At 56.8% G+C, this 57,479-nt stretch carries 52 protein-coding genes (2 of these 52 running past the window's edge); 35 read left to right on the forward strand and 17 right to left on the reverse strand.

Annotated elements, in window-relative coordinates:
• On the forward strand, window positions 1-1,374 hold the 3' portion of the coding sequence (dsbD, locus tag MID00_RS08565; RefSeq protein WP_254500175.1) for a protein-disulfide reductase DsbD. The gene continues 552 nt to the left of window position 1, outside the view; only the last 1,374 of its 1,926 coding nucleotides appear in the window; the start codon falls outside the window, past its left edge; it ends in the stop codon at window positions 1,372-1,374.
• Between the two features lie 118 nt (window positions 1,375-1,492).
• Here dsbD and hemB read toward each other — a convergent pair whose 3' ends face one another.
• On the reverse strand, window positions 1,493-2,512 hold the full coding sequence (hemB, locus tag MID00_RS08570) for a porphobilinogen synthase (protein WP_254500176.1): 1,020 nt from the start codon (window positions 2,510-2,512) through the stop codon (window positions 1,493-1,495).
• Window positions 2,509-3,132 (reverse strand): ribosome biogenesis GTP-binding protein YihA/YsxC, encoded by a 624-nt coding sequence (yihA, locus tag MID00_RS08575; protein WP_009459957.1) that lies wholly within the window; start codon window positions 3,130-3,132, stop codon window positions 2,509-2,511. The genes hemB and yihA overlap by 4 nt, the downstream gene beginning before the upstream one ends.
• Before the next feature lie 157 nt (window positions 3,133-3,289).
• On the opposite strand from yihA, the gene MID00_RS08580 reads away from it, so the two are divergent.
• The 3 genes from MID00_RS08580 to ccsB all read left to right on the forward strand — a co-directional run bounded on the left by MID00_RS08580 (window position 3,290) and on the right by ccsB (window position 7,637).
• Window positions 3,290-3,994: a cytochrome c gene (locus tag MID00_RS08580; protein ID WP_031232587.1), complete on the forward strand. Its 705-nt coding sequence runs from the start codon at window positions 3,290-3,292 to the stop codon at window positions 3,992-3,994.
• A gap of 226 nt (window positions 3,995-4,220) precedes the next feature.
• Complete coding sequence (locus MID00_RS08585) at window positions 4,221-6,263, forward strand: cytochrome c biogenesis protein ResB (RefSeq protein ID WP_009459953.1); 2,043 nt, start codon at window positions 4,221-4,223, stop codon at window positions 6,261-6,263.
• A 15-nt stretch (window positions 6,264-6,278) separates the two neighbouring features.
• Window positions 6,279-7,637, forward strand: coding sequence for a c-type cytochrome biogenesis protein CcsB (gene ccsB, locus MID00_RS08590; RefSeq protein ID WP_009459951.1), 1,359 nt, complete (start codon window positions 6,279-6,281; stop codon window positions 7,635-7,637).
• 642 nt (window positions 7,638-8,279) lie between these two features.
• On the opposite strand, the gene MID00_RS08595 is transcribed toward ccsB, so the two are convergent.
• The 4 genes from MID00_RS08595 to MID00_RS08610 form a co-directional block, all read right to left on the reverse strand.
• The gene (locus MID00_RS08595; protein WP_254500177.1) at window positions 8,280-11,192 is read right to left on the reverse strand and encodes an EAL domain-containing protein; all 2,913 of its coding nucleotides are present in this window, start codon (window positions 11,190-11,192) and stop codon (window positions 8,280-8,282) included.
• A gap of 199 nt (window positions 11,193-11,391) precedes the next feature.
• The gene (gene lysA, locus MID00_RS08600; protein ID WP_254500178.1) at window positions 11,392-12,660 is read right to left on the reverse strand and encodes a diaminopimelate decarboxylase; all 1,269 of its coding nucleotides are present in this window, start codon (window positions 12,658-12,660) and stop codon (window positions 11,392-11,394) included.
• A 41-nt stretch (window positions 12,661-12,701) separates the two neighbouring features.
• The gene (locus MID00_RS08605; protein ID WP_080655585.1) at window positions 12,702-12,836 is read right to left on the reverse strand and encodes a lipoprotein; all 135 of its coding nucleotides are present in this window, start codon (window positions 12,834-12,836) and stop codon (window positions 12,702-12,704) included.
• A gap of 96 nt (window positions 12,837-12,932) precedes the next feature.
• The gene (locus MID00_RS08610) at window positions 12,933-15,380 is read right to left on the reverse strand and encodes a penicillin-binding protein 1A (RefSeq protein WP_250756307.1); all 2,448 of its coding nucleotides are present in this window, start codon (window positions 15,378-15,380) and stop codon (window positions 12,933-12,935) included.
• 119 nt (window positions 15,381-15,499) lie between these two features.
• Between MID00_RS08610 and MID00_RS08615 the strand changes: the two genes are divergently transcribed.
• The 3 genes from MID00_RS08615 to MID00_RS08625 are packed head-to-tail and all read left to right on the forward strand — an operon-like array spanning window position 15,500 to window position 18,324.
• The gene (locus MID00_RS08615) at window positions 15,500-16,105 is read left to right on the forward strand and encodes a shikimate kinase (protein ID WP_009461975.1); all 606 of its coding nucleotides are present in this window, start codon (window positions 15,500-15,502) and stop codon (window positions 16,103-16,105) included.
• On the forward strand, window positions 16,106-17,194 hold the full coding sequence (aroB, locus tag MID00_RS08620) for a 3-dehydroquinate synthase (RefSeq protein WP_022983678.1): 1,089 nt from the start codon (window positions 16,106-16,108) through the stop codon (window positions 17,192-17,194). It abuts the gene before it with no gap.
• Between the two features lie 5 nt (window positions 17,195-17,199).
• Window positions 17,200-18,324 (forward strand): deoxyguanosinetriphosphate triphosphohydrolase, encoded by a 1,125-nt coding sequence (locus MID00_RS08625; protein WP_009461973.1) that lies wholly within the window; start codon window positions 17,200-17,202, stop codon window positions 18,322-18,324.
• 148 nt (window positions 18,325-18,472) lie between these two features.
• Here MID00_RS08625 and uvrA read toward each other — a convergent pair whose 3' ends face one another.
• Window positions 18,473-21,436, reverse strand: coding sequence for an excinuclease ABC subunit UvrA (gene uvrA, locus MID00_RS08630; RefSeq protein ID WP_254500294.1), 2,964 nt, complete (start codon window positions 21,434-21,436; stop codon window positions 18,473-18,475).
• 111 nt (window positions 21,437-21,547) lie between these two features.
• Between uvrA and MID00_RS08635 the strand changes: the two genes are divergently transcribed.
• From MID00_RS08635 to MID00_RS08660, 6 genes are all read left to right on the forward strand, one after another.
• Complete coding sequence (locus tag MID00_RS08635; protein WP_022983677.1) at window positions 21,548-22,759, forward strand: MFS transporter; 1,212 nt, start codon at window positions 21,548-21,550, stop codon at window positions 22,757-22,759.
• A 259-nt stretch (window positions 22,760-23,018) separates the two neighbouring features.
• Window positions 23,019-23,531: a single-stranded DNA-binding protein gene (ssb, locus tag MID00_RS08640; protein WP_009461968.1), complete on the forward strand. Its 513-nt coding sequence runs from the start codon at window positions 23,019-23,021 to the stop codon at window positions 23,529-23,531.
• 146 nt (window positions 23,532-23,677) lie between these two features.
• On the forward strand, window positions 23,678-24,337 hold the full coding sequence (locus MID00_RS08645; protein ID WP_009461966.1) for a GntR family transcriptional regulator: 660 nt from the start codon (window positions 23,678-23,680) through the stop codon (window positions 24,335-24,337).
• Window positions 24,338-24,351: 14 nt separating this feature from the next.
• Entirely contained in the window at window positions 24,352-25,269 is a 918-nt protein-coding gene (locus MID00_RS08650; RefSeq protein ID WP_254500179.1) for a fumarylacetoacetate hydrolase family protein, read from the forward strand.
• A gap of 11 nt (window positions 25,270-25,280) precedes the next feature.
• The gene (locus MID00_RS08655; RefSeq protein WP_254500180.1) at window positions 25,281-26,255 is read left to right on the forward strand and encodes a tripartite tricarboxylate transporter substrate binding protein; all 975 of its coding nucleotides are present in this window, start codon (window positions 25,281-25,283) and stop codon (window positions 26,253-26,255) included.
• Between the two features lie 57 nt (window positions 26,256-26,312).
• Window positions 26,313-26,699, forward strand: coding sequence for a RidA family protein (locus MID00_RS08660; RefSeq protein ID WP_172400387.1), 387 nt, complete (start codon window positions 26,313-26,315; stop codon window positions 26,697-26,699).
• Between the two features lie 40 nt (window positions 26,700-26,739).
• On the opposite strand, the gene MID00_RS08665 is transcribed toward MID00_RS08660, so the two are convergent.
• Together MID00_RS08665 and MID00_RS08670 are read right to left on the reverse strand one after the other, a co-directional pair.
• Window positions 26,740-27,966 carry an MFS transporter gene (locus MID00_RS08665; RefSeq protein ID WP_250757271.1) on the reverse strand — a complete coding sequence of 409 codons (1,227 nt, stop codon included), beginning with the start codon at window positions 27,964-27,966 and terminating at the stop codon, window positions 26,740-26,742.
• The gene (locus tag MID00_RS08670; RefSeq protein ID WP_250756304.1) at window positions 27,950-28,483 is read right to left on the reverse strand and encodes a Chromate resistance protein ChrB; all 534 of its coding nucleotides are present in this window, start codon (window positions 28,481-28,483) and stop codon (window positions 27,950-27,952) included. Before MID00_RS08670 ends, MID00_RS08665 begins: the two co-directional genes overlap by 17 nt.
• Before the next feature lie 553 nt (window positions 28,484-29,036).
• On the opposite strand from MID00_RS08670, the gene MID00_RS08675 reads away from it, so the two are divergent.
• The 3 genes from MID00_RS08675 (at window position 29,037) to MID00_RS08685 (ending at window position 31,658) form a co-directional block, all read left to right on the forward strand.
• The gene (locus MID00_RS08675; RefSeq protein WP_009461955.1) at window positions 29,037-29,585 is read left to right on the forward strand and encodes a bacterioferritin; all 549 of its coding nucleotides are present in this window, start codon (window positions 29,037-29,039) and stop codon (window positions 29,583-29,585) included.
• Between the two features lie 183 nt (window positions 29,586-29,768).
• The gene (locus tag MID00_RS08680; RefSeq protein WP_254500181.1) at window positions 29,769-31,004 is read left to right on the forward strand and encodes a multidrug effflux MFS transporter; all 1,236 of its coding nucleotides are present in this window, start codon (window positions 29,769-29,771) and stop codon (window positions 31,002-31,004) included.
• Window positions 31,005-31,067: 63 nt separating this feature from the next.
• Window positions 31,068-31,658 carry a TetR/AcrR family transcriptional regulator gene (locus MID00_RS08685; RefSeq protein ID WP_009461950.1) on the forward strand — a complete coding sequence of 197 codons (591 nt, stop codon included), beginning with the start codon at window positions 31,068-31,070 and terminating at the stop codon, window positions 31,656-31,658.
• Here MID00_RS08685 and MID00_RS08690 read toward each other — a convergent pair whose 3' ends face one another.
• Window positions 31,659-32,366: a GntR family transcriptional regulator gene (locus MID00_RS08690; RefSeq protein WP_009461948.1), complete on the reverse strand. Its 708-nt coding sequence runs from the start codon at window positions 32,364-32,366 to the stop codon at window positions 31,659-31,661.
• 100 nt (window positions 32,367-32,466) lie between these two features.
• Window positions 32,467-33,201: a sulfite exporter TauE/SafE family protein gene (locus MID00_RS08695; protein WP_254500182.1), complete on the reverse strand. Its 735-nt coding sequence runs from the start codon at window positions 33,199-33,201 to the stop codon at window positions 32,467-32,469.
• 169 nt (window positions 33,202-33,370) lie between these two features.
• On the opposite strand from MID00_RS08695, the gene MID00_RS08700 reads away from it, so the two are divergent.
• The 6 genes from MID00_RS08700 to MID00_RS08725 all read left to right on the forward strand — a co-directional run bounded on the left by MID00_RS08700 (window position 33,371) and on the right by MID00_RS08725 (window position 40,311).
• On the forward strand, window positions 33,371-34,888 hold the full coding sequence (locus MID00_RS08700) for a hypothetical protein (protein WP_009461936.1): 1,518 nt from the start codon (window positions 33,371-33,373) through the stop codon (window positions 34,886-34,888).
• A 5-nt stretch (window positions 34,889-34,893) separates the two neighbouring features.
• Complete coding sequence (locus tag MID00_RS08705; protein ID WP_254500183.1) at window positions 34,894-36,366, forward strand: gamma-glutamyltransferase family protein; 1,473 nt, start codon at window positions 34,894-34,896, stop codon at window positions 36,364-36,366.
• A 123-nt stretch (window positions 36,367-36,489) separates the two neighbouring features.
• Window positions 36,490-37,224 (forward strand): TenA family transcriptional regulator, encoded by a 735-nt coding sequence (locus MID00_RS08710; RefSeq protein WP_022983674.1) that lies wholly within the window; start codon window positions 36,490-36,492, stop codon window positions 37,222-37,224.
• Window positions 37,225-37,284: 60 nt separating this feature from the next.
• Complete coding sequence (locus tag MID00_RS08715; RefSeq protein ID WP_009457372.1) at window positions 37,285-38,745, forward strand: aldehyde dehydrogenase family protein; 1,461 nt, start codon at window positions 37,285-37,287, stop codon at window positions 38,743-38,745.
• Between the two features lie 31 nt (window positions 38,746-38,776).
• Entirely contained in the window at window positions 38,777-39,256 is a 480-nt protein-coding gene (locus MID00_RS08720) for a heme-binding protein (protein WP_022983673.1), read from the forward strand.
• Window positions 39,257-39,276: 20 nt separating this feature from the next.
• Window positions 39,277-40,311: a 2Fe-2S iron-sulfur cluster-binding protein gene (locus tag MID00_RS08725; RefSeq protein WP_009457374.1), complete on the forward strand. Its 1,035-nt coding sequence runs from the start codon at window positions 39,277-39,279 to the stop codon at window positions 40,309-40,311.
• On the opposite strand, the gene MID00_RS08730 is transcribed toward MID00_RS08725, so the two are convergent.
• Window positions 40,308-40,499, reverse strand: coding sequence for a hypothetical protein (locus MID00_RS08730; protein WP_009457375.1), 192 nt, complete (start codon window positions 40,497-40,499; stop codon window positions 40,308-40,310). The genes MID00_RS08725 and MID00_RS08730 overlap by 4 nt on opposite strands.
• Before the next feature lie 200 nt (window positions 40,500-40,699).
• Between MID00_RS08730 and MID00_RS08735 the strand changes: the two genes are divergently transcribed.
• From MID00_RS08735 to MID00_RS08770, 8 genes are all read left to right on the forward strand, one after another.
• On the forward strand, window positions 40,700-41,008 hold the full coding sequence (locus MID00_RS08735; protein WP_009457376.1) for a 2Fe-2S iron-sulfur cluster-binding protein: 309 nt from the start codon (window positions 40,700-40,702) through the stop codon (window positions 41,006-41,008).
• A complete protein-coding gene (locus MID00_RS08740; protein ID WP_009457377.1) occupies window positions 41,008-41,352 on the forward strand; it encodes a hypothetical protein in 345 nt (114 codons plus the stop codon). The genes MID00_RS08735 and MID00_RS08740 overlap by 1 nt, the downstream gene beginning before the upstream one ends.
• An 11-nt stretch (window positions 41,353-41,363) precedes the next feature.
• On the forward strand, window positions 41,364-41,642 hold the full coding sequence (locus tag MID00_RS08745; RefSeq protein ID WP_009457378.1) for a 2Fe-2S iron-sulfur cluster-binding protein: 279 nt from the start codon (window positions 41,364-41,366) through the stop codon (window positions 41,640-41,642).
• Between the two features lie 11 nt (window positions 41,643-41,653).
• Window positions 41,654-42,598 (forward strand): ornithine cyclodeaminase family protein, encoded by a 945-nt coding sequence (locus MID00_RS08750; protein ID WP_009457379.1) that lies wholly within the window; start codon window positions 41,654-41,656, stop codon window positions 42,596-42,598.
• Window positions 42,599-42,639: 41 nt separating this feature from the next.
• On the forward strand, window positions 42,640-42,990 hold the full coding sequence (locus MID00_RS08755) for a hypothetical protein (RefSeq protein WP_009457380.1): 351 nt from the start codon (window positions 42,640-42,642) through the stop codon (window positions 42,988-42,990).
• A 248-nt stretch (window positions 42,991-43,238) separates the two neighbouring features.
• A complete protein-coding gene (locus MID00_RS08760; RefSeq protein ID WP_009457381.1) occupies window positions 43,239-44,261 on the forward strand; it encodes a Nif3-like dinuclear metal center hexameric protein in 1,023 nt (340 codons plus the stop codon).
• A 26-nt stretch (window positions 44,262-44,287) separates the two neighbouring features.
• Window positions 44,288-45,394, forward strand: coding sequence for a hypothetical protein (locus MID00_RS08765; protein WP_022983672.1), 1,107 nt, complete (start codon window positions 44,288-44,290; stop codon window positions 45,392-45,394).
• 347 nt (window positions 45,395-45,741) lie between these two features.
• Entirely contained in the window at window positions 45,742-46,842 is a 1,101-nt protein-coding gene (locus MID00_RS08770; RefSeq protein ID WP_009457382.1) for an MBL fold metallo-hydrolase, read from the forward strand.
• Here the strand turns inward: MID00_RS08770 and MID00_RS08775 are convergent.
• Window positions 46,839-47,588, reverse strand: a complete 750-nt coding sequence (locus MID00_RS08775; RefSeq protein WP_022983671.1) for a tyrosine-protein phosphatase — start codon at window positions 47,586-47,588, stop codon at window positions 46,839-46,841. The two genes, MID00_RS08770 and MID00_RS08775, sit on opposite strands and share 4 nt — an antisense overlap.
• 475 nt (window positions 47,589-48,063) lie before the next feature.
• Between MID00_RS08775 and MID00_RS08780 the strand changes: the two genes are divergently transcribed.
• Window positions 48,064-49,257, forward strand: coding sequence for an amino acid aminotransferase (locus tag MID00_RS08780; RefSeq protein WP_254500184.1), 1,194 nt, complete (start codon window positions 48,064-48,066; stop codon window positions 49,255-49,257).
• 339 nt (window positions 49,258-49,596) lie between these two features.
• Here MID00_RS08780 and MID00_RS08785 read toward each other — a convergent pair whose 3' ends face one another.
• A complete protein-coding gene (locus tag MID00_RS08785) occupies window positions 49,597-50,547 on the reverse strand; it encodes a LysR substrate-binding domain-containing protein (protein ID WP_009457392.1) in 951 nt (316 codons plus the stop codon).
• 156 nt (window positions 50,548-50,703) lie between these two features.
• On the opposite strand from MID00_RS08785, the gene MID00_RS08790 reads away from it, so the two are divergent.
• The gene (locus MID00_RS08790) at window positions 50,704-51,747 is read left to right on the forward strand and encodes an aromatic ring-hydroxylating dioxygenase subunit alpha (protein ID WP_009457395.1); all 1,044 of its coding nucleotides are present in this window, start codon (window positions 50,704-50,706) and stop codon (window positions 51,745-51,747) included.
• A 5-nt stretch (window positions 51,748-51,752) separates the two neighbouring features.
• A complete protein-coding gene (locus MID00_RS08795) occupies window positions 51,753-52,958 on the forward strand; it encodes a 2Fe-2S iron-sulfur cluster-binding protein (protein ID WP_250756298.1) in 1,206 nt (401 codons plus the stop codon).
• 517 nt (window positions 52,959-53,475) lie between these two features.
• Here MID00_RS08795 and cml read toward each other — a convergent pair.
• Complete coding sequence (gene cml / locus MID00_RS08800) at window positions 53,476-54,675, reverse strand: CmlA/FloR family chloramphenicol efflux MFS transporter (RefSeq protein ID WP_254500185.1); 1,200 nt, start codon at window positions 54,673-54,675, stop codon at window positions 53,476-53,478.
• Window positions 54,676-54,934: 259 nt separating this feature from the next.
• Window positions 54,935-55,405, reverse strand: a complete 471-nt coding sequence (locus tag MID00_RS08805; RefSeq protein ID WP_203145313.1) for a helix-turn-helix domain-containing protein — start codon at window positions 55,403-55,405, stop codon at window positions 54,935-54,937.
• An 81-nt stretch (window positions 55,406-55,486) separates the two neighbouring features.
• Here MID00_RS08805 and MID00_RS08810 point away from each other — a divergent pair, with 81 nt between their 5' ends.
• A complete protein-coding gene (locus tag MID00_RS08810; protein ID WP_060185499.1) occupies window positions 55,487-55,978 on the forward strand; it encodes a DUF2938 domain-containing protein in 492 nt (163 codons plus the stop codon).
• 125 nt (window positions 55,979-56,103) lie between these two features.
• Here the strand turns inward: MID00_RS08810 and MID00_RS08815 are convergent, their stop codons facing one another.
• A complete protein-coding gene (locus tag MID00_RS08815; protein ID WP_170978614.1) occupies window positions 56,104-56,985 on the reverse strand; it encodes a LysR family transcriptional regulator in 882 nt (293 codons plus the stop codon).
• A gap of 169 nt (window positions 56,986-57,154) precedes the next feature.
• Between MID00_RS08815 and MID00_RS08820 the strand changes: the two genes are divergently transcribed.
• Window positions 57,155-57,479, forward strand: partial view of an MFS transporter gene (locus MID00_RS08820; protein ID WP_254500186.1) — the beginning only. It continues 1,187 nt past the right edge of the window; the window shows 325 of its 1,512 coding nt (coding positions 1-325); its start codon is at window positions 57,155-57,157; the stop codon falls past the right edge of the window.

Below are 57,479 nucleotides of genomic sequence, written 5' to 3' on the forward strand. Positions count from 1 at the left end.
ACAGACACCGCAGGCACAACTTCCACCGCCACCGCTGCCAGCACAGGTGGTGTAGCGTCGGCATTGAGTTTGAGTGATGTGGGCCTGGCGGATTACCTCAAGCAAGCTGGTTGGGGCCAGATTGTGCTGCTGAGCTTTGTGTTCGGCTTGCTGCTGTCCTTTACACCTTGCGTCTTGCCGATGGTGCCGATTTTGCTGTCCATCATTGCGGGCCGTAATCAGCCTGCGCCATCGCGCTGGCATGGTTTGAAAATGGCTTTTGCCTTTGTGCTGGGCTTGTCTCTGGTCTACACCTTGCTGGGTGTGGCGGCAGGTTTGCTGGGCGCAGGCTTGGCAAGCTGGTTGCAGAACCCGTGGGTTTTGGGCTTGTTCGCCCTGATCCTGGTGGTGCTGGCCTTGTCCATGCTGGATGTGTTTACGGTTCAGGCCCCGGCAGCGCTGCAAAATCGCCTGAATGAAACCATGAACCGTTTGCCGGGCGGGCAGATGGGTGGCGTGTTCCTGATGGGCATGCTGTCTGCGCTGATCGTCGGCCCTTGCGTAGCAGCGCCTTTGGCGGGTGTGCTGCTGTTTATCTCGCAGACGGGTGATGTGGTCCTGGGCGGCTCGGCTCTGTTCGCCTTGGCCTGGGGGTCGGGCGTGTTGCTGCTGATTGTGGGCGCGGGTTCTGGCAGTGTGTTGCCCAAGGCCGGTGCCTGGATGGAAAGTGTCAAAACCGCATTTGGTGTCTTGCTGTTGGCTACGGCCTGGTGGATGGTATCGCCCTTGATGTCCGGCACGATCGCGGTCTTTGGCTGGGTTGTTTTGGCTTTGTGGGCCGCGGCCTTGCTGGGTGCGTTTGGGCGCGGTACGGCAGTGCGCACACCTTGGTCGGGTTTGCGCCAGGGCGTAGGCATGATGCTGGCGGTCTGGGCCATCATGATGATGATCAGTATTGCCCTGGGTCGTCCTAGCGTGATTCGTCCACTGGAAGGGCTGAAATCGTCCGGTACGGTGGCAGCCGCTCAAAGCAAAGTGGAGTTTCAGCGCGTACTCACCTTGCAGGAGCTGGAAGAACGGCTGGCCAAGACCACCCGCCCCGTCATGCTGGATTTCTACGCAGACTGGTGTGTGTCCTGCATTGAAATGGAGAATTTCACGTTCAGTGATCCTGCGGTTGCACAGCGTATGGCACAGTTTGATTTGCTGCAGGTGGATGTGACAGCCAACACTCCCGAGGACAGGGAGTTGCTGAAACATTTCCGCCTGTTTGGCCCTCCCGGCATCATGTTTTTCGATTCCAAGGGCAAACAGCTGGAACAATTGCGCGTGATCGGTTTTCAGGATGCCAGTCGCTTTTCCAAGGTGCTGGATGAGGTTCTGGCCGGTGCCTGAAGTTCCTGATTTGCCCCGAATAGGGCTTATCAGGGCTTAACAGACGACAGATCGTCGCGTACACACAACAAAAAACGCAGCTCACAGGCTGCGTTTTTTGCGTTCTGATTGATGTGAATCAGCAGTTCTGTTCGCGTATCAGCTTGGCGGCTTCGATGGCGAAATAGGTCAGAATGCCGTCGCCACCAGCACGCTTGAATGCCAGCAGAGACTCCATCATGACCTTGTCGTGATCCAGCCAGCCGTTCTGGGCGGCAGCCTTGATCATCGCGTACTCGCCACTGACTTGGTAGGCGTAGGTTGGCATGCCAAAGGCGTCTTTTACGTCGCGCAGGATGTCCAGGTAAGGCAGGCCAGGTTTGACCATGACCATATCGGCACCTTCGCGGATATCGGCGGCCACTTCGCGCAGGGCTTCGTTACGGTTGGCGGGGTCCATCTGGTAGGTGTTCTTGTTGGAACGGCCCAGATTGGCAGCCGAGCCCACCGCGTCGCGGAAGGGGCCGTAGAAGGCGCTGGCGTACTTGGCCGAGTAAGCCATGATGCGGGTGTGGATGAACTGGTCCTTGTCCAGAGCAGCGCGAATGGAGCCGATGCGGCCGTCCATCATGTCGCTGGGGGCCACAATGTCCACGCCAGCCTGGGCTTGCGTCTGGGCCTGACGGATCAGCATGGCGACCGTCTCTTCGTTCAGGATGTGACCGGCTTCGTCCAGAATGCCGTCCTGGCCGTGGCTGGTGTAGGGGTCCAGAGCCACGTCAGTCAGCACGCCCAGCTCGGGGAATTGCTGCTTGAGCATGCCCACCACGCGCGGAATCAGGCCGTTCGGGTTGGCGGCTTCGCTGCCATCCGGCGTTTTCAGGGACGGGTCGATGGACGGGAACAGGGACAACACGGGGATGCCCAGCTCCAGACACTGTTCGGCCACGCGCATCAGTTCATCAGGCGAATAGCGCATGACGCCGGGCATGGAGCCCACTTGCTCCTGAACTCTCTCGCCTTCACGCACAAAGACCGGGTAGATCAGGTCGTCTGTGGACAGGCGGTTTTCACGCACCAGACGGCGGGAAAACTCGTCGCGGCGGTTACGGCGCAGGCGAGTGTTTGGAAAGTCGGCAGGAGGAATAAAACGAGTCATGGAACAACCTTCGGAGAAATCCAGTTTTCGATGCATTCGGTCGCTTCGGGCAAGCCGATACGATCAGTGGAGGAGAAGGGCAGCGCATGCAGGGCGCCAATTTCCCGGAGTTGGCGGCGCACTTCGGCCACCGCCTTGATGCGTTGACCATACGGCAGTTTGTCGGCCTTGGTCAAAAGAGCCAGTACGGGCTTGCCGGTAGGTGCAATCCAGTCGGCCAGACGCATATCCAGGTCGGTCACGCCGCGTCGGATGTCGATTAGCAACACAATGCCGGCAATCGAGGGGCGGGAGACCAGGTACTCGCCCAGAATTTCGGCCCAGTCCTGCTTTTCGTGGCGCGCCACGGCGGCGTAGCCGTAGCCGGGCAAGTCCACCAGGTGGCCCAGAAAGTCGCCCGGCGAGAGCGGGTCGGGGATGCCGAACATATTGATCAGGCGTGTTCGTCCCGGCGTTTTACTGGAAAAAGCCAGTTTCCGTTGGTTGGCCAACACATTGATGGCGGAGGATTTGCCCGCATTGGAGCGCCCCACAAAACAGACCTCTGGCGGTCCGGGAGGAGGCAGCTGATCGATCTGAGCAGCTGAAATCGTGAAGTGAGCGCGGTGCAGTATCGACATGGTTGCAGCGTAATTCCATATTGGTTCAGCGCCTATTGTATAATCTCTCGATTTGAAACAGTAATGTCGTAGTCCACTGGGTACTGACCAGCGGCTTACGGTGGCTTTTGCGGGGCGCATGCGGCACCCCGATTGATTCGCGATTATCGAGGTCCAAATGAAGCGTGCGCTTTCCCGAGTCGTTATCGCAAGCAGCCTGACGATGGCTTGCTCTGTGGTTTTTACCGCTAACGTGGCCAATGCAGCTGGTCTGCCCAAGCCAGATGCCGCCAAAGGCGAGCAGCTCTACCTGCAAGGTGAGATGTCGCGTGGCGTGCTGGCCTGTGTGACCTGTCACGGGGATGGCGGCAACAGTATTATTCCGGTCAACCCGTCGCTGGCTCACCAGCCGTACGAGTACCTGGTCAAGCAGCTGCACGATTTCCGTGCCAAGGACGAGAAGTCTGTGCCTTCCCGTCGCGGCCCTGAAGGCGCCAACAGCCTGATGACCGCCATTGCTGCTGGCATGACCGAAGAAGACATGCAAAACGTGGCTTTCTTCCTGTCCCAACAGCCCGTGAACTGGGATCAGGCAGCTAACGCTACCAAAGAAGACACCATGGAACGTGGCCAGAAGATCTGGCGCGGCGGTTTGCCCGAGCGCGGTGTTGCGGCCTGTGCCGCTTGCCACTCGCCTGATGGCGCTGGTATGCCCGGTCAGTTCCCCCGTCTGGCTGGCCAGCACCCTGGCTACATTGCCGAACAGCTCAAATTGTTCCGCAGCGGCGACCGTGCCAATGGCCCGATGATGCATGACATCGCGGATCGCATGTCGGACGCCGACATTGCAGCCGTGTCAGATTTCGCAGCTGGCCTGCGTTAATCAGTCCAAGGGGGCCATTGGCCCCCTGACTGTCTGAAGCCTGACATTCGCTTTTTGGCCCCAGCTTCCTGATAGTCATGGCAGTTTGGGAGCCTTAACAACGGGCAGTGCCGATTTGGGCCGGGTCTCGTGTTGGTGTTTTGTCCAGCGATCGAACTTTGTGTGCGTTCTGCGTTCAAAGTCTGGATGTTTCCGGTGAAACCCCCCACCTCCTAAGCTAGCCTTTGTGAAAAAAGTATCCCCCGTACGTCGCTTTGCGGCCGATTTCCTGGAATTGCTCGGTTCGATGCGCTTTGCCATCAGCTTGCTGATGTTCATTTGCGTAGCTAGTCTGATCGGCACTGTTCTGGCGCAAAATCAGCCCGCCAATACGTATATCGATCAATTCGGGCCGTACTGGTTTGAATTTTTCGACCATTTTTCGATCTGGTCCATCTACAACAGTGGCTGGTTCATGGTCATCATGACGTTTCTGGTGGTCTCGACCACGCTGTGCGTCATTCGTAATGCCCCCAAGATGATCCGTGAAATGCGCACGTTCAAAGAGCATGTGCGCGGCGGCAGTCTGAAAGCCTTTCCCCACCGTGTTGAACTGGAAAGCGCCGGTGCTCCCGAACATAATCGCGAGCAGGTGCAAGGCTGGTTGCAGTCCCAGGGTTACGCCGTGCGCGTGCGTCAGGATGACGACGGCAGCATGATGATGGCAGCCAAGAAGGGCAGCGCCAACAAGCTGGGTTACATTTTTGCCCACTTGGCGATTGTGGTGATCTGTGTGGGCGGCCTGCTCGACAGCGAATTGCCCGTGCGCCTGCAGGTGTGGCTGGGTGGTAAACAGCCCATTACTGAAAACATGCTGATTTCCCAGGTGCCCGAGTCGGGTCGACTGGGCTTGGGCAATCCCAGCTTCCGCGCCAATATGCTGGTGCCAGAGGGAGCCCGTACGGCTACTGCCGTGGTCAATTCCGGTGAAGGCGTCCTGATTCAGCCTCTGCCTTTTGCCCTGGAACTCAAGCGTTTCCTGGTGGAGTACTACTCAACCGGCATGCCCAGCAGCTTCAAGAGTGAAGTGGAAGTTACCGATCCCGTCACGGGCGATACGTTCGAGCGCACCATCGAGGTGAACGAGCCGCTGCGCTACAAGGGGGTCACGGTTTACCAGTCCGGTTTTGACGATGGCGGCAGTATCCTCAGCCTGAAGGGCTATCCCTTGGTAGGCCCTGGTTCCAAGACCTTTGCGCTAAATGGCAAAGTGGGCGAAACCGTAGGCATTGCGGCCCAGGAAAGCCCCAACGAACACGCTTTGACGGTTCAGTTGACCGAGCTGCGCCCCATCAACGTGGAGAACCTGAGTGAGGGTGATCCTCAGCCCAAGGCCATGATTGAACACGTAGCCGCTGTTACTGGTAGCGCTGCCAACAAGAAAGATCAGCATCTGAAGAACGTCGGCCCCAGCGTGAACTATCGCTTGATCGACGATCAGGGCCAGTCCCGCGAGTTTGTGAACTACATGCTGCCGGTGGAGCTGGATGGCACCCTGGTGTTTCTGGCCGGTATGCGCTTTTCGCCCGCCGAGCCGTTCCGCTATGTGCGTTTCCCGGCTGACGACAAGGGTTCCTTGAAAGAATTCATGGATTTGCGTGCGGCCACGCAGAACGAGGCCCTGGTGACCCAGGCGGCCGAGCGCTTTGCCGAGCGTAACTCTTCGTCGCCCGAGCAAAAAGAGCTGATGCTCTCCGCGTCCAGAACTGCTTTGCAGACGTTTGTGCGTGCCGGTTTTGATGGCTTGATCAGCCGTGTCCCCGAGGCCGAGCGCGAGCGTATTCTGGGTTTTGCAATTCCCATGATTCAGTTCACACTGTCGGAATTGCGTGACTTGATCAGGCAGCAACAAGGTTTGCCGGAGTTGGATTACAGTCAGGAAAATAGCGATGCCAATCGCTGGATTCAGTCTGCTGTACTGGCGTTTGCCAACCTGCCTGATTACCCGGCACCGGTTATGTTGACCTTGGACAGCTTTGAGCAAGTTCAAGCCAGCGTATTCCAGGTGGCGCGCAGCCCAGGCATGTACATTGTGTACTTGGGTTGCTTGTTTCTGATTATTGGCGTGTTCTCGATGTTCTATATCCGGGATCGCCGTGTGTGGGTCTGGATTCGCCCTCACAACCAAGGCAGCAGTGTCATGGCTGCCATGACATCTCAACGTCGCAACTTGGACTTTAACCTCGAGTTTGATCGCCTTAAAGCGGCGTTCAACCGGCTATCTGTCTGACAAGGTGTAGCTACTATGGCGCAGACCCTTTCTTCGGCCACTCCTTCGATGTGGCAAGACAATATCGCTTCCAGTGGTGACCGGCGCGGTATCCGTGGCCGTCCGGACTGGACGGATGTGCTGTTTCTGGTGGCACTGGCTTTGGGCGCGGCGTATGCGCTCAATGTGTACAGCACCAGCATGGATTACTACGAGAAGATCATTCTGGTGGCTTTCGTGCCGTTTGTGGCCTGGCTGGGGTGGTTGTGGCGTCCGCTGCGCACGCTGCTGGTGTTGTCTGGTTTGACGGCTTTGCTGGCGGTCTGGCTGTACAGCACGGGTGATGGTTTGGGCACCGGCGATATTGAAAAGGCCGATTCGGTTTTTCTGCTGAAGTATTTGTTCTCTTCCCAGTCCGCCATTTTGTGGATGTGCGCGCTGTTCATTCTGGCTACGGTGATGTACTGGGCTGGTTTTTTCAGTAATACGGCGGCCTGGATGGGGTCGGGGCTGACCTGGGCGGCGATCTATGCCGGGATGACGGGTTTGCTGGTGCGCTGGCGCGAAGGTCACTTGTTGGGTCCGGACATCGGTCATATCCCGGTCAGTAATCTGTATGAAGTGTTTGTGCTGCTGGCGCTGATTACTGCCTTGTTCTACATGTATTACGAGCGTCGTTACAACACGCGTGCCTTGGGTGGCTTTGTGCTGTTGGCGATCAGCTCGCTGGTTATTTTTCTGCTGTGGTATTCCTTCACGCGTGATGCACACCAGATCCAGCCTTTGGTGCCTGCGCTGAAAAGCTGGTGGATGAAGCTGCACGTGCCGGCCAACTTTATTGGTTACGGTACGTTCTCGTTGGCGGCCATGGTGGGTTTTGCGTATCTGGTTAAGGAAAATGGCGAGACGCGTTCGCGTGCCAAGCTGATTCCGGTGTTTTTGCTGGGTGCGATTCTGTGTGCCGAGCCCATGATTTTTGGTTCGCGCGAGTTGTCGCCTACCTGGATGCTGTATTTCGGTATCGGTAGTGTGATCGTGGGTACGATTCTGTATTTCCGTGGTCCGATTTCGCGCAAGCTACCTTCGCTGGAGGTGCTTGATGACATCATGTACCGGGCGATTGCGGTGGGTTTTGCCTTCTTTACGGTGGCAACGGTGTTGGGGGCTTTGTGGGCCGCTGATGCTTGGGGCACTTACTGGCAGTGGGACCCGAAAGAGACTTGGGCTTTGATTGTGTGGCTGAACTATGCGGCTTGGTTGCACTTGCGCTTGCTTAAAGGACTGCGTGGCACGATGGCAGCGTATTGGGCGCTGGGTGGGCTGCTGATTACCAGCTTTGCGTTTCTGGGCGTGAATATGTTCTTGTCGGGGCTGCATTCCTACGGGGAGCTGTAAGGTTTTTGCTGTTCTGGGGTGCTTGTGTTTGGGCTTCGGAATGGCGGTTGTAGAATTGGGAAACCCGAGTTTGGCTGAGTGCCGGACTCGGGTTTTTTTGTGGCTGTTTATTTGTTCTTTTAGGGGCGGGTGCCTGGTAGGGGCTTGAATGGTGCTTTGTGGGGTGACATAAGCGCTGGGAGACGCCGCTGGTGTGCGGGTCGGGGTGTCGGGGCTTGAGCGCTTGCCGGTGCTGCGCACCGGTGCCCTTGGCAGAAGATCGCGTAGGGCGCATCCTGAACTCGCACGATGGTTTGTCCCCCGGACAAACCATAAGCGTCGTGCTCAAACAGCAGGATGCTTGAACCCCTACGCGATCTTCTGCCCGCGGCAAGCACTCTGAATCGCCCCGGCACCCCGACCCGCACACCAGCGGCTCACAGTGTTTATTTATGAGCCATCCCTATCTGTGTATCCAGAGCTGGGTTCAATACAGGCTTATTCACCTGCAGGGTTGCCAAAGAAATAGCCTCTGTTGCTTTAATCATGTCTGAGCTTGTGTTGCACGCTGCGGCTGATTCGAAGTGGGGCTTGGAGCTGGATTCGCCTATTTCTTCTTGTTGAGCAGTCAGGCCCTCTGTGGGCCTTGGGTAGCTATTTGAGTTACATGGCGGGCGGGAACTTGTCCTGGGATTCGATCAGGAACTGTCTGGCGGCGGCGTCGTGGACCAAGTCGGTCATGGCTTGGGCTTTGAGCAGGTCTGCAGGGGTGCAGGCTTTGGAGATGATGAAGCCTTGTACGTAGTCTACGCCCAGTTCTTGCAGGGCTTTCAGGGTGGGGACGTCTTCGACCCATTCGGCGATGCTGATCATGCCCAGGTTGTTGGCCAGTTCAACAATGGTTCGGACAATGGCGACGTTGGTTTCTTTTTTCAGCATGTCGCAAATCAGGGCACCGTCGATCTTGATGGCATCGGCGGGCAGTTCGCGCAGGTAGGAGAAGGAGGTGTACCCCGCTCCAAAGTCATCCAGTGCGATGCGCACGCCCATTTTCTGCAGGCGACGCATGAAATTACGTGTGTGCTCCAGGTCGTCCAGCGCGACGCCTTCGGTGATTTCTACACACAGTCGGCGGGCCAGGTGTTCGAATCGGGCCAGGATGTCGAAGAGCCATTTGATGAAGGTGTCGTCGTTCAGGGACACGCCGCTCAGGTTGATGGTGACCCATTGGGTCTTGCTCAACTGGGCTTCGTGTTTGGACATCCATTCCAGGGTGGCGGAGAACACCCATTTATCGATGATGGTGATGGTGCCGCTTTCTTCTGCTGCTGCGATGATGCGGCCGGTAGGGATGAGCTGGCCAGAGGAGTCGCGCACGCGCAGCAAGGCCTCGAAGTTCAGGCTGTCCATGGGGCGACGCAAGGCAGCGATAGGCTGCATTTCCAGGTATAGCGCGCGAGAAGAGCCACCTTCCAGCTCTTCAAATAAACGTAGTTCTTCGGCGTGTTCTTGCAGGACGTTGGAGTCCTGCCCGTAGATAATCATGTCCTGATGCAGGCGGCGGGCGTCGCGGGCAGCTCGGCTGGCGGCGGAGATGGCTTCTTGCGGAGCCATGCCGGGGGCGACTTCGACCAGCCCCAGTGTGCTGCGCAGGTTGAAACTGCGGTTGCCAGCCAGCAAGGGGCTTTTGTTCAGCGATTCCAGCACGCTATTGGCCAGAGTGCGAGCCTGGTCGGGTTCGCAGTCTTCAAAGATGATGACAAATTCGTCGTTGCCGATGCGGCCAATCTTGTCTTTGCTGCGCAGGACGGATTCCAGTTGCTCGCAGACTTTCAGCAGCAGGGCATCACCCGAGGAATGGCCGAAGGTGCCGTTCACATATTTGATGTGGTTCAGGTCCAAGTAGGCCAGCAGGCAGGGTTTGTCGTCCTGGCTGCGGCTGAGCAGGCCGTCCAGTGCTTTTTCGATACCGCGCTGGTTCAGGACATTGGTAACCGGATCGTTGTCGGCCATCAGGCGCAGTTGGCGGTAGGTCTCGGCACGGGCGGTGATGTCTTGCAGAGATCCTTCAATGCACTGATTGACGATGGCCACACGCAAGGCAAATTGGCAGGGCTGGGCATCGGCGTCGTAGTAGGTAATGGTCACGTCCTGACCATTTTGTGTGTTTTGGGCGACAGCTTTCCAGTCTTGTTCGGGAAAGAAATTGGTCCAGTGTATGGTGCTTTCGTTCGGGTCTGCGTCTATGTTGAGCATGCGCGCCAGAATGGGACTGATGCGCAGAAAGACGCCGGATTCGTTCAGGGTGAACATGCCGACGGGAGTCAGCAGGTAGTGGGCCATGAGTTCGTTACGGGCGCGCAGGGATTCGCTGCGGTCTTCTCGCAAGCGTTCACCTACGGCCAGGGCCACCATCAGATTGGAGAGCAGGAAGGCGATGACACCGTTGAAGTTCTCTACAAAGCTGGAGCGACCAAAGGTCACCAGAAAGATGGCTGAAATCAGCATGCACAGGGCCATGCTGAGCAGCACCAGCTGCCAGAGCAAGATGCGCGAGCGGGTGTGCAGGAGGATGGACAGCAGCACCGCAGACACGCAGCACAGCGCGTAGATGGTGCTGACCCACATGACGGGCTGGAACACGGACGCCGGGGCCAGCAGGGACACGGGTAACAGGATCAGGCCCAGTATGCCCACCGTAGGCAGCAAGCGTTGCAGGCGGGCGGTGGTAATCGAGTTGCCCAGCAATACCGTAAACAGGGAATAGCTTAGGATGAAGTAGCAGGCGATGGTCACCTGACGCAGCACCGGCATGTACTGCGAGGGCAGAATCTGGCCTAGCCACTGGGTATCCCAGCCCATGGCCATCGAACCCAGGCGCAGGTTGCCAATCAACCAGACTGACAGCAGCAGGTAGATCCAGGCGCGGTTGGTGGCGGCCAGCACCAGCATGAACATGGCCATGGTCAGCAAGCCGCCTTCCAGCAGCCCTATGCCACGGCTAAGACGGATCGAGGAGTTGGTGACGTCAGCGCTGGCCCAGAGCTGAGCTTGCAGGAGGGTGGGGCGGGAGGTCTCGACACGGCACAGCACGGTGTCGGGGTGGTTCGCCTGGCCTAATTCCAGGGTGTAGCTTTTTACCGGGGCGGGTGACAGCGGGGTAGGCGGGTCCAGCTCACTGTTACGCAGGGCTTGGCCGCTGCGGGCGTCTTGGCAGTGCAGCGAAGAAATCGGGGAGGCCGGAAAGTGCAGGACCTGGTCCTGCTGGGGGAAGGGGGCGGGCAGGGTCAGCAGCAGCCAATGGGGCTCGCTCAGGTGCAATCGTTGCCGGGTCGGGGCATTTTCCAATTGCGTCAGTAACTCTGGATCCGCATGCTCTTGCTGGCTGGCCAGCGCCTGAATGCCCAAACTTTGACCGGGAACGGTAGGGTAGCGATTCGGCAGGAACAGTAATGCCCATAAAGTGAGCATGATCAGAAACAAAGGGATGACGTAAAGACTCAAGCCGCGAATCAGGCGCTCGCTGGCCGAAGTAACAGGCTCAAAGCCGTGTGTCGGTATCCCTGGGGTGGTCATGATGGTGGTACAGCCTCCAGCGCTTACCATCGAACTGTCTGGCCACTGACAGCGAAATCTGTGCGTTCCTGGCTAGGACAGTACGCAACAGGCCGGGACTGCGATGCCTGCTGATGGCAGCGCAGTCCCGGCCTGTTTTACGGTCAGATTCGAGAGTTCTTTAAGGCTGAATGGTTGTTACCTGCATTCTTGCCCGCCTTTAAGGGAGCAATCGTTCGGTGGCAAACAAACTTTCCAGGCTTTCGCGGGGGCGGATCACATGAACCTGATCGCCGTCGACCAGAATTTCAGCCGCACGGGGGCGGGTGTTGTACTGGCTGGCCATGGTAAAGGCATAGGCACCGGCGGACATGATGGCGATCAAGTCGTCCTGTTCCAGCGCCAGTTGACGGTCACGTGCCAGCCAGTCACCGCTTTCGCAGATAGGGCCAACCAGATCGTAGCGGGGGGTCTCCTCGGTCACTGGACGAGGCTCTACCGCTTCCACACTGTGCCAGGCATCGTACAGGGTGGGGCGAATCAAGTCGTTCATCGCGGCATCAATGATGGCGAAGTTTTTGGTCTCGCCATGCTTGAGGTATTCCACGCGGCTGAGCAGCACACCGGCATTGCCCACCATGGAGCGGCCGGGTTCCAGCACGATTTCCAGATGGCCCAGACCGTTCTTGTCCAAAGCGGCGAATACTTCGGTCAGCAACTGGGTCGGGGTCACCAGGGTTTCGTCGGTGTAGCGAATGCCCAGACCGCCGCCCAAATCCAGATGAGTCAGGTTCACGCCTTGCTCTTTCAGGGCCAGGATCAGCTTGATCAGCTTGTCCAGCGCATCCAGATAGGGGCTGACTTCGGTAATCTGCGAGCCGATATGACAGTCGACACCCACAATATTCAGGCTGGGCAGCTCTTGGGCGCGTGCATAGATGCGGGGAGCCTGATCAATAGGCACGCCGAACTTGTTGTCTTTCAGCCCGGTGGAAATGTAGGGATGGGTGCGGGCATCCACGTCCGGATTCACGCGCAAGGAAACAGGCGCTTTCACATTCATGCGTTCAGCAACCTGTGCAACGCGCTCCAGCTCGCCTTCGGATTCGACGTTGAAGCACTTCACGCCTGCTTTCAGGGCAGCTTCAATTTCCCAAACCTGTTTGCCGACACCGGAGAACACCACTTTGCCTGGATCGCCACCGGCGGCGATGACACGGGCCAGCTCACCGCCCGAAACAATGTCAAAGCCGGTACCCAGACGGGCGAATTCTTGCAGAATGGCCAGGTTGGAATTGGCCTTCATGCCATAGCACACCAACAACTTGCGGTCCTGGCCTGCCACTCGATAGGACTCCCAGGCGTCGCGCAAGGCTTGGCGGGAATACACATACAGAGGGGTGCCGAATTCTTCAGCCAGCTTGTTCAGGGGAACTTGCTCGGCGTGCAGCGTGTTGTTCTGAAATTGGAAGTGAGGTGCAACGGTCATGGTGTCGTCAAATAACAGAGGTTAAGCGAGCAGGGCGGAAATCAGCGCGGCGCTGTTTGGGCGTCCGCTGCTTCCTGCGCAGGAGGGTGGTACAAGGGGCCTTTGTAGCCGCAAGCGCTAAGAAAAACGCTAAGTGCCAGCAAGGCCAGCAGGCGGGAGGAACGTAGTTTGTTCATAAGGTGTTGAGCTAGTGCGGACAATGCAGAGCATTATGCCATTGTGAGGGACAAAGCATAAAAAACGCCGGCTAGGCCGGCGTTTGGGTACTGGATTTAGAAGGGGACGAAGGGCTGGGCTTGCGTGCCCGAAGAACCGGAGTCAGAGTCCAGTTGTCGCAGCAGGTCGCCAATACCATCGCTTTGATCGCTACCGCCTTGTTGCAGGGCACCGTCACCTGGAGCGGGCAGACCAACACGGGCAATCGCTTGTCCGGGTGGGAATTCGTCAAAGTAGAAGTCCCCGTTGATGCGCGACAGGCCGGAAGGCATGGGGCCTGGAGGCACGATAGGCTTGTCTTTCAGCGCGGCGCGCATGTAGTTGATCCAGATAGGCATGGAAGCGCCACCGCCGGTTTCACCCGAACCCAGGCTGCGTGGCTTGTCAAAGCCCATCCAGGCAATACCGACCAGATCTGGCGTGTAACCGGCAAACCAGGCGTCCTGGGAATCGTTGGTGGTCCCTGTCTTGCCACCAATGTCCGTACGCTTCAATTCGCGCGAGGAGCGGGCACCAGTACCGGAAGTTGCCACACCGCGCAGCAAATCGTTCATGACGTAAGCCGTACGGGGGTCGATGGCACGGGCAGCCGCATCACCGGCCACAATGGGCTTGGCACGCATGATGACTTTGTTGGTGCTGTCGGTTACGTAATCGATCAGGTAGGGCTCGGTGCGGTAACCGCCATTGGCAAAGACCGAGTAGGCACCGGCCATTTGCAGGGGCGTTACGCTACCGGCGCCCAGAGCCAGTGGCAGCACGGCGGGCTGACGGGCTTTGTCGAAACCAAAGCGGGTCACGTATTCCTGCACGTACTTGGGACCGACGGCCTGCATGATACGGATGGACACCATGTTTTTGGATTTATACAAGCCTTGGCGCATGGTCAGCATGGGCTCGTAGGTGCGACCGTAGTTCTTGGGTGTCCAGGGCTTGGAGCCGGTCTGGGCAGCCGTCAGAACAAAAGGTTCGTCCGAAATCTGCGTGGCTGGAGTCAGACCACGCTCCAGCGAGGAGGCGTAGATGAAGGGCTTGAAGGCCGAGCCGGGTTGACGCCAGGCTTGCGTGACGCGGTTGAACTTCCCGTCCGAGAAGTGGAAACCGCCCACCATGGCCTGGATAGCGCCGTCTTGCGGGCGTACCGACACAAAAGCCGCTTGCACCGCAGGCATATTGATCACTTCCCAGTAATCGCCATTGCGGAACAGATAGACCACGGAACCGCGCTGAATGCGCACGTCTGCCTTGGCGTTTTTCACCAGGCCACGAGCGACAATCTTCAGGGCGCGCTTGTCGTTGACATCAATAATTTGCTGGGCGGTACGGGCCACGCGAATCTGGTTGGGGCTGGCATCGAGCACCACACCGGTCAGCAAGTCGCCTGTGTCGGGGTACTTGTCCTGCAAGTCATCCAGAATGGAGTCCAGCTGGGCGTGATCGTTTTCAATACCGGCAGGCAGATCCACCTGGCCTTGCGGGCCGGTGTAAGGAGCACGACGGGTGTAATCCAGAATACCGTTGCGTACGGCCAGGTAAGCCGCTTCCTGGTCGGTGGACTTGATCGTGGTGTAGATATTGAAGCCGCGCGAGTACACATTGTCCTGGTAGACGCCGTACAGCAGTTGGCGAGCCAGTTCAGCTGCGTATTCACCGTGGATGGCGTAGCCACCTGCAGGCGTACCCAGAGCCGATTTCACGACGATTTCCTGTGCCATCGCGTCCTGGTATTCCTGCTCAGTGATGTAGCCCAGGGTACGCATGCGGCCCAGCACATAGGCTTGGCGAGTTTTGGCACGCTCGAAGTTGGCAATGGGGTTGAAGCGCGAGGGGGCTTTGGGAATACCGGCCAGCATGGCGGCTTCTGCTGTGGTGATTTCGCCCAGTTGCTTGCCTAGATATGTTCGTGAGGCTGCGGCAAAACCATAAGCACGATGTCCCAGATAGATCTGGTTCATGTACAGATCCAGGATCTGGTCTTTGGTCAGCGTGGCTTCAATCTTGAAGGTCAGCAGCAGTTCGTAGAACTTGCGGGTATAGGTCTTTTCCGATGACAGGTAGAAGTTACGCGCTACCTGCATGGTGATTGTGCTGGCCCCCTGGGTCTTGGACATATGGGTCATGTTGGCCAAGGCAGCGCGGCCAACACCCATCCAGTCAATACCGCCGTGTTGGTAGAAGCGATCGTCCTCGGCCGCCAGAATGGCCGATTTCATGACATCGGGAATTTCGTCAAAACGCAACACATTGCGGCGTTCTTCACCAAATTCGCCGATCAATACCTTATCCGCCGTGTAAATGCGCAGCGGCACTCGGGGGCGGTAGTCGATCATGGCGCTAAGGTCAGGCAGGTTTGGCCAGGCCAAAGCCAGCGCAAGCGACCCGAGCAGGACGGCACACAGACCAAGCCCCACAAAAAAGACCGAGGTCTTGATGATGAGGCGGGCAAGCCAGGAACCGGAGCTTTGCTCGGGTTTAGAATTGGGGGAGCGGGAAGAGGAACTCATTAGGGCTGATTTTAAAGTCCAAACGCAGCAGGACTGGGCCTCAAACCAAGTATCAATGTAACAAAATAATACTAAGCAAGCGGACTGTGCTTAGGGAAGGCTAATGGGATAATACACAAATGAACCACTCTTTACCCGCTGAGCTGATGCCTGTAGAACATCCTGATCCCTTAACAGACGCCGAGCTGCTCCATTTACAACAGACTGGCCCACGCCCCATTATTTTGGTAGGCATGATGGGAGCCGGTAAAACGACCATTGGTCGCCAATTGGCGCGGGAACTCAAGCGCGAGTTTATGGACCTGGACCACGAGCTGGAAGCCCGTAGCGGTGTGCGAGTGGCCACTATCTTTGAGTTCGAAGGCGAGCAAGGGTTCCGCAAACGCGAATCTGCGGTGCTCGATATTTGTTCGCGCCAGACCGGTATTGTGCTGGCAACGGGGGGCGGGGCCATTTTGTCCGAGGCCAATCGCCAGATCATCAAAGATCGCGGTATCGTAGTGTACTTGTGTGCCACCGTAGACGAGCTGTACCGTCGCGTGGCCCGAGACCGTAACCGGCCGCTGTTGCAAACAGCGGACCCACGCGCCCGCATCCAGGAACTGTTGCAAGCGCGCGAACCCCTCTATGAAGAAGTGGCGGATGTCCGCTTTGAAACTGGCTCGGCGCCAGTTCATCATGCGGTGCGCCACTTATTGTCCCTGTTGAAAGAACGAGGTTGCTAAATGTCTGTAGTGCATGTTGACGCCCAGGGTGGCGCTTATCCCATCCATATCGCCGCCGGGCGTCTGGCGCATCTTGCAGACACGGTGCCAGCCGATACGTCTGCCATTGCAATCGTCACCAATCCTACGGTGGCCGCCCTGTACCTGGCACCTGCAAAGGAAGCCCTGGCTGCAACCGGCAAGCCTGTTCATGTGATCGAGCTGCCCGATGGCGAAGCCTACAAGAACTGGGAATCCCTGAACCTGATTTTTGACGCGCTGCTGGGCGGTCACCTGGATCGCAAGGCCCTGATTGTGGCCTTGGGCGGTGGCGTTATCGGCGATATGGCCGGTTTTGCTGCGGCCTGCTTCATGCGGGGTGTGCGCTTTGTGCAAGTGCCGACGACCTTGCTGGCGCAGGTGGACTCCTCGGTGGGCGGCAAGACGGCGATCAACCACCCGCTGGGCAAGAATATGGTGGGCGCGTTCTACCAGCCTATCGCTGTAGAGGTGGATACGGACGTACTCAAGACTTTGCCTGCTCGTGAGATCTCCGCCGGTCTGGCGGAGGTTATCAAATACGGCATGATTTACGACCTGGACTTCTTCAACTGGTGTGAAGAGCAGATTGCGCCCATGCGTACGCTGGAACAAGAACAAATCGTCTATGCGATTCGTCGCTCCTGCGAGGTCAAGGCTGAAGTCGTTTCTCAGGACGAACGCGAATCTGGTCTGCGCGCCATTTTGAACTTTGGTCACACTTTTGGCCACGCGATCGAGTCCGGCATGGGCTACGGCCAATGGCTGCATGGTGAAGCCGTGGGCTGCGGCATGATTATGGCTGCCGAGCTCTCCGCCCTGGTTTGCGGCTTGCCTGCTCAGGACGTGGCTCGTATCAAGGCCCTGGTGCAAGCCAGCGGATGTCCGATCACTCCACCACAATGGCCTGCGGACCGTTGGCTGGAATTGATGCAGGTGGACAAGAAAAATGAAGGTGGCCAGCTGCGTTTTGTGCTGCTGGATAAATTAGGCCATGCCAAGGTGCAGGCGGTCGCGCCTGATGTGGTACGCCAGGCATTGGCCCGCTTTACAACGGTGGAACAGGAGTAAAACCTATGCAAATGCTTGCCGCTTATGCCTGTCACCCTGAACAGTCCCGCGGTCGGCGTTATGCAGAGGCAGCGCCCCAAGGCCGTAACGCCTTTCAGCGGGACCGCGACCGGATCATTCACTGCAATGCCTTTCGCTTGTTGGAATACAAAACCCAGGTTTTCATTAACCACGAAGGTGATTTATTTCGAACACGATTGACGCATAGTCTGGAAGTGGCTCAGCTGGCGCGGGCCATCGCCCGCAATCTGGGTTTGCACGAAGACCTGATCGAAGCGATCTCCCTGGCCCATGATTTGGGCCACACTCCTTTTGGCCATGCAGGTCAGGACACCTTGAATAGCTGCATGCAAAGCCTGCGTCCCGAGGCCGGGGGCTTTGAGCACAATCTGCAAAGTCTGCGGGTGGTGGACGAGCTGGAAGAGCGCTATGCCGCCTTCAATGGCCTGAACCTGTGCTTTGAAACCCGCGAGGGGATTTTGAAGCATTGTTCGCTGAAGCACGCCCGTGAATTGGGCGAGGTCGGCCAGCGCTTTATTGATCGTACCCAACCGTCGCTGGAAGCTCAAATGGCCAATCTGGCCGATGAAATTGCTTACAACAATCACGATATTGATGACGGTTTGCGCTCCGGCCTGATCCGCTTGGAACAATTGCTGGAACTGCGCCTGTTCAACAGTCATTACGAGCATGTACAAGCCCAATATCCGGGCTTGAGCGGTCAACGTTTGGTGGCGGAGATTATCCGCGGCATGATCAACACGCTAGTGGTGGATTTAACGGAAACCACGCGCGCCAAGCTGGAAGAGCATCGCCCGGACAGCGTGGATGCGATTCGTCATTTGCCCCGTTTGGCCGGATTCTCGCCAGAGATGCGGGCGCAGGCTGATGAGCTCAAACGCTTCTTGCACGCGAATCTGTATCGCCACTACAAAGTGGTGCGCATGATGAGCAAGGCGCAGAATATTGTGCGTGAACTGTTCCACGCTTTTCTGGATGATCCTCGTTTGCTGGCGGCGGAGCATCGCCGTGAAGACCCGATTGCTCAGGCCCGTGCCATTGCTGATTACATCGCTGGCATGACGGACCGCCATGCCATTCGCGAGCACGACGCTATCTTCAAGATGTAGCTCTTGCAGCCTGTGGTGGAGTTACACGACCTGCTATCGGCCAGTAGCCGTGTGCTGTTCAGGAGCTCTTCTTCATTGATAAAGCGCCAAAAAACCATGTTTTGGTGCTCGAGGCCTGAACAGCGTGGTCTTTTAAGGGAGACAGCCTTTAGCGCTGCAATAAAGGCTTCAGATAGCGCCCGGTATGGCTTTGCTCGCAAGCAGCAACAGTCTCCGGGGTGCCTTGCACCACAATCTGCCCACCGCCCTGGCCACCTTCCGGTCCCATGTCCACAATCCAGTCTGCCGTTTTGATCACATCCAGATTGTGCTCAATTACGACCACGCTATTGCCCGACTCAACCAGTTTGTCCAGCACTTCCAGCAAGACAGCAATGTCCTGAAAGTGCAGGCCGGTTGTGGGCTCGTCCAGCACATACAAGGTTTGACCGGTACTGCGCTTGGACAGCTCCAGTGACAATTTCACCCGCTGCGCCTCACCACCAGACAGGGTAGTCGCGCTTTGACCCAGGCGGATGTAGGACAAGCCCACATCAATCAAGGTAGTCAATTTACGCGCGACCGCTGGCACCGCATCAAAGTATTCCAGCGCCTGCTCAACCGTCAGGTCCAGCACTTCGCTGATATTGCGGCCTCGATAGCGAATGTCCAGCGTTTCACGGTTGTAGCGACGGCCCTGGCAGACATCACAAGGTACATAGACGTCAGGCAGGAAGTGCATCTCTACCTTGACCACGCCATCGCCCTGACAAGCCTCGCAGCGGCCGCCTTTAACGTTAAAGGAGAAGCGGCCTGGGTCGTAGCCACGCAAACGCGCCTCGGGCACGCTGGCGAACAGCTCACGAATGGCCGTGAACATGCCCGTGTAGGTGGCTGGATTACTGCGTGGGGTACGACCAATCGGGGTTTGATCGACGTTGATGATCTTGTCGAAATGCTCCAGCCCTTCCATACGATCGTAGGGCGCCGGTTCGGCGTGGGCACGGTGCAGCAAATGCGAGAAGGCGGTTGCCAGCGTGTCGTTGATCAGCGTGGATTTGCCCGAACCGGACACGCCGGTAATGCAGACCAGTCGTCCAGCTGGAATCGCCAGATCAACGGACTTCAGGTTATTGCCGCTGGCACCATACAGACGCAGCCAGTTCAGGCTGTCATAAACAGGACGTCGTTTGGGCACGGCAATCTGACGCTTGCCAGACAGGTACTGACCGGTCAGAGAGTCGGGGTTCTGGGCCAGCTCTGCGGGCGAGCCTTGAGCGGTAATTTGACCACCATGCTCACCTGCGCCGGGGCCCATGTCGATGACATAGTCGGCGGTGCGTATCATGTCCTCGTCGTGCTCGACCACGATCACGCTATTGCCCAGGTCCCGCAGGTGCTGCAAGGTCTGGATCAGCTTGTCGTTATCGCGCTGGTGCAGGCCAATGGAAGGCTCGTCCAGCACGTACATCACGCCGGTCAGACCGGAACCGATCTGGCTGGCCAGACGAATGCGCTGGGCCTCGCCACCGGAAATGGTGTCGGCGCTGCGGTCCAGAGACAGGTAGTTCAGACCCACATTGTTCAAAAACTCCAGCCGCAGGCGGATTTCACGCACGATGCGGTCGGCAATTTCTTTTTTCGCACCCGTCAGCGACAGGCGCTCGAACCAGGCCAGGCAGTCGGACAGGGCCAGGGCTTCGACTTCATAAATGGCCAGTCCTTTGGCTTGTCCTTGCGCTGCGGAGTGAGTCTGCGTGCATTGTGCGGCATTGTCAGACAGCTGGTCGACATTGAGGGTTGCCGAGTTGGCAGGCGCGGTGCCTGCATGATGCTTGCACCCCGCATGGTTGGGAACTGGATCGTCCCCAATGCGGACGTGACGCGCCTCCAGACGCAGACGTGCGCCATGGCAGGCCGGGCAGGTCTGGGTGCGACGCAGCTTGTTCAGTTCCTCGCGCACGGCGCTGGAATCGGTTTCCGCCCAGCGACGCTGCAGATTCGGAATCACCCCTTCAAATGGGTGCGTTTTTACCGTGGTGCGGCCCTTCTCATTCAAATAGAGAAAGGGAATTTCCTCCGCGCCGGAGCCATACAGCACGGTGCGGCGCAGTTCTTCGGGTAGAGACTCGAAGGGAGCCTCTATATCAAAGTGATAATGAGCCGCCAGACTGGTCAGCAAGGTGTAGGTAAAGGCATTGCGTCGGTCCCAGCCCGCAATGGCACCGCCCGCCAGACTCAGTTCCGGGAAGGCCACCACGCGTTCAGGATCAAATACATCTACTTGCCCCAAGCCACTACAGTCCGGGCAGGCACCTGCCGGATTGTTGAAGCTGAACAGGCGTGGCTCCAGCTCGGGCAGGGAGTAGTCACAGACCGGGCAGGCGTAGTGGCTGGAATAGGGCTGCTCCACTCCATTGTCCAGATTGACCACCAGACAACGGCCATTGCTGGTGGACAGGGCGGTTTCCAGGCTTTCTGCCAGACGCTGCTGGCTATCGGGCCGAATGCGCAGACGGTCTATGACCAGGTCCAGGTCGTGTGCCTGTTGGGCATTGAGTGCGGGCAGATCTTCAATGCTGGAGATCTCGCCATCGACGCGTACCCGTACAAAGCCTTGGGCTTGCAGGCCGCGCAGTTCAAGCTGCAGGTCACCAACCAGGCCACGGTGCATGGGTGCCAGCACAGCAATACGGGTTTCAGGTTCCCATTGCAGAATCTGGTCTACCATCTGGCTCACGCTATGAGCCTGCAAGGCCAAGTGGTGTTCCGGGCAGTAAGGAGTCCCGACCCGCGCGTACAATAGGCGCAAATAATCGTGGATTTCGGTAGTGGTCCCCACGGTGGAACGCGGGTTATGGCCTGCTGCCTTTTGCTCGATGGCAATGGCAGGCGACAAACCTTCGATCAAGTCCACATCTGGCTTGTCCATCAGTTGCAAGAACTGACGTGCATAAGCGGACAGGCTTTCCACATAGCGCCGCTGGCCTTCGGCATACAAAGTGTCGAAGGCTAGAGAGGATTTTCCAGAACCGGACAGCCCCGTCAGCACGACCAACTGGTGGCGTGGCAGGTCTACGGAGACATTTTTCAGGTTGTGGGTACGGGCACCACGAATGCGGATGGCTTCCATCGCTTTATTTAGGCTTGTCAAAAGGCAACTTGCTACTATAGCGCGTTGCGTCAGAATTTATGTGAACGGGTATCCGGGCTCTCTGCTAGCCCAGTTGTGACAGAGTATTAAATGAGTACACACCAAACCATGAATACGGCCGGATCGCGCCCAGCGCGCCTGAGTCTGACTCAGCAAGAGCGCAAGGCCAGCATCCTGCTTGCCCTGTTGTTTGCCTGTCGAATGCTGGGTCTGTTTTTGCTGACCCCGGTCTTTGCAGTGGCCGCGCACTCCTTGCCCGGCGGCAACGATGCCGCCCGTGTGGGTCTGGCATTGGGGGCCTATGGTCTGACGCAGGCTGTCTTGCAGATCCCCTTGGGGATGGCATCGGATCGCTTCGGACGCCGACCGATTATCGTCATCGGCATGGCCTTGTTCGTGATCGGCGGGGTGATCTCCGCGCTGGCCCAGAATATTGACTGGGTGACGGTAGGCCGCTGTATTCAAGGTCTGGGGGCAGTTTCAGCAGCCATTTCCGCCTGGGTTGCCGACTCCACCCGTCCCGAAGTGCGCACACGTGCCATGGCGATGGTGGGTGGCTCCATTGGGCTGTCTTTTGCTGTCTCGCTGGTGCTCTCGCCAGTGCTGGTGGGGCAATTTGGTTTGTCGGGACTGTTCTGGGCCATCAGTTTGCTGGGCTTTGTCTGCTTGTTGATTGCCGCTTTTGTCGTGCCCAGCGCGCCTAAAGCACCAGCCTCGATTGTGCAGGTTACGGCCGGACAGGTGTTGCGTCATTTGGATCTGCTGCGCCTGAACTTTGGCGTGTTCTGTCTGCACTTTATCCTGATGTCCCTGTTCATCGTCGTACCGGGCATTCTGGCGACCTTGGGTGGCTACGGTACTCAGGATTTGTGGAAGGTGTACCTGCCCGTTATTCTGGTTTCTTTTGTGCTGATGGTTCCTGCGGTGTTCTGGACAGAGACCCGCAAGCGTCACAAGCATGCGCTGGAACTGTCTGTGTTGCTGCTGATTGTGGTGCTGGCCGTGATGCCATGGGCGCGCGATTCGCTGGTTCCCATGGTGGCCGCGCTGACGTTTTTCTTCATCGGCTTTAATGTGCTGGAAGCCTTGCAGCCTTCCTTGGTGTCGCGTGTGGCGCCACCAGAATACAAAGGATTGGCGCTGGGTTTTTACAACACCTCCCAGTCCCTGGGCGTGTTTGCCGGCGGCCTGATCGGCGGCATCCTGGCAGGGCGAGGGCTCACCCAATGGGTCTTGTGGACCGGAGCTGCTCTGGCTTTGCTCTGGTTGCTGACAGCGCGTGGTTTCAAAGACAAATATTAAAAGGCATTGCCTGTTACGCTTGTGCAAAGACGTGGCAGGCAGCAACAAGTAAAGTGGCTGGATTGGCCGCAAGAATCAAGAGCTGGGCGGAACAGGTGACACCATCAGGTGCTTAGCCATATACGCCGTTCAAGGTGCCGTAACAGGATCGATGGCATGGATAAAACTGCCCTTCCCGGAGCGGGGAGGGAGTGTTAATTAAGGCACGAATCCACGATAATACGGCTTGATATCGAATTTTTGACTACAGGATTTTTTCATGGCATCGGTAAATAAAGTCATTCTGGTGGGCAATCTTGGCCGCGACCCAGAAGTACGCTACAGCGCAGAAGGCTCGGCCATCTGCAATATTTCCATTGCCACGACTTCGCAGTGGAAAGACCGTACCTCTGGCGAGCGCCGTGAGGAAACCGAATGGCACCGTGTGGTGTTCTACAACCGTCTGGCTGAAATTGCAGGTGAGTACCTGCGTAAAGGCCGTCCCGTCTACGTAGAAGGTCGTCTGCGCACCCGTAAATGGACAGGTCAGGACGGTCAGGAGCGTTTCACGACCGAAATCATTGCCGAGCAAATGCAAATGCTGGGTGGCCGTGACGGTGGTGATATGGGCGGCGGCAGCATGGGTGGTGGCGAATACGGTGGTGGCGGTGCACCAGCTCCACAACGTGCTCAGCGCCCAGCGCCTCAGCAACAGCAGCAACAACAGGCCCCACGTAATAACGCTCCTATGTCGGACAATCTGGCCGATATGGATGACGATATTCCGTTTTAAGGCTTAGCCCTTAGCGGGACTGAAGTTCAAAAACCCCGGCAAGTATCGTACTTGCCGGGGTTTTTTTCGTTCGTACAAACACTAATGTGTACCGATTTTCAATCTTGTATACAATCCATAAAAAATGAATGCAAAATAGGAAAACAATGACCACGATCAAAACAGCAAGTCACAGCGATGGGGTGTATGAGTCGGTGCGGGCTCACGTTCTTGGCCTGGTGAAAAACATTGATGAGCCCGTGCGGGTTCGGGAGGAAGAGCTGGCCAAGATGCTCAATGTCAGCCGCACGCCGGTGCGTGAAGCACTGCTGCGTCTGGGGCAGGAAGGCATTTTGACCATGGAGCCTCGGCGCGGTGCCTTGCTCTCGCCCTTGACCAAGCAGGACTACATCGAATGGCTGAAGCTGCGCATTGAACTGGAGGCCTTTGCGGCGCGTGAAGCCGCCTTGAATGCCTCGCAGCGGGATGTGGATGCTTTGCGCGCGCTGTTTGCGCCCTTCAATCAAGACAATGTGGAAGAGCGTGTCAGCGAATATGCGGCAGCCAATGTGGAATTCCACGCGGCCATCATGCGTCTGGCTGCAAATAGCTTGCTGGAGAAGGTATGGAAGTCCTTTGGGCACCGCGACATGCTCAAGACCAAAACCATCGAGCGCCTGAAACGTGCGCACGAGTCTTTGGCCGAGCACCTGGCCATGATCGACGCGATTGAAAAACGGGACGCAGCGCTGGCAGATCGTCTGGCGCGCGAGCACGTTCAAGGGCTGCTGACGCAAACCTTGAACAGTTCCAACAACATCCGATAAGGAGGTTTGCTGTCATGAAGTTACTGACCTTTGTAGCCGCAGGGGAAACGCATTTGGGCGGCATGCTGGACGATGATCGGGTGGTGGATCTGACACAGGCCTGGGGGATGTACGAGCATCCTTTACGTGCTCGGCAGGCTCCCACTGAAGTCATCGACGCTATTTTTATGGGCGATGAGATCCTGATCAGCCTGCAGCTTTTGATGGAGCAGGCAAGCCAGGCCAAGGCTCCCGTCCATGCTGCTTCAGATCTGTGCTTTCTGGCTCCTGTCCCGAATCCGGCCAAAAACATTTTCTGTGTGGGGCGCAATTACCGCGCCCATATCGTGGAAGGCAATCTGGCACGTGGTCGTGCGGCGGATGACTTCCCCAAAGCCCTGGAGTTCTTCAGCAAACCGCCAACCACGGTGGTGGGGCATCAGGCCCTGGTCAGCCGCCATGCGGCTCACACAAAGATGCTGGATTATGAAGTGGAGCTGGGCATTGTGATCGGCAAGGAAGGCCGGGACATTCCAGTTGAAGACGCGTTGGATTATGTCTTTGGCTACACGGTGATCAACGATATTACGGCGCGCGATCTGCAAGCGCTGCATGGTCAGTGGTTCAAGGGCAAGTCACTGGACGGCACCTGCCCGATTGGGCCGGTAGTGGCATTGAAGACCTCCATTGCCGACCCCAACGCGCTGGATCTTGAATTGGAAGTGAATGGCGAGCGACGCCAATCGGCCAATACGTCGGACATGTTGTTCGATGTGTCCAACATCATCGCCCAGTTGTCGGCGGGCATGACCTTGGAGCCTGGGGACATTATTGCAACAGGCACGCCCTCCGGGGTTGGCTTTGCCATGCAGCCTCCACGCTCTTTGGAACCAGGCGATGTCATCAAAGCTCGTATCCCCGCTATAGGCGAGCTGGTCACTACTATTGAGTAAGGTTGACGACTATGCGCTTTAAATTAATCCTGTCAGGCGTGGCTGTATTAAGCGCTTTAACGGCTGTGCCCTCGCTTGCGACGGCACAGGAATATCCCACCAAACCCATCACCATCATTGTTCCGTTCCCGGCGGGCGGCACGCTGGATAACCTGACCCGCAGTCTGGCGCAGAAAATGTCGGATGACTTCAAACAGCCCGTCATCATCGACAACAAGCCCGGTGCCGGTACGGTGATTGGTACGGAAATCGTGGCCCGCGCCGCGCCGGATGGCTATACCTTGGGGATGGTGGCAAACAGTTTTGCCATCAATCCCAGCCTTTACAACAACTTGCGTTACGACACGGTGAAGGACTTTACGCCGGTTAGCTGGGTGGCCTACACACCGCACCTGCTGGTGGCGAATCCGGATGTGCCGGTCAAGAGCCTGGCGGATGTCATTGCTACAGCGAAATCCAAACCGGGCGAGCTGTCCTTTGCGTCCTTTGGTGCAGGTACATCGCCGCATATTGCCATTGAACGCTTGAAAGCAGAAGCCAAGATTGATGTGCTGCATATTCCGTACAAAGGCCAGGCTCCGGCGTTGAACGATTTGCTGGGCGGTCATGTAGACATGATGTTTGCTAACACGCCTGATGTTTTGCCCCACGTGAAATCCGGCAAGCTGCGTGCAATTGCCCTGGCGAACGATACTCGTCTGGAATCTATCCCCGAAGTGCCTACTTTCAAAGAAGCAGGCGTGGACAATATGAACTCCAACTCCTGGTACGGCGTGATTGTGCCTTCCGGTACGCCAGCACCGATTGTGGAGAAGCTCAGTGCTGAATTTGTCCGTATTGTGAACCTGCCCGAAATTCGTGAACGCTTGTTGGCCCAAGGACTGGAACCTGCGGGTACGACGTCGGCCGAGTTTGCCGAGTATCTGAAGTCTGAAATGGAAATGGCCGCCAAAGTGGTAAAAGCCTCCGGCACCAGCGTGCAGTAAACCCTTAACGAATACGAAAGAGCCCAGAGAGCTCAAGCTACTAATCAGGAGATGAATATGATCAAAGAAATTATCCGTTCCGACAAAGTGACTCCCCCTCGCGCCCCCTTGTCGCCTGCTGTGCGATCCAATGGCTTTGTGTTTGTGTCGGGCCAGCCAGGCTTTTTTGACGATCGCCAGATTGCTGAAAACGATTTCGACGCCCAGATGCATCAGGTCATGGCCAATGTGAAAGCCCTGCTGGAAGAGGCGGGCTCCACCCTGGACCATATCGTCAAAGCCAATGTGATTCTGAAGAACGCTGGTGACTTTGCTCGCATGAACGAGATCTATCGTACTTACTTCAAGGACGGCGAATACCCGGCCCGCACCACGATTGCGGCGGATATGGGGAACCCCTTGTTCCTGCTGGAAATTGAATGCATCGCCGCCGTCGCGGAATGATGAAATGAAAAAAGGCCGACATGAAGTCGGCCTTTTTTATTCAAAACGCTCCTTGAGCGGAACGTCGCAAGCTAATCAAACCTAGGCCAGTTAAAACCGCAAAGATCGCACCAGCGGCAAAGGTGCCTTGGAAACCTATGGTGTCCCAGAGCACGCCGGCAATGACGCTGGCCAGCAGCAGAGCGATACCGGTTAGCAGGTGGAACATGCCAAAGGCGGTGCCGCGCAGTTCGGCAGGGGCGCTGTCAGCGATCAAGACGTTGAACAGGCCTTGGGTAAAGCCCATATGCAGGCCCCACAAGGCAACGCCCAGGCCCAGGCCAAGCAGACCTGGAACGAAGGCCAGTACCAGATCGGCTGCAATGAGAAGAGCTACGCCGATCAAGAGCAGATCAGTCTTGCGCATGCGATCCGACAGCACACCTGCAGGGTAGGCAGACAGAGAAAAGGCCACGCCCATGACGACCAGGACCGCAGGAGCCCACATGGGCGGCAAACCGCTGGCTTCACCCCGCAGGATCAGGAAGGCTTCACTGAAACGGGCCAGGGTAAAGGCCAGACCGATAGCGACAACCCACCAGTAGCGGGAACCCAAGCGGCCGAGGTCTTCCCGATTCAGAGGCAATTTGCGGGGGCGGGTGTTGGCGGGCAGTTTGGGTTCGCGCACAAAGAACACCAGGATAGCGATGGCTATAAAAGCAGGCAGCACGGCGATCCAGAAGATCAGCTGGTAGTTGTTGGCGGTCCACCACATCAGGCCGATAGCCAGCAAGGGGCCAACAAAAGCACCAATGGTATCCAGGGTCTGACGCAAGCCGTAGGCGGCACCTCGCATTTCCGGCGGGGTGACATCGGCGACCAAAGCATCACGCGGCGCACCGCGTATGCCTTTGCCGATGCGGTCTACAAAGCGGGCACCGACCAGCCAGTCCAGCGAGTTCGCCAGTGGAAAAATGGGTTTGGTCAGGGCGGCCAGGCCATAGCCAATTACTGCCAGCAGTTTGCGCTTTCCAAAACGGTCGCTGACCGCTCCGGAAAACACCTTCATGATGGAGGCGGTGGCCTCGGCAATGCCTTCAATAAAACCGACCGCCAGTACCGATGTACCCATGACGGTGACCATATAAATGGGCAGCAGGGCGTGGATCAGCTCCGAGGAAATATCCATGAACATGGACACAAAGCCCAGTGCCCAGACGCTGCGGTGGATTTTGGCACGGGAGGCGTCGGCCGTCGGGGTAAGCGCGGGATTAGCGGTTTTCTTCATGAGCGTCATAGACCATTTGGGCATACGCATCCAGCCGTGCCTTGCACTCTTGCAGGCGCTCTTGAGCAAGCTGTGCCAGGGGGGCGCCATAAAAATCCAGTTTCTGGATTTTCTCGTACCAGTTTTCCAGCTTCTTCAGATCGGTTTCTTCTTCGTCCAGTTCGGCGTAGGTGAATTTCTGAATCGAAATTTCCTTGTCGATTTCGGCCTCGAAGTCTTTGCAACGGCCCAGCAGTTCCTGGTACTGCTCGTTGCGGTCGTCCGTAAAACGGGCGATGACTTTGTCCTCTTGTGCCTTGTCCAGAGCAATGGTCTCCAGCAAGACGCATTCACCTTCCATGGTCGTGATGTCGTTTTCCAGCACCTTCAGACGGCGCACATGCTCGTCGGTTTTGGGCAGGACACATACCCCGTTTTGCAGATACACCGCACCCAGCGCTTTCAGGCGCCGCCATAAGGCCAGCCGTTTTGCACTAGGTTCAGGGGGGACTTTATAGGTCAGTAACAGCCAGCTCATTGAAGTCATATTCTTGATTTTAAAGTAACGGCCGTTTCATATTAATTGAATTGAATGAATACAAAAAGAAGCAGTGAGGTATGAGCGCTGACCCCGGTTCTGCCTGCTGCCGTCTGAACGGAGGCCGGATTCTGTATCCAAGTGTTTGGTCTTGTATCTCTGCTTGAACAAGAACGCGGCTCTTTATCTTGGGGAAAACCAGTAAAAAATTTCGTGCCAAGCCCGCATGCCGTGTGAGGTTGAACTGTTTTCAGACGGCCTGGTTTGTGGTTTTCTGGCCTTGAAAGGCCGGTCTGTTTGCTACTGGTAGCCGCGGTTTTGCGCTTTCCAAGCCAAGGAGCAATCGCTACCATGACAACACCTATCCACTTTGTTCAGTTTCTTGCACGACCGGTCTCAACCACAAGCAGCGTGCAGACTTCAAGCCCAGGTTTAGGTAAAGCGCTTGTCCTTGGACAAGCTCTTGTTGGTTATGAGGTCAGTGTGTTCGTTTCCGGTTGTTGCGCGATACAGCGCCGCACTTTCGCGGTGGGAATCAATACGGAGGAATGCAATGAGTAAGCAGAAAGCAGTCCAAGCAAGCCAAGGTCCAATCGATGTTGCCGCTATCCGTGCAGCTGCCAAGAAGTTTGTGGACGACGGGGCGGTGGCATCCGGCTACAAGGGTAATCGTGAAGAAATCATTCAGATGCTCAATGAGGCCCTGGCCACCGAGCTGGTCTGTGTGATGCGCTACAAGCGCCACTACTTCACCGCTACCGGCTTGAACAATGAGCCTATCAAAGCCGAGTTTCTGGAACATGCCCAGCAAGAAGCCGAGCATGCCGACCGCATTGCCGAACGTATTGTGCAATTGAACGGCGAGCCGGATTTCAACCCGGCCAATCTGGTCCAGCGTAGCCATGCAGAGTACGACGATAGCGACGATATCAAATCCATGATTCGCGCCAACCTGATTGCCGAGCGTATTGCCATCGAGTCCTATCGTCAGATGATCGAGCGCATTGGCGACACCGACCCGACCACTCGCCAGATGCTGGTTGAAATCATGGCGGTGGAAGAAGAGCACGCCGACGACATGGGCGATCTGCTGGATATCTAAGTAATTTGCGCAGGTGCCCACCAAAACCCCGGTATTTTCCGGGGTTTTTTTCTGCCTGAATTCTGAAAAGGAGTACAGTAGCGGCTTTCCTACCTATCGGTAGGTAGCTTTGATTGACGTCGCTATATACGGGGGTGTGAGCGTGTTTGAATTTCTGTCCTTCCGCAGTGTAGAGGGTGTGACATGAGCGAGCTGTCACGTGCCAGAAGCCTGGCCTGGCCCTTGATCTTGTTGCTGGCCTTGTTGACGGCATTGGATGCCATGGCCATTGATATGTATTTGCCGGGCATGCCTGCCATTGCGCAGGAGCTGGGGGCTTCCCCCGGCCGGATTCAGCAAACCTTGTCGGTGTTTCTGGCAGGCCTGGCCTTGGGCCAAGGTATTTACGGCCCTTTGCTGGATCGCTTCGGGCGTCGAGTGCCCTTGCTGCTGGGCGTGGTTATTTTTGTGGTGGGCTCGGTTTTTGGCGCTTTGGCCACATCGGTTGAAGCCTTGTTGGCGGCGCGTTTTATCCAGGCGTTAGGCGCCGCAGCGGGCTTGGTCACACCGCGTGCCATTGTGGCGGACTTGTGCGATGTAAAAGAGTCGGCAAGCATCTTTTCCCTGCTGATGCAGGTGATGATGATTGCACCGATTGTGGCCCCCATTCTGGGTGCCTACCTGTTGAGCCATGCAGACTGGCGTGCCATTTTCTGGATGCTGGCGGCATTAGGGACGATGGGGCTGCTCTGGGGACTTAAAGCCATACCGGATTCGCTGCCCGTGAGCCAGCGTGTGCCTTTGAACCCCGGTCATATTGTTCGCGCCTACGGTCGCGAGCTGGGTAACAAGGCTTTCATGGCATATACCGGCTCCGGTGGTTTCGCACTGGCTGCCTTGTTTGTCTACATCAGCGGCTCGGCTTTTGTGTTCACGCAGCATTTTTCCTTGTCGCCGGCCGTATTCAGCTATGTGTTTGCCGGTAACTCGGTGGCGCTGGTTCTGGGTGGGGTCGTCAGCAATTATTTGTTGAAGGCCGGGATGCCCACCTCTCGGGTGCTGGCTTTGGGACTGATTGTCCATACGGCCTCGGCTCTGCTCCTGTATGTGGTGGTGCAAGCTGATGTCGCGGGCCTGATTCTGTATGCCGCCTTGATTGCTGTTTCGGTGGGCTCTTTAGGCATGGTGTTTGGCAACGTGACGGCCTTGACCATGGATGTGGCTGGCCCACAGGCTGGGACGGCTGCAGCCTTGATGGGCATGTTCCATTACCTGATTGCGGCGGTGGTGGGCTATATCGTCAGTCTGGCCATGCCTGGGCCGCAGGTTTTGCCTGTGGCAATTGGTGGCTGCGGTCTGTTGGCTATTGTTCTGTATGTTCTGGCTGGCCGTTGCCGCACGGTGACCCGATCAGTCAGTGAGCTGGGGGTTGTAAAATAGGCAGTTGCTGCGGGCCGCGAAAGCGGCCCTGATCATTGGCCTTTGACTGAGAGCTGTTGGACTGTGAGCAAAACCACGACTGAAAAACTGCAGGATGCCGCGTTGGCGCGCTTTGCTGTTCAGGGCTTCGATGCCACCACCATGAACGAGATTGCCGCTGATGTCGGCATCAAGAAGCCCTCGGTCTACGCCCATTTCCGCAACAAGGACGAGCTGTTTCTGAACCTGATTCCGAAGATTGTGGAAGATGAGCTGAACCACGCCCGTCAAGTTCTGCAGGGAGGCGATGACATCAAGGAGCAGTTGCGAGCGTACCTGGAAGGGATACAGGAGCGCTTTGAGCAATCACATCAAGTGCGTTTCTGGATTCGCACCTTGTTTGCGCCGCCTGTGCATTTGTACGATGTGGTGATGCAGCCCATGCATGTGTTCATGGACGATCTGGAACGCATCATCCATCAAGCCTTGGCACAGTCCGCTTTGGCCAAATCGGAAACAGGTTTGAGCGTGGAGACCCTGGCCATGACGTACATGGCCTTGATCGACAGTCTGCAAAGCGAGCTTCTGTTTGGTGGTGCGCACAAATACCAGCGGCGTCTGGCATCGGTCTGGAGGGTATTTGAGGCGGCCTTGAGAGCAGGCCGCCCGGCCTGATCAGGTTTTCTCGCCGTTCTGGGCGTCCTGATAGGCTTTGGCTGCATTGTGCACGTGTTGGGTGGCCAGCAGGTTGGCCAGATCACCATTACCGGCCACAACCGCATTGAGGATCTGGGAGTGATCTTCCCAGTTTTGGCGGATGCGCTGCAAATTGCTGGGCGCAAATAACAGGGCGGTGCGGTCACGCAGGGAGCGCATGAGCTCGGTCAGAACAATATTGCCCGACATGGTGGCCAGGGTTTCATGAAACTGGCGGTTCAGGGATTTGAGCAAATCCAGATTGCCGGCATCCATGGCTTCATGGCCCTGGCTCAGAATGGTTTGCAGCTTTTCGATATTGGCTGGGTCCCGGCGTTGGGCGGCCAGTTTTGCATTCAATCCTTCGAGCGTGGCGCGCACTTCAGCCATGTTGTAGGCAATTTCGGTCGACAGGATAGCCACTGAGGCCCCACGTCGTGGTTCGATCGTGACCAGACCTTCTGAGGCCAGCTCGCGCAGGGCTTCCCGTACCGGAATACGCGAGACGCCCAGTTCGCTAGCCAATTTACCTTCTACAAGGCGATCCCCCGGATGAAATTCTCCGCTCAAGATGCGCTCGCGCAATTGGTCACGGATAACCGCAAACAATGACGCATGTTGATCGCCCAAGCGACGGCTTTCCGCGCCGGAAAGGGTGTTGGGAAGGCTGAAACTGGGGATATTCATGGTGCGACCTGTGCAATTGGGCAAAAGGGCCAGCCACGATTATACGGTGTGAGCGCATTTTTCTGAATATGGTATACAGTTTGCGGCCTAAGCATCCTCATCACACGCTGCGGGCGATCAAGACCACGGCGCTTAGCGAACAAATCCCCAATAGCAGTCTACGCATTAGCGGCATGCTGACTTTATGACGCCATCGTCCTGATAAGGCGAAGCCCAGCAGCATGAAGGGGTAGAGCACAATGCTGAGCATTGCCTGTTGCCAGGAGAACAGGCCAGCCACCATAAGCAGGATCAAGGACAGGCTTGCCCCTAAAAACAGAATAAGACCCAATGAGGCGCGTAGCTGTGCAGGAGCCAGGTATTGCATGGCAATTGCCAGAGCGGGAGCGCCTACCGAGGTCAGGGTTCCCATGATGCCCGAGGCAATGCCCGCCAGGATCATGTTTCGTTTGGAAGGCAGGATGCGCAAGCCCCAGGCACTCAGTGCGACTGCGGCCAGAATGGCCAGGGCAAAACCCAGATTCACCGCCTCTATGGGTAGTTGTGTCATGGCCAGTATGGCAATGATCGATCCGGTGGCACGGCCACCCAGTGCACAGACAACCACATCGGGCACGATATGTTGACGCTCTCGCAAAGCCGCCAGCAAAGAGACGCTGCCACCCAAGGCCAGTAGAGGGCCTGGAACCAACTGCGGAAATATCAAGGCGGCAATCGGCGCGACCAGCATTGCAAACCCAACTCCGCCAACGCCTTGCAAAAAGGCGGCCAACACAACCAGCAAGGCCATGAGCAGCCAGGAGAGCGGGTCCACCAGATCAATCAAAGCCGCCATAGTTTCCTCTTCATTTGTATAAGGTATTCAATCTAAGTGTTTCAAACATAAAACTCTTAGAGTTTTCCCCAGTTTTTGATAGTTTTTTCTGATTCGAAATCACAATTGAAGATAGTATACCGTTTCAGATGTGCTCGATATTCAGAAAAAAGAGAAGGAAGGGGGATACATGCAAAGCGACGTGGTGCTCAGTGCGGCGCACTGGGCTTATTTGATCAGCGTTCTGGTCATCATCATTACGATGATTTTCCGGGCCAATGTGGTGGTGCCATCGGTTATTGGCACATTGGCGGTCGTCACCGCCATGACTGGCAGCCCTATCCAAGGCTTCATCAGTATTTTTTCAGCCAGCTTTGTGGCGGCCCAGGAACTGTTCAATATTTTCCTGGTAATCACGTTCATGACTGCCCTGCTGAACTCGTTAAAGAGGCTGGAGGCCGATGTGAAGATGGTGGCCCCCTTCCGCAAGGTCATGGTCAATAGTGCCTCGTCCTTTCTGATGATTGCGGCGGCTACCTACTTTATTTCCCTGTTCTTCTGGCCCACACCCGCTGTACCTCTGGTGTCGGCCATTTTGCTGCCGGCGGCGATTGCGGCTGGCTTGCCTCCCCTGGTCGGGGCGATGGCTATCGCCATCTGTGGGCAGGGCATGGCGCTATCGTCCGACTACATCATTGGCGTTGCTCCTGGCATCAGCGCCAAGGCAGCCGGTGTCGGAGCCGATGTTGCCGTGCTGGCGGATCGTGCGCTGGTGCTTTCCTGGATTACCGGTGGCGTTGCGCTGACGTTGACATTTTTGCTGATGCGCCGCTATTTCAAGCCGGCAGATAGCCGTTTGCTGGATGCCTGGATGCGCCAGGCGCCGGATAGCACCCTGGATGAAGTGGAATCCCAAGGGACGTATGACAAGGCTGAGATTGCTCGTGGCACGGCGGGTAATGAACACACGGTGCATCCCGGCCTGAGCCCCAAGGAAGAGCGCTATTCGCGCATTCTGGCCTGGATTACGCCACTGGCGTTTCTGGCGGTGATTGGCATCATGCTGTTGCCCCGCTTTATCCCGTCCTTGCCTGTCCTGCGGGGTGGCGACGCCGCCGGTTTGGTAGGGGGCGTGGCCTTTGTGTTGATGATGATTGCCACCTGTATGGCAGAAGGGCCGCGTCGCATGCTGGACACCTGCCCGGATCATATGACCGATGGTTTTGTATTCGCCTTTCGCGCCATGGGTTCGGTGCTGCCCATCGCCGGTTTCTTCTTCCTGGGCGCCAGTGAAGCAACGTCTGCCATTTTGGGCACCCCACTGGAACAAACACCCAGTCTGCTGTTCGAGCTGATCTCGGCGGGGCAGCATCTGATTCCGGACAATCATTTTCTGGTGGCTTTTGGTGTTCTGTTGGTAGGCATGATCTCGGGCATTGATGGCTCGGGCTTCTCGGGCCTGCCATTGACAGGAACCCTGGCCTCGGCCTTGAGCCCGGTATCCGGGCTGGAGGTTGAAACCTTGGCTGCGGTAGGACAGATCGGTGCTATCTGGACTGGCGGTGGCACTTTGATTGCCTGGTCTTCATTGATTGCCGTGGCGGGCTTTGCCCGAGTGCATGTGTTGGATCTGGTGCGAGCCCTGACGGTTCCTGTGCTGGCGGGGATGGCCCTGTCAACAATTTGCGCTGTGCTGGTGTTCGGATGAGCGATATGAGTACGACAGCCTATCGCGCCGGTGAAAAACAGGGCTTGGGGAAACATTGGGCCGTTGCTGCCGGGCACCCCTTGGCGGTGCGGGCCGCGCAGGCCATGCTGGAACTCAAGGGTAGTGCAGTGGATGCGGCTATTGCTGCCGATGCTGTCATGGGGGTTGTCGAACCTATGGCGACAGGCATTGGTGGCGATCTGTTGGCCATGATTGCATCGCCCGACAGTATGCCAGTGGCTTATAACGGCAGCGGAGCGGCGCCCCTGCTGTTGAAGGCTGAGCAGGTTCAGGCTTTGCCTGGGGGACGGATTCCGGAGCGTCATGTGTTGTCCATTACCACGCCTGGCCTGGTGCGAGGGTGGTGGGATATGCACCAGCGCTATGGCCGTCTGGACTGGGCCTGCTTGTTTCAGCCTGCCATTCAGGCAGCCCGGGAAGGTTTTGCGGTAGCGCCGGTGGCAGCGCGTGAATGGCAGATCTTTGATTTTGTACTGCACCGCGATCCCGTGTGTGCCGCGCTGTATAGGGCGGGCAAGCCTCCCAAGGCGGGGGAGCAATACCTGAACCCTGAACTGGCAGCTGTCTTGCAGGACATCGCCACGCAAGGCCCCGATGCCTTCTATCTGGGGCGTCCCGCGCAGCAGGCAGAGCAGGCAATGGAGCAGGTACAGGGGCTGTTGAGGGCTGAGGACTTTCGCCGCCATAAAGGGTTCTTTTGCGAGCCTGTCAGCGCATCGCTGGGAGAGTTCAGTCTCTATGAATGTCCCCCCAACACGCATGGGGTGGCAGTCCTGGACGCCGTGCAACGCGCCTGGAAACGCCCTGTTGACCAGGATGCGGCGGAGCTGGAACTGGTCAAGGCGACCGAAGCGGCGATGGTTCAGGCTTCACGGGTCGTGTGTGATCCGGCAGGCAATACGGTTTGCACGGTTGTGGTCGATGCAGACGGGTTGGCGGTGACGTTCATGTCCAGCATTTTTAAACGATTCGGCTCTGCGTATGCCGTGCCCGGCTGTGGATTTGTGCTGCAAAACCGGGGTTTCGGTTTCTCCGAGCCTGGGCATGTGAATGGCCCTGGGCCGGGAAAACGCCCTTATCACACGGTTGTTCCGTCTTTGGCCTTGAAGTCGGGTCAGTTCCATATGGGGCTGGGTGTGGTGGGTGGTTTGATGCAACCCCAAGGCCAGATACAGATATGGACTCGTGTTCTGCGTGATGGCTGGCCTTTGGAGAAAGCCTTGTTTGCACCGCGCTGGCGTTTGGAGGGGGCGGGGCGGTTGGCCCTGGAAGACGGCTTTGATGCAAGTCGGGCGGCCTTCCTGCGTGAACACGGGTACGTGCCACCCGATAAAGGCGTAGGCGAGCTGGCTGGTCGCAGCGATTTTGGCGGCGCTCAAGCTGTTGAGCGCTTGGTGGACGGCCGTTTGCAGGCTGTTTCTGACCCACGCAAAGATGGTTGTGTGGCGCTGGATTGATAATCGGGCAGGGTTATTCCCTACTTTCTAAAATAGTAGACGGTATACAATATACTTAAATAGTCCAAACCTCATCTTTCGTCGGCTGCTGTCAGGGCGACGTCTTTCAACAAGGAAACAGTCATGGAAAAACTGCTGAATCGCGATGAATTTCGCACCGCATTGGAAACCGCCATTAAAGGGAAAAGTGCCAATACTTCCCCTTTCAGCATTGCCTGGGCCAGCGGCAAATTAAGCCGTGAGCATCTGGCTCGCTGGGCTGAAAACCATTACCACTATGTCGGCCCTTTTGCTGACTACCTGGGCTATCTGTATGCCCGCACCCCCGCCGAATACGTAGAAGCCAAAGACTTCTTGCTGGCCAATATGTATGAAGAGGAAATTGGGGGCGACCGTCACACAGACCTGTTGATCCGCTTTGGCGAAGCGTGTGGCACGACACGGGCTCGGATCGAAGATCCTGACAATATGAATGCCACCACCCGCGCCTTGCAGGCCTGGTGTTACGCCATTGCCATGCGTGAAGACCCCGTTGTTGCCGTTGCAGGGCTAGTCGTGGGTCTGGAGTCTCAGGTGCCCTCCATTTACCGCAAGCAGACACCGACCCTGCGTGAAAAATACGGCTTCACCGATGAAGAAGTGGAGTTTTTCGATCTGCATATCGTGTCCGACGAGATCCATGGCGAGCGCGGCTACCAGATCGTTCTTGAGCACGCCAATACCGTAGAGCTGCAACAGCGTTGCCTGCGCATCTGCGAAATTGGCGCCGAGATGCGTCTACTGTATACCACCTCCTTGTACAACGATTACGTCAAAGACGAAATCAGCCTGCAAGAACTTCAGCTGGAAGCAGCCTGAGCCAGACAGCCGAGCGGGCAGATGGGCTGCCCGCCGACCTAGAAACAAGGAAGTACAGCGGTGGACAATCTCAAGGACGTCGTTTTCGACAATTACATTGATGGGCAGTGGCTGCCCAGCCAGAGCGGGCGTACGCAGCCCAATCTGAATCCGGCCGATCGTGATGATGTAGTGGGGGCTTTCCCATTGTCCACGGCTGAGGACGCAAAGGCGGCTGTTGCAGCTGCTCAGGCTGCCTTTGCAGGATGGCGAGCCACGCCTATCTCCGCTCGAGCTCGTGTGCTGAATGCGGCGGCAGCCTGGCTTGATGCCAATGTGGACCGTATCGCTCAGGGCCTGACGCGAGAAGAGGGCAAAACGCTGGCGCAAAGCAAGATGGAAGTCGGGCGCTCGGCCCAGACCTTGCGTTTTTATGCGGTTGAAGGCCAGACCTATACCGGCGAGACCTTCCCCCAGGATGATGCGCAGCAACTGGTGTACACCCAGCGTGAACCATTGGGCGTGGTGTCCGTGATTGCGCCCTGGAATTTCCCTATCTCCATCCCGGCACGCAAAATTGCCCCCGCCTTGATCACCGGTAATACCGTCGTGTTCAAGCCTTCATCCGACACACCTTTGACGGGCTATTACCTGTGCGAAGCCTTTGCGCAAGCCGGGATTCCGGCGGGTGTGCTGAATCTGGTGCATGGCAGGGCCAGTGAAGTGGGGCCCACGCTGGTGCAATCTCCTCAGGTACGCGCTATTTCGTTTACTGGTTCGACCCAGGCGGGTGAAGACATTTGTCGTCAGGCACGCATGAGCACCCGGACTCAAATGGAGCTGGGTGGCAAAAATCCCTTGATTGTCATGGAAGACGCCGATCTGGATTTGGCCGTCAAACTGGTGGTTCAAGGCGGATTCTCCTTGAGCGGCCAGGCCTGCACAGGAACCAGCCGCGTGCTGGTGCATCGTCAGGTCAAAGAAGAATTCACGCGGCGCCTGGTAGAGAAAGTCAGCGCTTTGAGCGTGGGTAATGGCTTGAATGGCAACCCCGATCTGGGCCCGATTGCCACCGAAAGCCAGTTGGAAAGCATTCTGGAATATGTGGCCATCGGCAAGCAGGAAGCCACCCATTTACTGGGCGGCGAACGTTTGACTGACGGTGACTACGCACGGGGCCTGTTCATGCGTCCGGCTTTGTTCACAGACGTGACCCAGCAGATGCGTATTGCCCGCGAAGAGATTTTTGGCCCGGTGATTGCCTTGCTGGAAATCGATTCCTACGAGCAGGCGCTGGCCATGGCCAATGACACCGAATACGGCTTGTCGGCCGCCATTGTGACGCGCAGTGCCGACTATGCGCATCGCTTTGCCAACGACATTGAAGCCGGGACAGTCAAGATCAATCGCACCACAACCGGCAACTTGATCAATGCTCCCTTTGGTGGACTGAAACAGTCCAGCACCTCCACCTTCCGCGAGTCGGGCCGGGCGGGCCTGGAGTTCTATACCCAGATCAAGACCGTGTATCGCGGTATCTGAATTTTATTAACCCGAAATACTGAGAAGACATATGAAAAAGATCCTACGTCTCGAACAGCGCGAAGCGCGCTTGATGGTGGACGCGGCGATTGCCAAATCCAAGGAGATTGGCGTGCTGGAGACCGTTTGCGTGGTTGACGAAGGGGGCTACCCCATCGTGATGGAGCGCATGGATGGGGCACGTATTACCGGCGCCCAGATTGCCTGGAACAAGGCGTTTACCGCTGCAGGCCACAAGCGCTCCACCCACTTGTTCACCACGCCGCCTAATGGCCCCGCCTTGCCGGGTAACGAAGCCTTCGGGATTCAGTTGAGCTTTGAAGGTCGCTTTGCTGCTTTTGTAGGCGGCTACCCCATCGTGGTCAACGGCGAAGTCATTGGTGGCATAGGCCTGAGCGGTGGTAACGGCGAGCAGGATACGGCAGCCGGTGTTGCTGGCTTGCAGGCCTTGGCCGAGGCCTTGAAGGCAGAGGGTCTGGACGTGCTGGTTCAGGCGGACATCAAGAAATAGTGGCATCAGGAGGACGGGTCATGGCCCATCGTGTCGATATCAAGGAAACCGGCGAGCAGTTTTGGGTAGAACCGCAAGAGACCATCTTGCAGGCCGCCCAGCGCCAAGGCGTGCGCATTTATAGCGACTGCGAGTTTGGTGGCTGCGGGACCTGCCGCATTCAGGTCACCCGTGGGAAGGTTTGTTATGAGGATGACTGCCTGCCCATGAGCATTGCTGATGAGGAACACGAGCAGGGCCATGCCGCCGCCTGCCAGGCACGGCTCGATGCCGATATTGAGATCAGTCTGGCCGCACATCGAGATGACTTGCCTGAAACCCGGCAAGTCCGGGCGCAGGTTCACAGCGTGGAAAGGGCATGTCAGGGGATCTGGCGTCTGATTTTACAGTTGCCGCAGGACGTGCAAGTGTCGTTCCGTCCAGGTCAGTATCTGAACATCTTGTTCGAGGACGGGCATGCACGCAGTTTTTCCATGGCCAATGCCGATGCCGCACAGGGGCGCATTGAATTGCATGTGCGGGAAGTGGAGGGTGGGCGTTTCACCCAGGTATGTTTGCCGACCCTGAAAGCCGGCGACGAGCTGCTGCTGGAACTGCCCTTGGGCGTGTTCTATTGGCGTGAGCGCGACTGGCGACCCATGGTCATGGTGGCAACCGGAACTGGCATTGCCCCCATCAAGGCGATTCTGGAGTCCTTGCTGGACAAGGATGATTGCCCGCCTGTCAGCCTGTATTGGGGAATGAATCGGCCCGAAGACCTGTATCTGGCCCAGGAGATTGAATCTTGGGCTGAGCGCTTGTGCGAGTTCCGTTTTGTCCCTGTGCTCTCCCATGCTGACGAGAGTTGGCAAGGCGCGCGCGGCTATGTGCAGCAACAGGTGTGCCGGGATGAACCTGACCTGTCAGAGCATGCCATTTACTTGTGTGGCTCGCCCGTGATGATTGAGCAGGCCCGTGGTTTGTTCAAGGAGCATGGCGCCAATGAGCAGTTCATGTATGCCGACGCCTTCAACTTTCAGTCTGATCCCAGCTCGGCAGAGCCTTCTCTTGTCTAGGCTCGGTGTGGGAGTTGGTCCTGACCGGCTTCGGGGTCGCGCTTCTTGCGGCCGCCAAACAGTTCAGTCAGCGAAGGCAGATTGATGAGCGGGATACGACGGCGCAGATGCTTGCGCTGGGCCAAGTGTGGCAGCAACTGCTCGCCGACGGGACGCTGCAGATAGCGAAGTTCGACGGGGGTTTTCATGATGATCTCGTTAATGGGTTTGAATTGAATTAAGTATACCGCAATAGGGGTTTCTACTCAAATTGACGGATATTTGTGTCTAAAAACAAGAAAAACTGTTGCTTGAAGGTTGCGGTTTTATCTTGGTATACCGTTCTTGGTTTTTCAGGCGGTCAGGGCTCGCAATCCGGTCGCATTATTGGCAGCCAGCAGGAGGTTTCATGCCAACCATTACTTTTCATAAAAACGGCCAGACGCATGTGGGTGAGGTGCAGGAGAACACCAATCTGGTGGTCCGGGCGGGTATCAAGCAATTTCCCTTTCCGCATTTGACCTACGGTTGTGGCATGGGCAAGTGCGCTAAGTGTGCCTGCCGTGTTCTGGAGGGGGGCGAGCATTTGCCAGCGGCCAACTGGAAAGAGAAAAAACAATTGGGCGAGCGACTCGATCAGGGCTGGCGGCTGGCCTGTCAGCTATGGATTAATCAGGACATCGTTCTGGAGCAAGCTGAAACACAGGAGGTGCAGTGATGTATGTGGTGCTGACCAGCAAGCCAGGGGAATACCGCACGGAACCGGGCGTGGGCGTGGAGATGGTGGCGGCCTATGAATACCATTTTCAGGGTCGTTTCAAGGCGGTGTTTGTCATTGCGCGTATTCAGGAAGGTTCGCGCGTTCGCATTGTGGAAGAGACGCCAAATGGCACGGTCAATGACATCCCTACCCGGCAAATGGAAAAGTTTGCAACAGTCGAACAGGCTTATGAAGAACTGGCCGGATTGACGCACTTTGGCAGCATACAAGCCGAATTGCGTCAGTGTGAGCTTGACGGACACCAGGCAGGGGCACAGACCCCGGCACAGCAGCAATCCTGAGGTAGCAGAATATGGTTCAGATTACATTTGCGTCGAATAATGATTTGGTGGTGTCTGCCGCCGAGAACAGTAACTTGCTGCGGGTTTCCATCCGTGAGCGCGGTGGCATCCCGTTCAAGTGCGGGGGCGGGATCTGCGGCACCTGCAAATGCCGAATTACGGAAGGGCTGAGCAATACGGATGAGGTCAAGGCCAAGGAACACAAGCATTTGTCCGAGCAGGATCTGGCAGAGGGTTTTCGTATGGCGTGCCAGACCTTTGTTCGTGGTGACGTTACGGTGAGCTGGTAAAAGGAGCGGCCATGCTGCATTTGACCGATCAGCAACTACACGAGCTGCTTGATGCGCCTGCCGTACAAGAGGTGCTGGAGCAGGCTTTCATCGAGTTTGGACAGGGTCAGGCAGCCCAGCAGCGTCGTGTGCGCACGCAGGTGGGCGATACCCGCTTGTCGACCTTGGGCGCGGTCATCCCAGGCCAGCAAGTGGCGGGTGCCAAGATTTATACGACCGTGCATGGCGCATTCAATTTTGTCATTGTGCTGTTTGATGCACTGAGCGGACAGGCTTTGGCCACCTTGGATGCTGGCGCGATCACGCAATGGCGTACTGCAGCCTGCTCGGTACTGGCAGCACAGCGTGGCGCCAATCCCCATTCGCAAACCTTGGGAGTGCTGGGTCTGGGTGCCCAGGGGATGGCGCATGCCCTGCAGTTTTGCCAGACCTTTGATTTGCAACGTGTGCTGGTGTGGAGCCCGAATGTCGATGAGAAGCGCTGCCACCAGCTGGAGCTGGAGTGTGGTGTGCCTGTGCGAGCCGCCCGAGCGGAAGAGATCGCCGCACAGGCGGATATTCTGGTCACGGCCAGCCGCAGTCGCGACCCCCTGTTTGATGGACGCAGCCTGAAGCCAGGCTGCTTTGTCGCCGCCGTTGGCTCCAGTTTGCCAACAGCGCGGGAATTGGATGATGCCTGCCTGCAGCGGGCAGGCAAGATTGTGGTGGAGTGGGGTGAGCAGACTCTTGCGGAGGCGGGGGACCTGATTCTGGCCGCGTCCGATTGCGGCGTTTCGGACAAGTTGTGCGAGTTAAGCGATTGGTTGCAATTAGACCGGGGACAAGGCTACGACGCACAGGGAATTTGCGTGTATAAATCAGTGGGTGTGGCGATTGAAGATATTGCCGTCGCTGGGTTGGCGTATCGCCGCCATCAGCTTGGCAAGACAGCGCAGGAGGCGCTTGCCGCACACTGAAAACGACAATAATTCAAGCATGTTGGGGGTAGGCAATGGGGATGGCAGGCTTTTCTTCTTTAGGCGAATTCAAGCAGGCACTGACCCGGGACTACAACCGCATCAACAGCAGTATTTTTGCATCAGGTGTCGTGACGCTGAAGATTGATGTGCTGGAGGATCGGATCAGCATGTTGGCGGTTCATAAACGCCAGCCTGCCTTGCAGACGTTGAGCCGTGAAAATACACATATTGCTGATCTGGCGGATCTGTATCTGATCAAGGCCTTCAAAAAGGAGATGAAGCAGGTTTTGGTGGATGAGTATGGCCTGGATGTGGTGGCCATATTCAAGGACTACGACGCCGCGGCGCAATTGTCTTCCACCATGGTGTTGTTGCAAAAAGGAGTGTGAATGCAGTGGCATTGGTGAGAACCGTTGCCCTGAATTCCGAACCGATAAAAAGAAGCTGACTGGTAGACAGTCTTGTTGTCCTTCCGTCCGAAGTGGATTGCCGGATGTGCAATTTGCTTTGGAGCCAAGCTCAGGCCCTGACAGGTCCGCTTGGGGAAGTTGCCGACAGGAAGTGCTCGCATACCGCCGGCCTCGGACTCTGGGATTTCCCAGGGCCCGAGGCCGGCTTTTTATTTGGAGACAAAATCATGGCCTATGTAGCCGATTTGCTGGATGCATTGAACGTAATTACGGGGGGACGCATGGTGTCCTGTATGGATGAGGTCAAATGCGGCCACCATCCCTTCGTGATCTGGAAGTCCTCTGGAATTTACGGCAAGGAAGTACTGGAAATTCCAGGGCTGATTCATGGGGACCCTAACAAGGAAGTGCGCAAGGTGGCGGTGTGCATGACCATGTCCGAATTGAGCATTGAGCTGGCGGGCGCAACCGGGGTGGACGCCATTGTTGCGCATCATCCGATTGCCGATGCCGCCAGTTGCGGGGGCGTGACCCTGAAGGATTACCTGGACCTGTATGGGGTGGCTGCCCTGGAATGTCATGAGGCGTTTCATGGTCTGCATCCGGGCATCGCGTATCTGCATGGCCATAAAGTAGCGAAAAGCGATATTGCCTATGGAGGCATTCATGGCAATGTGATGTTCGTGGGCGAACCATTGGATGGGGTGAGCACTTTGGGCGACATGCTGGATCGGCTTGACGGCTTCATGGGGCTGGATCTGGAGGATCAGGTCTTGCAGGCCGAACGCCGCATCAAGGGCAATGAACACATTCTGGAGACCAGCACCTTGACGCGTGGTGCGATTCGGCTAGGGGAGCGCAACAGTCGCGTCGGTCGTATTTTGCACATTTTTCCGCATACGGGATTCAGCCCCGACCATCTGCGTCAGGCGGTGGCCGAGAACCCGGGCGTTGACACGGTGCTGGCCTCTATCAGCCGGGTCTACGACGGTCATGCGCTTATCGAATGTGCTCGTGAATTGGGTCTGAATTTCCTGGTGGGCAATAGCCACGTGCTGGAGATCCTGGAGAATGGCCTGCCCTTGGCCTATGCCTTGAGTGCCTTGCTCGATGGCGTCGAGGTGGTCATGTTCCGTGATCGGGTGACGTCCACGCCTGTGCACCAGGTGGGCGGGGCCCGCCTGCGTGAATACGCCCAGCATTTTTCGACGGCTCATTTGATGGGCAAGAACGTGTTGAGCTTCCAGTAGGTCCAGCTTCCTGAACGGAGAGAGACATGGATAACAAAACAATAGAAATAGACAAAGTAGTGCATGTAGCGCCTGCGGGCCGTCGGCCCATGGAGCGTATCGAGGCGGTGGGCCTGGGCTTGCTGCTGCTCGCCATGCTGACGCTGTTTTTCTTTCCCGCTACCTTGTCGGGCGCGTTTGATACGGTGCTCAACAAGGTCAAGCCCGTGGTGGTGGATGTATTTTTGACCGGGCAGGTTGGGGTGGCTGTCATTATCAGCGTCATCATTGGACGCTTGCTGGAGCGTTTGGGTTTTACCGATGCCATGATGCGAGTGTTCATGCCGGCGATGCGGGCCATTGGAATCAATCCGGCCGTCATTATTCCCAGCGTGTACAACATTTTTGGCGATATCAACGCCGCTGGTCGTATTTCGGGGCCTTTGTTGCGGCAGGCTGGTGCAACCAAGGACGAGCAAAAGATTGCGGTAGCCACGATGGTGCAGTCTCAGCAGTCGTTCTCGACATTCATGCTGGGCATGATGGCTTTGACCTTTGCCGGAGTGAATGTTTTTGCCGTGGTGCTGATTGCGATCTTCGGCCCCTTGTTGCTGTCTCCCTTATTGCTGTCGCGGCTGGTTTACCGCAATGTTCGCTCGGTGGATCTGTTGGCAGCCCCCCGTTTCACACCGAATATCGATTTTGCGCCCATGCTGTTCAAGGCCGCCCGCGAAGGGGTGGAATTGTTGCTACTGGTCCTGATCCCGGCTGTGGCCCTGGTGTTCTGTGTCATTGGTTTGCTTGAACATATCGGCATTTGGGCACCTATCAGTGATGTGCTTGAGCGCGGTTTGCTTGCGCTGAATATTCACCCTGAAACGGGCGTGCTGGCGATGCTGGTCAGCCCCACTTTGGCAATGGGCAAGTTGCAGGCGATGGCTTCCACACTGGATCCATCTCTGGTAGTGGGTTCATTTGTACTGGCGTCGTCCGGTTTGCCCTTATCGGCTGTCTTTGGACAGATTCCGGTGGTCTGGGCTGAATGCTCGGATCTGAATGAAAAAGAAGTCATGCTGGCCGCCGTTCTGGGCATTGTGATGCGCTTGTTGACGGCAGTGGTACTGGCTGTGTTTCTCACGCCTTTGATTGTCTGAGTTCCTGTTTGTAGTTCCCCCACTTTAGGAGCGCTGATGTTGGCGCTCTTTTTTTATTTTGTCTGTTTTCTCCAGGCGTGGTGACTGCCATCGAACTGCCATAAAACTGTAACAGGGCTGAAAGAACACTTGTTTAACCTGAGCCTGTCGTAGTCTTTTTAAGGCAGGGCACTTCGGTGACTCTGGTTCTTTAAGTTGATGCCTTTTTCTGTCCGGCAGCGTGCGCTGCGGCCCATTGCGCTTATTGATGCTTTGCTTTTGTGCCCGGTGTTGTGCCGTGCCGCAAAGCAGGATGCCGGGTGTGGCTTGGCGATGTACTGGCCTGAATGCCTTGTAGGGGACGGAGCATGAACCAGACCCTGGTGACGGTGTTAAGCGGCTATGGTGGCAAAGCGCCAGCCGCCATTCTAGTGCAGGCATGTGGCTTGCGATTGCTGCTGGATGCCGGCGGGCCTCTGTATCCTGGACAGGTGTGCGACTGGTATCAAGGGCTGGAGGTAGACGCCATTCTGGTGACGCACGATCATCAGGATCATATTGGCTCCTTATCCAAGCTGCCTGAACACATACCTATATATGCCACGGCCTCTACGGCGCGCAGCCTGCCTGCTGGGCGGATCTGGCGTGAGCTGCCAACCCGTGGCACGACCTATATCGGCGATATTGCCGTGCGTACCGGCTTGTCCGGCCATGCTTTGGGTGGTGTCTGGTTGCATCTGGATGTGGGCGGCGGCCTGTTTTATAGCGGGGACTTTTCCTGCGAATCCCTGTTGTTCCCCTTCGATTTGCCACCACCTGCGTATCTGGCTTTGCTGGATGCATCTTACGGTTTGTACGATCAGTCTCATCACGTGGCCTGGAGCATTCTGGAGTCTTTGCTGGAGTCGCATCCTGCCTTGTTGCCCGTGCCGCCGTCAGGTCGGGCGATAGAGATTGCCTTGTGGCGCCAGCAGCAAGGTTTTGAGGACTGGAGCATGGACGCGTCCTGCTACGAAAACCTGACCCGCATGATCAGCCAAAGCAGTGACTTGTTGTTGCCGGGTGTGCAGCAATCCTTGCGTGAGTTGATGCCGCGTGCGGCTACGTTTGATCCGCAAGCGCACCTGCTGCTGGCCGGTGAGCCGGACGGCTGTCAGGGCAAGGCAGGGGAGTTGATTCGCGAGCACCAGGCGCGGGTTGCGGACCCCAATGCCCAGTCTGGCGAGCGCTTGTTGATTCACACCGGCTATGTGGCTCCCCATGCACCACGTGGCACGCATACCTTGTGCTGGAATGTGCATCCGCGTTTGACGGATTTACGCTGGCTGGTGGACATGGTGCAGCCACGCTATTGCATGCCTTTGTTCACGCAAATGCATGATTTGCCGACCTGGCGCAATGTGATGGGACCGGCCCTGAGCCTGGAAGGTCACTGGGAACTACCAGCGACCTCCGTAGGCGTGGTTTAAGCGGTGTAGCGTTCCAGCAAGGCTTCGCGTCGAGCGGGGCTGAGCTTCAAGGCGTTCTGGAGGAAGTTCTCCAGATTGCCATGCGTTTCATCAATCGTCTTGAAGGCGGTTTCCAGAAACTCGGGCTGGACGCCCCAGAGAATATCCAGCACTTCCTCGCTGATGCCACGGTTATCGGGCAGATTGGGGCGGCGGAAGAACTGATTGGTCAGCAGATAGTCGTGCATCACATCATCAGGGTGTACGCCAGTGGCGCGGTGCAGTAGGGCGACGGCAAAGCCGGTGCGATCTTTCCCCGCCGTGCAGTGCATGACGACAGGGGTATCGGTTTCCAGCAACTGGTCAAAGACCCGTCCAAACGTAGCGGCATGACCAGTCACGAATTCCGTGTAGGTCTTGTTCATGGTGCCGTAGGCAGCTTTGACGTCCACTTCGCCTTTGGCAAGCATGTCCAGAAAATCAGGCAATACGGTGGGTTCGACGGTCAGCGCATGACTGGTCAGAAAACTGTACTGGTAGGGAGAGCGTTTGCGCTCATGTGCACCCCGGAAATCCAGTGAGCAGGCAATACCCAGCTCTTGCAGGGTGTCCAGGTCCTGGCTGCTTAAATCCGCCAAATGGTCCGAACGGTAGACGCGACCTTTACGAAAGGAGCCGGAGTCTGTGGCATAGCCGCCAATATCACGGAAGTTGCTGGCCCCTTCTAAAGGGCAGGATAGGGAACTGGGCAGCGGCGATACGGACACGGCGGACTCCTGTTGAAACGGTGAAAGTCCCATGTTAACGGTCTTGGACGGGATCTGCATATGACAATGCGGTGACAGCTGGGGAGTGCGGGAGGACCGAAAGCACAATGAATGCAAGTGCACGGTTCTGTATCCTCAGAAAGCCATGTATATTCTTTGCTGGCAAGGCCCAGGCAGACAGGCTGGTACACCGCGTTCACGTTCTTGAGGCTTCGGTTTGCTGAAAATGTGAAAAGACTTCAAGGTGACGCTGGCGTTTGACAGCCTGCACCGACTAGACAAGAACAGGTGCCGTGCCGAGCCAAGGGGGGACAAGTCTGATGACGCATTCACGCATCGCTCGCGTGCTCATGTGCTGCAAAAAGAGCCCCATGATATTGGCTAAAGTAGGCCCAAGGTATAAGGTCAATGGTTATTTGAATAGACCGGCGATCAGCCCGGGCGGCCCACAACCGTAATTTTTCAAGGAACAAGCATGTTTGAGCATTTGCAGGCCTATGGTGGCGATCCGATTTTCCGTTTGAACGAGGCATTTCACGCCGATCCGCGCGATCGCAAGGTCAACCTGACCATTGGTTTGTATTACGACGACCAAGGCCGTCTGCCTTTGCTGGATGTGGCTCGCCGGGCTGAAGAAAAATGGGCGGCCAAGGGCCAGCCCCGTGGCTATCTGCCTATTGAAGGTTTGGCTTCCTACCGCAGCGCCGTGCAAAAACTGGTTTTTGGCGCCGACAGCAAAGTGCTGCAAGAAGGTCGTGTTGCGACCATTCAGACATTGGGCGGTTCGGGGGCCTTGAAAGTGGGTGGCGACTTCCTGCACGAAGCCTACCCCAATAGTGAAATGTGGATCAGCGATCCAGCCTGGGATAATCACCACTCCATCTTCCGTGGATCGGGCATTCCTACCCACACCTACCGTTATTACGATCCAGCCACGCGCGGTCTGGATTTCACCGGCCTGATGGAAGACATTTCCGTCCTGCCCGAGCACAGCATTGTCTTGCTGCACCCCTGCTGTCATAACCCCACCGGGGCTGATCTGAGCGACGAGCAGTGGCTGCAACTGATCCCTGTGCTGCAACAGCGCAAGCTGATCCCTTTCCTGGACATGGCTTACCAGGGTTTTGGCCGTAGCCTGGACGAAGACGCTTTCGCCGTGCGCGCCATGGTCGATGCTGGCCTGACGTTCTTGCTGGCCAACTCCTTCTCCAAAAACTTCTCCTACTACTCCGAGCGCTGCGGTGGCTTGTCGGTGGTGTGCCAGAGCGCGGATGAAGCCGATCGTGTTCTGGGTCAGCTCAAGGCCGTGGTGCGTCGCATCTACTCCAACCCGCCATCGCACGGTGGTCAGGCCATTGCCACCATCTTGTCCGATGAGTCCTTGCTGGCCGAGTGGACGGCAGATGTGGAAACCATGCGTCAGCGTATCGCTGCCATGCGTCAGCGTGTGCACGATCGTCTGAAAGAGCTGGCTCCCCAATACGACAGCAGCTACTTCGTCAAACAGCAAGGCATGTTCTGCTACACCGGCCTGACCAAAGAGCAGATCCAGAAACTGCGTGACGATTTTGGCGTGTACGTGCTGGAGTCGGGCCGCATCAGCGTGCCAGGTCTGAACCAGTCCAACGTGGATTACTTCGCGGAGTCGCTGGCTGCTGTGGTGGCCTAAGACACTGACGTCTTTCCAGCAGGATTAAAGAGCGTGTTTATGGCCCCTTCTGGGGCGGTAAACACGCTTTTTTGTTGATGCTGGAAATGCATCCGCAACTGCGTGGATTGCGTGGTAGAAAGCGCTTATGCGTACTTGTCTGATCCAGGCGCTCGACTTGTTTTGCTCACCTGGCTGGGTGCTTGAGCCTGAACTGAAAAGTGGAACGGTGTAGAGCTAAGCCATCGAACAGCCCTGCGCTTATATAGCTGAAGCACTCAATGGTTTAGTGCTTAGCCACGGCCAGGCGAGCAAGGTCTATCGGCAATCCAGCCGTGTTTCGTCGTGCTGCGACATTGCTCAGGCTAATGCTTGCAGCAGCAGTTCCTGATTGATCTGCTCCTGCTGCCGCGCCCGGTTCAACAAATAGCGATGGAAATCCTGGCTATGAGGTGACTCAAATGCACCCGCCCGTCGGGTCAGCACATAGGGCCAGGGCAGAGGCAAGGAATGGGAGAAGGGCAGGATCAACTGCCCGCTGCGCACTTCCTTTTCTATCATCGAGCATTGCGCCAATACAAAACCCTGACCGGCCACTGCAGACTCAAGCGCCATGTGCGACAGGGAAAAAACCCGGAAGCGGTCCAGGGGCGTATCGCCTATGTCTATATCCAAAGACTCAAACCAGTCGCGCCAGGATGGCGGCGAGGTAAAGCGTGGCTGCCAGTCCGAGGACAGCAAGGGATAGTTCAATAGATCACGAGGATGTCGCAAGGCGGCTTGCCCCTGGAGCAGGGCCGGGCTGCAAGCGGGCACGACACGGTCTGTATAAAGCTCGGTAAAGCTGCGGGGGCGGGCGGCGGCCTGACCGTAGGTAATCCGAAAGTCGATTTGCTCGGCTTCCAGATCCGGCTCGGCATGGCTGCCTTTCAGATGCAGTGTCAGCTCCGGGTCGTACTGCTCCTGCCATTGAAATGCCAGCGGAGCCATCCAGGTTTTAAGCATGGACGGCAAAGCGCTGATCGAAAGCAGGCTGGTGTTGCGCGACCGCTCCATTTCTTGTTGTCCGTCGCGCAATAGCTCAAATGCCTGTGTACAGATTTCATGAAAGCGCACCCCCGCCGCTGTCAGTCGCAAGCGTTTGCCTTCTTTGTAAGTCAGGCTGCAGCCCAGCGAGTCTTCCAGCAAACGTAATTGCTGGCTGATGGCACCGGGAGTAATTTTCAGACGACGGGCGGCTTCTTGCAGGCTTTGGCTATGGCCCAGCGTCTCAAAGACTTGCAATGCACGTAAGGGAGGCAAGGTATCCATGATGATCAGACCCCGTCCAGAAAAGTAATTTAACTTTAGAAATTCTAAACGATATGGATAGTAGGCTGAATTTGATTGCGACTATCATGACAAACAAGAGAACATGAATGGGCTCGTTCAGCCATCATGCACCGCATTTAGAGTTGGGGGTAAATCATGTTTGTACGCAATGCCTGGTATGTAGGCGCATTGGCTACACAGCTCGGTCGCAGCTTGCAGCCTGTGCGTATGCTTAGCGAAAACCTGGTGCTGTATCGCCGCGAAGACGGCCAGCCCGTGGCCTTGGAAGATTCCTGTCCACACCGTCGCCTGCCTTTGTCCAAAGGCCGCTTGATTGGCGACCAGGTGGAATGTGGCTACCACGGCCTGACGTTTGATTGCAGCGGCTCCTGTACCAAGGCACCCGGTGTGGCGCAAATCCCTAGAAGCGCGGTGGTGCGCAGCTACCCCTGTACGGAGCGTTTTGGCCTGGTCTGGGTCTGGATGGGTGATCCTGAGTTGGCTGATCCGTCCAAACTGATCGACATCCCCGAGTGGGAGAATCCCGAATGGGGTGTGAACCGTGGCGACGCCATGGAACTGGACTGCAATTACCTGTACGTCACGGACAATTTGCTGGACCCTTCGCACGTGTCCTGGGTACACCAAAGCTCGTTTGGTAGCCCCGACATCATCGGCCTGCCCTTGACGGTGAAGGTTGAGGACAATGGCGTGACGGTCTCGCGCTGGTCCAAAAATGTGGAAGTTGCGCCGTTTTACAAGCAGTTTGTGAAATTTGAAGGCAATTGCGACCGCAAGCAGCAATACGAAGTGCGTTTCCCGTCGCTGGCCGTGATCAAGGCCATCTTCCTGCCCGCCGGTGCGGCTACCGAGGAGCCCAGCGAGTACCACCAGGACGTTTTCCTGATGGACTCCTATAACTTCCTGACGCCTATCGACGAAGAACACACCCGCTACTTCTGGTTCCAGCTGCGCAATTTCAGCCCGGATGACGAGGCCATCTCCAAGATTTTCAACGAAGACGTGCGCCACGCTTTCCTGGAAGACAAAGTGGTTCTGGAAGAAGTGCATAAAGCCCTGAAAGAGCGTCCTGCCGCTTTGGACTTGCCCTTGGATTCTGGTCCCTTGCGCTTCCGTCGCAAGATCAGCCAGATGATCCAGGCTGAACAAGCTGTCGCCAGCGAGACAACAACGGCTTGAGTGCGATGAATACGACTGCATCACCTGTGCCCACCGAAGCCGCAGCCAACCGACGTTTTCGGGACTATCGGGTACTGGAAAAGCTGCGCGAAAGCGACGTGATTACTTCGTTTGTGCTGGAGCCAGTGGACGGTGTTGTGCCACCTTATCAGCCAGGCCAGTATCTGGTGTTCCGTCTGGAGATTGACGGGCAAACTGTGCTGCGTAATTACAGCGTGTCGGGGGACCCAGACTGCACGGATCGTTTGCGTATCTCCGTCAAACACGAGAAGGCTCCGGCAGGCTTGAACGTGGCCGATGGTGTGGCTTCCACCTGGCTGCATCAACACGTGCAGCCAGGTGATGTGTTGAATGCGGCCGGCCCTATGGGCGAGTTCGTGCTGGACGAGAGCAGCCAGCGGCCTGTGGTGTTGCTAAGCGGTGGCGTGGGCCAGACCCCTTTGCTGGCCATGCTGCATCGTCTACTTAAACGCAGCCAGCGTAAGGTGTATGTGATTCATGCATGCGATAACAGCGCGGTGCATGCCTTTGCCGATGAGATGCGTGAGCTGGTGGCACAACGCGAAGGCGTGCAGCTTTACTTCTGCTATCGCAACCCGACTGAACATGATGAGCAAGCCGGTTTGCACCATGTGACGGGACTGATTACACGTGAGCAGTTGCAGCGTTGGCTGCCACTGGATGATTACGAATTTTACCTGTGTGGGCCCAGTGCCTTCATGCAGAGCAATTATGGTGTGCTGCGTAGTCTGGGTGTGGCACGTGAGCGCATTCACTACGAGTTTTTTGGCCCGGCGACGGTGCTGGAAAACACCTTGGCGGATGATGTTGCAGCCAGTGCGGTTCAGGATCAGGTCCAGCCTGCCCCCTCCAGTCGTGTCGATGCGAATGTGTTGGAGCTGGATTCGCCTGTAGAAGCAGTAAGGGGAGCCGCGACAGCAGCGGAAGATGCGGCGCAGACGGTGACATTCCTGCCCGATGGCCGCCAGGCCCAATGGCATGAGGACTGCCCCTCCTTGCTGGATCTGGCGGAAGAAACGGGCTTGAGTCCGGACTTCAATTGCCGGGCGGGTCTGTGCAATACCTGCATGTGCACTCTGGTATCGGGCGAGGTCGACTATTTTGAAGAGCCGCTGGACCCTGTGCCAGAGGGCAAAGTCTTGTTGTGCTGTTCCCGTCCCCGTGGTCCGGTGGCCGTGGAATTACCTTAAGAGTTTTTCAATTGCTTGTTGAGGTTTGCCCCGTCCTTTTGGGACGGGGTTTTTTTTCAAAAAAATCATATGCTTCCTTGTTGGAAGTCAGGCGAATTGTCGATGTCTGGAGCAGGGGGTGTGGACATGAGGACTGTTGAAGTGGTGGTCCTACATAGGCTGGCTACCTTGCTATAGCTGGGCTTGCTCGCTTATCCAATCACTAAAGGCACGGACCTCTGCTTTTTGTGTCGCATCGGGCAAGGTCACCAGGGAGTAGGCAAAGCGGGCTGGCCGTTCCTGCGCTGGATTACGGCGCAGGACAATGTATAGGCGCGCAGGCTATACGATGGTTTGACTCAGGCAACAGCGTGGGTGACGTATGACTTGAGTTTGGGGATGGCTGGCGACACACAGAATTGAGTACGTCTGATTGCATTGTCGTCCGCCGTAGCTCGCTCCTGACATTATTCATGAACAGTGACGACGGGTGATCTAAATGAAGGGAAGGCTTATCGAAAGCCTTCCTTTTTTAACCTTAAACCTCGCGTTTGGGCCTTGCCTCCAGCAACATCAAAGCAAGCAAAACCACACTGCTCATTCCCAGCCCAAAGACTACCAGCGGCCACGCAGTGTCCCCATCCAGCAAGGTCACTGCCAAGGTGCCGATCACGCTAACGATCAGGCTTTCCACGCAGAAGTAGATTGCCACGGCGGAACCGGCTACATCATTGAACTGGGCCAAGGCGCCATTGGCGGTGACGGATACCGTCATCACAATGCCCATGGCGGCTAGCCACATGGGCAGGATAAAGCTGCTAAAGGAGGGTTCCAGCAGGAGTTGTCCTGCTGCCAGCAACAGGGCGGCTAGGGCGATCAAACCCATACCGCGTCTCAGGCTCCCGGCCGTTCCCCAGCGAGCCACAAAGGTTTTGGACAGGCGGGTGGTGGCAATCATCACTAGGGCAACACTGGCAAAGGCCAGGCTGAAATTCACTTCTGAATAGCCAGCTTGTCCGATCAAGACTCGGGGCGCGGTCGAGAAGTAAACAAAAAATGTCCCCATCCCGGTGGAGAAGCCCAGGGTATAGACCCAGAAGGCCGGACTCTTGAAGACGGCCAGTGCGCGCTGCTGGGAATGCAGCGGTTTGGCAGGTCGGGTCTCCTGCCATCTGCACAGCGCATGGATCCAGGCTATGAGCCCCATCGCTGCCAAACTCAGGAAGATGGCTTGCCATCCTCCCATACGGGCAATCAGAGCACCTGCAATAGGCCCCAAGGCGGGTACGAATGCCAGGATGGAGCTGAACAGGCTATAGATCACTACCCCTTCGGGGCGGTCTGCATACACATCGCGCACTGTGGCAAACAGGGCCACAAGGGTGGCCGAAGCCCCCAGTGCCTGCAGCACCCGAAAACCAACAAAAGCCCAGGCGGAACTGGACAAGGCAGCGGCGGTTGAGGCCAACACGAACAGGGCGGCCCCTGTCAGCAAAACAGGTCGTCGGCCTATGCGATCCGAAAGGGGGCCAAAGATCAGTTGCCCCGCACCCAATAGCAGCATGTAAAGGCTAAGGGTCAGCTGGATGATGCCTGGGGTCGTACCTAGAAGTCCCGGCATGGCCGGGACGACGGGCAGGTAAATATCCATCCCCAGGGAGGCGAGGATGTCAAAGGGCGCCATCAGCAGCAGGGCAGCCGGCAGCGTATAAGCCCAGGAAGAGCGTGAGGAAGACATAACAAAATTACCACTCGAAAAAGAAATCGGGCGGCGTCTGTTTGTTATCAATCAGCGGGATTGGAAGTACAGAACGCCGCAACAAGACCAGAGCTTGTTGCGGCTTACTCAGTTGCTGACTTAGTGCTCGTCATGCAGACGGCTCCTCTCATAATCGTTTGTTGGTGTGTCGCGGATTGGATACTTTAAGGTGGCGGCTGGCCTGGCCTTGCTGCGACAACTGCTCATTATAGGGGGAGGTTCTTACAGCCTTGAAGCGTCAGCTTGTGGTGGTTGTTTTTATGCCCGACACCGTTTTGGCAAGATGCGACATCGCTGCTCTGGAGCCGCTGGTCTTGTTCTTCTTTACCCGGATGGCGGCGGCTTTCAGCAAACGCTGGAATGTCGGGCACTGCGTATGGTTGGCGGCGGGGCAGTGCGCGGCGTGGCGCAAACCTTCGCTCATGGCTTTCAGGCGCTTGATGGTGGCATCCAGTTGATCGGCCTTGGATAGCAGCAATTGCCTGTCCACCTGCGCAGAACCATCGGGAGGCAGCATGGCCCGTATTTCTTCCAGCGACAAACCGCCCGCTTGCCCCAAGGCAATCAAGGCCAGTTGATCCAGCACTTGGGGCGTAAAACGACGCCGTTCTCCGGGGGCGCTGACTGCACGGATCAGGCCTTCTTTCTCGTAGTAACGCACGGTGGAGGAGGGTAAGCCGGTTTGCTTGGCAACTTCTGAAATATCCATCTTGTACCTGTTGACTTGAAGTTGACTTCAACTTCTATGATTGCTCAAAAACAAAGTGCTTATCAACGGAAAGGATTGCCAATGTTGTCGATCAATGAATGGGTGCATGTGATTCTGATCGGAGTCGGAGCCACTATTTTCATGGATATCTGGGGCCTGATTCAAAGGGCGATGGGCGTTGCCACGCTGAACTACGCCATGGTGGGGCGTTGGGCCGGGCATTTGCTGCGTGGCCAGATCGCACACAGCAGTATCGGCAAGGCTGAGCCGATTGCGGGAGAGTCTGCCTGGGGCTGGTTCATTCACTATGCTGTGGGCATTGTTTTCGCCTTTTTGTTGCTTGCGGTTTACGGCACTGAGTGGCTGCAAGATCCCCGCTGGTTGCCCGCCGTCATGGTGGGCATGGCTACGGTCGTGATGCCCTTTTTTGTCATGCAGCCCGCCATGGGAGCCGGAGTGGCGGCCTCGCGTACCCCCACGCCTTGGACCAACCGCTTGCGCAGCCTGCTGACACACGCGGTTTTTGGTTTGGGCATGTACCTTGCGGCCTTGCTGATCAAGCAGGTGGCTTAAGGATATGTCATTTGTTGGGGCCTCTGTCATGGGTGGCCTGCTCTTTTTGTGCGTCAGCCAGTCCCAGGATGCCGCTTCCGAGCTGACCGGGGACTGAGCAGGAGGCACTAGCAGTATGTGTTTGGTTAGGTCTGGAAAACCGCCTCGCTCATGCAATCAATAAAGGCGCGCAGCTTGGGCGACAGGTTGCGGCTGGCAGGCCAGACAATCCACAGTGGCACGGTGTTATGGGTGCATTCATCCAGAATGGTTTGCAGCCGTCCGCTGCTTAAATGCTCGCCCACGGTGAAATCTGGCAGGCAAGCGATGCCTTGCCCTTGCAAGCTCAGATGCACCCGCATTTCCACGCTATTGCAAACCAGTGTGCGGGGCAGCTCGGGTACGTCCTGAGTTTCGGAAATTGGCCATTGTTCCAGCCGCCCGGTATTGGGGAAGCGGTAGTGCAGGCAGGCATGGTGTTGCAGATCTTTGGCGTGCAAGGGGCGACCATGCTCTTGTAGATATTCGGGGGAGGCAGCCAGGACACGACGGAACGTGCACAGACGGCGGCGCATCAGGCCTGAATCACTCAAGGCGCTGGCACGGATGGCAGCATCAAAACCTTCGCCAATCACATCGACCAGACGGTCAGAAAAGTCCAGATCCAGTTCCACGGCCGGATAACGCTGCATGAAGTGGCTGATGGCCTGCTGAAACAGGCCGCTGTAGCGCGGCAAGCTGATTCGCAAGGTGCCACGCGGCATTTCACTGGCTTGGGACATTTCCAGTTCTGCCGCTTCGATTTCACTCAAGATGCGTCTGCAGCGCTCCAGAAAAACTTTGCCATCGGCAGTCAGGGCCAGAGTGCGGGTGCTGCGGTGAAACAGGCGCACTTTCAGCCGCTCTTCCAGGCGGGCGATGGACTTGCCTACTGTGGAGGGCGACAGGCCGGATTCGCGGGCCACGGCCGAAAAGCTCAGGCGTTCCGCCACGCGTACGAACAGGCCGATATTGCTTAGGTTTTCCATCATGGTGCCGACTCTATTTAAGAATTTATTTCCTAAGTATTAATAACTGTAGTGTATTTTTCTTTGATGGGGTGACGCTTAAGCTCCTGAAATCGACCCCGATCATGCGGGTATTTCACGCCGTGTTCATTTCTGTTGGGCACGCACGCTTTAGCAGTCAATGAGAACCATGCTTTCCTCTTCTTCATCGCCGGCCATGCGTCGGCTGCAATTATTGTCAGCCTGTTTAACGGCTTTATTGATCCCCTTGTGCTTCACCGGCCCGGCAGTGGTGCTGTCGGCCATCAGTGCAGAGTTAGGTGGTAGTGCCGCCCAGCTGAGCTGGATCATGAACGCGTACATCCTGAGTTACGGCGGTGCCATGATGGTGTCAGGCAGCCTGACGGACATTTACGGCCAGCGCCGCATCTGGCTGATTGGCATGCTGTGGTTTTGCGCCTTTACCATTGCCATTCCTTTCATGCCCTCCGTGTTCTGGATTGATATTTTGCGCA

It is taken from the genome of Alcaligenes sp. NLF5-7 (assembly GCF_024266725.1).
GTDB lineage: Bacteria > Pseudomonadota > Gammaproteobacteria > Burkholderiales > Burkholderiaceae_B > Alcaligenes > Alcaligenes phenolicus.

Coding starts and splice junctions, on each gene's coding strand:
- MID00_RS08770 (WP_009457382.1), top strand. CDS start 45,742: ATGAACCAGACCCTGGTGACGGTGTTAAGCGGCTATGGTGGCAAAGCG.
- MID00_RS08615 (WP_009461975.1), top strand. CDS start 15,500: ATGAACCACTCTTTACCCGCTGAGCTGATGCCTGTAGAACATCCTGAT.
- MID00_RS08815 (WP_170978614.1), bottom strand. CDS start 56,985: ATGGAAAACCTAAGCAATATCGGCCTGTTCGTACGCGTGGCGGAACGC.
- MID00_RS08735 (WP_009457376.1), top strand. CDS start 40,700: ATGCCAACCATTACTTTTCATAAAAACGGCCAGACGCATGTGGGTGAG.
- MID00_RS08610 (WP_250756307.1), bottom strand. CDS start 15,380: ATGAGTTCCTCTTCCCGCTCCCCCAATTCTAAACCCGAGCAAAGCTCC.
- MID00_RS08785 (WP_009457392.1), bottom strand. CDS start 50,547: ATGGATACCTTGCCTCCCTTACGTGCATTGCAAGTCTTTGAGACGCTG.
- MID00_RS08760 (WP_009457381.1), top strand. CDS start 43,239: ATGGCCTATGTAGCCGATTTGCTGGATGCATTGAACGTAATTACGGGG.
- MID00_RS08710 (WP_022983674.1), top strand. CDS start 36,490: ATGGAAAAACTGCTGAATCGCGATGAATTTCGCACCGCATTGGAAACC.
- MID00_RS08645 (WP_009461966.1), top strand. CDS start 23,678: ATGACCACGATCAAAACAGCAAGTCACAGCGATGGGGTGTATGAGTCG.
- MID00_RS08695 (WP_254500182.1), bottom strand. CDS start 33,201: ATGGCGGCTTTGATTGATCTGGTGGACCCGCTCTCCTGGCTGCTCATG.
- MID00_RS08680 (WP_254500181.1), top strand. CDS start 29,769: ATGAGCGAGCTGTCACGTGCCAGAAGCCTGGCCTGGCCCTTGATCTTG.
- MID00_RS08660 (WP_172400387.1), top strand. CDS start 26,313: ATGATCAAAGAAATTATCCGTTCCGACAAAGTGACTCCCCCTCGCGCC.
- MID00_RS08635 (WP_022983677.1), top strand. CDS start 21,548: ATGAGTACACACCAAACCATGAATACGGCCGGATCGCGCCCAGCGCGC.
- MID00_RS08725 (WP_009457374.1), top strand. CDS start 39,277: ATGGCCCATCGTGTCGATATCAAGGAAACCGGCGAGCAGTTTTGGGTA.
- hemB (WP_254500176.1), bottom strand. CDS start 2,512: ATGACTCGTTTTATTCCTCCTGCCGACTTTCCAAACACTCGCCTGCGC.
- MID00_RS08805 (WP_203145313.1), bottom strand. CDS start 55,405: ATGGATATTTCAGAAGTTGCCAAGCAAACCGGCTTACCCTCCTCCACC.
- MID00_RS08705 (WP_254500183.1), top strand. CDS start 34,894: ATGAGTACGACAGCCTATCGCGCCGGTGAAAAACAGGGCTTGGGGAAA.
- MID00_RS08625 (WP_009461973.1), top strand. CDS start 17,200: ATGCAAATGCTTGCCGCTTATGCCTGTCACCCTGAACAGTCCCGCGGT.
- MID00_RS08765 (WP_022983672.1), top strand. CDS start 44,288: ATGGATAACAAAACAATAGAAATAGACAAAGTAGTGCATGTAGCGCCT.
- lysA (WP_254500178.1), bottom strand. CDS start 12,660: ATGACCGTTGCACCTCACTTCCAATTTCAGAACAACACGCTGCACGCC.
- MID00_RS08795 (WP_250756298.1), top strand. CDS start 51,753: ATGAATACGACTGCATCACCTGTGCCCACCGAAGCCGCAGCCAACCGA.
- MID00_RS08595 (WP_254500177.1), bottom strand. CDS start 11,192: ATGACCACCCCAGGGATACCGACACACGGCTTTGAGCCTGTTACTTCG.
- MID00_RS08700 (WP_009461936.1), top strand. CDS start 33,371: ATGCAAAGCGACGTGGTGCTCAGTGCGGCGCACTGGGCTTATTTGATC.
- MID00_RS08730 (WP_009457375.1), bottom strand. CDS start 40,499: ATGAAAACCCCCGTCGAACTTCGCTATCTGCAGCGTCCCGTCGGCGAG.
- MID00_RS08675 (WP_009461955.1), top strand. CDS start 29,037: ATGAGTAAGCAGAAAGCAGTCCAAGCAAGCCAAGGTCCAATCGATGTT.
- MID00_RS08740 (WP_009457377.1), top strand. CDS start 41,008: ATGTATGTGGTGCTGACCAGCAAGCCAGGGGAATACCGCACGGAACCG.
- MID00_RS08745 (WP_009457378.1), top strand. CDS start 41,364: ATGGTTCAGATTACATTTGCGTCGAATAATGATTTGGTGGTGTCTGCC.
- MID00_RS08605 (WP_080655585.1), bottom strand. CDS start 12,836: ATGAACAAACTACGTTCCTCCCGCCTGCTGGCCTTGCTGGCACTTAGC.
- MID00_RS08665 (WP_250757271.1), bottom strand. CDS start 27,966: ATGAAGAAAACCGCTAATCCCGCGCTTACCCCGACGGCCGACGCCTCC.
- MID00_RS08720 (WP_022983673.1), top strand. CDS start 38,777: ATGAAAAAGATCCTACGTCTCGAACAGCGCGAAGCGCGCTTGATGGTG.
- MID00_RS08650 (WP_254500179.1), top strand. CDS start 24,352: ATGAAGTTACTGACCTTTGTAGCCGCAGGGGAAACGCATTTGGGCGGC.
- aroB (WP_022983678.1), top strand. CDS start 16,106: ATGTCTGTAGTGCATGTTGACGCCCAGGGTGGCGCTTATCCCATCCAT.
- MID00_RS08750 (WP_009457379.1), top strand. CDS start 41,654: ATGCTGCATTTGACCGATCAGCAACTACACGAGCTGCTTGATGCGCCT.
- MID00_RS08670 (WP_250756304.1), bottom strand. CDS start 28,483: ATGAGCTGGCTGTTACTGACCTATAAAGTCCCCCCTGAACCTAGTGCA.
- cml (WP_254500185.1), bottom strand. CDS start 54,675: ATGTCTTCCTCACGCTCTTCCTGGGCTTATACGCTGCCGGCTGCCCTG.
- MID00_RS08580 (WP_031232587.1), top strand. CDS start 3,290: ATGAAGCGTGCGCTTTCCCGAGTCGTTATCGCAAGCAGCCTGACGATG.
- ccsB (WP_009459951.1), top strand. CDS start 6,279: ATGGCGCAGACCCTTTCTTCGGCCACTCCTTCGATGTGGCAAGACAAT.
- MID00_RS08790 (WP_009457395.1), top strand. CDS start 50,704: ATGTTTGTACGCAATGCCTGGTATGTAGGCGCATTGGCTACACAGCTC.
- MID00_RS08755 (WP_009457380.1), top strand. CDS start 42,640: ATGGCAGGCTTTTCTTCTTTAGGCGAATTCAAGCAGGCACTGACCCGG.
- MID00_RS08810 (WP_060185499.1), top strand. CDS start 55,487: ATGTTGTCGATCAATGAATGGGTGCATGTGATTCTGATCGGAGTCGGA.
- yihA (WP_009459957.1), bottom strand. CDS start 3,132: ATGTCGATACTGCACCGCGCTCACTTCACGATTTCAGCTGCTCAGATC.
- MID00_RS08780 (WP_254500184.1), top strand. CDS start 48,064: ATGTTTGAGCATTTGCAGGCCTATGGTGGCGATCCGATTTTCCGTTTG.
- uvrA (WP_254500294.1), bottom strand. CDS start 21,436: ATGGAAGCCATCCGCATTCGTGGTGCCCGTACCCACAACCTGAAAAAT.
- MID00_RS08690 (WP_009461948.1), bottom strand. CDS start 32,366: ATGAATATCCCCAGTTTCAGCCTTCCCAACACCCTTTCCGGCGCGGAA.
- ssb (WP_009461968.1), top strand. CDS start 23,019: ATGGCATCGGTAAATAAAGTCATTCTGGTGGGCAATCTTGGCCGCGAC.
- MID00_RS08655 (WP_254500180.1), top strand. CDS start 25,281: ATGCGCTTTAAATTAATCCTGTCAGGCGTGGCTGTATTAAGCGCTTTA.